The 55754-nt window shown below is 65.9% G+C and carries 55 protein-coding genes (2 of these 55 running past the window's edge); 28 read left to right on the top strand and 27 right to left on the bottom strand.

Going from position 1 to position 55754, the window contains the following annotated elements; all coding sequences use genetic code 11:
• Positions 1 to 1503, bottom strand: the 5' portion of a protein-coding gene (clpA, locus tag GPJ75_RS18000; protein ID WP_163269838.1) for an ATP-dependent Clp protease ATP-binding subunit ClpA. The gene continues 936 nt to the left of window position 1, outside the view; only the first 1503 of its 2439 coding nucleotides appear in the window; the start codon lies at positions 1501 to 1503; the stop codon falls past the left edge of the window.
• Between the two features lie 8 nt (positions 1504 to 1511).
• Entirely contained in the window at positions 1512 to 1856 is a 345-nt protein-coding gene (clpS, locus tag GPJ75_RS17995) for an ATP-dependent Clp protease adapter ClpS (RefSeq protein WP_205602572.1), read from the bottom strand.
• 344 nt (positions 1857 to 2200) lie between these two features.
• Between clpS and GPJ75_RS17990 the strand changes: the two genes are divergently transcribed.
• Positions 2201 to 3532 carry an SPOR domain-containing protein gene (locus tag GPJ75_RS17990; RefSeq protein WP_425483170.1) on the top strand — a complete coding sequence of 444 codons (1332 nt, stop codon included), beginning with the start codon at positions 2201 to 2203 and terminating at the stop codon, positions 3530 to 3532.
• 34 nt (positions 3533 to 3566) lie between these two features.
• On the opposite strand, the gene GPJ75_RS17985 is transcribed toward GPJ75_RS17990, so the two are convergent.
• The 11 genes from GPJ75_RS17985 to GPJ75_RS17940 all read right to left on the bottom strand — a co-directional run bounded on the left by GPJ75_RS17985 (position 3567) and on the right by GPJ75_RS17940 (position 11881).
• Positions 3567 to 4262 carry a DnaJ domain-containing protein gene (locus GPJ75_RS17985; protein ID WP_163269836.1) on the bottom strand — a complete coding sequence of 232 codons (696 nt, stop codon included), beginning with the start codon at positions 4260 to 4262 and terminating at the stop codon, positions 3567 to 3569.
• Positions 4259 to 4990 carry a VWA domain-containing protein gene (locus GPJ75_RS17980; protein ID WP_163269834.1) on the bottom strand — a complete coding sequence of 244 codons (732 nt, stop codon included), beginning with the start codon at positions 4988 to 4990 and terminating at the stop codon, positions 4259 to 4261. The genes GPJ75_RS17985 and GPJ75_RS17980 overlap by 4 nt, the downstream gene beginning before the upstream one ends.
• Before the next feature lie 48 nt (positions 4991 to 5038).
• Positions 5039 to 5473, bottom strand: a complete 435-nt coding sequence (locus tag GPJ75_RS17975; protein WP_163269832.1) for a DUF1489 family protein — start codon at positions 5471 to 5473, stop codon at positions 5039 to 5041.
• Positions 5474 to 5545: 72 nt separating this feature from the next.
• Complete coding sequence (locus GPJ75_RS17970; RefSeq protein ID WP_163269830.1) at positions 5546 to 5923, bottom strand: GFA family protein; 378 nt, start codon at positions 5921 to 5923, stop codon at positions 5546 to 5548.
• Between the two features lie 12 nt (positions 5924 to 5935).
• The gene (locus GPJ75_RS17965) at positions 5936 to 7336 is read right to left on the bottom strand and encodes an L-serine ammonia-lyase (RefSeq protein WP_163269828.1); all 1401 of its coding nucleotides are present in this window, start codon (positions 7334 to 7336) and stop codon (positions 5936 to 5938) included.
• A 261-nt stretch (positions 7337 to 7597) separates the two neighbouring features.
• Positions 7598 to 7726 (bottom strand): hypothetical protein, encoded by a 129-nt coding sequence (locus GPJ75_RS27615; RefSeq protein ID WP_281354822.1) that lies wholly within the window; start codon positions 7724 to 7726, stop codon positions 7598 to 7600.
• A 252-nt stretch (positions 7727 to 7978) separates the two neighbouring features.
• A complete protein-coding gene (locus GPJ75_RS17960; protein WP_163269826.1) occupies positions 7979 to 8776 on the bottom strand; it encodes a YdcF family protein in 798 nt (265 codons plus the stop codon).
• A gap of 44 nt (positions 8777 to 8820) precedes the next feature.
• The gene (gene gatA, locus GPJ75_RS17955; RefSeq protein ID WP_163269824.1) at positions 8821 to 10308 is read right to left on the bottom strand and encodes an Asp-tRNA(Asn)/Glu-tRNA(Gln) amidotransferase subunit GatA; all 1488 of its coding nucleotides are present in this window, start codon (positions 10306 to 10308) and stop codon (positions 8821 to 8823) included.
• Positions 10308 to 10790 carry a GNAT family N-acetyltransferase gene (locus tag GPJ75_RS17950; protein ID WP_163269822.1) on the bottom strand — a complete coding sequence of 161 codons (483 nt, stop codon included), beginning with the start codon at positions 10788 to 10790 and terminating at the stop codon, positions 10308 to 10310. Before GPJ75_RS17950 ends, gatA begins: the two co-directional genes overlap by 1 nt.
• Before the next feature lie 5 nt (positions 10791 to 10795).
• Positions 10796 to 11083 (bottom strand): Asp-tRNA(Asn)/Glu-tRNA(Gln) amidotransferase subunit GatC, encoded by a 288-nt coding sequence (gene gatC / locus GPJ75_RS17945; protein WP_163269820.1) that lies wholly within the window; start codon positions 11081 to 11083, stop codon positions 10796 to 10798.
• 90 nt (positions 11084 to 11173) lie between these two features.
• Positions 11174 to 11881, bottom strand: a complete 708-nt coding sequence (locus GPJ75_RS17940) for a metal-dependent hydrolase (protein ID WP_163269818.1) — start codon at positions 11879 to 11881, stop codon at positions 11174 to 11176.
• Positions 11882 to 11954: 73 nt separating this feature from the next.
• Here GPJ75_RS17940 and ruvX point away from each other — a divergent pair, with 73 nt between their 5' ends.
• Positions 11955 to 12440 (top strand): Holliday junction resolvase RuvX, encoded by a 486-nt coding sequence (ruvX, locus tag GPJ75_RS17935; protein WP_163269816.1) that lies wholly within the window; start codon positions 11955 to 11957, stop codon positions 12438 to 12440.
• On the opposite strand, the gene GPJ75_RS17930 is transcribed toward ruvX, so the two are convergent.
• Together GPJ75_RS17930 and GPJ75_RS17925 are read right to left on the bottom strand one after the other, a co-directional pair.
• Positions 12407 to 12724: a DUF6105 family protein gene (locus tag GPJ75_RS17930; RefSeq protein ID WP_163269814.1), complete on the bottom strand. Its 318-nt coding sequence runs from the start codon at positions 12722 to 12724 to the stop codon at positions 12407 to 12409. The genes ruvX and GPJ75_RS17930 overlap by 34 nt on opposite strands.
• Positions 12725 to 12842: 118 nt before the next feature.
• A complete protein-coding gene (locus GPJ75_RS17925; protein ID WP_163269812.1) occupies positions 12843 to 14471 on the bottom strand; it encodes an acyl-CoA dehydrogenase family protein in 1629 nt (542 codons plus the stop codon).
• A 164-nt stretch (positions 14472 to 14635) separates the two neighbouring features.
• Between GPJ75_RS17925 and GPJ75_RS17920 the strand changes: the two genes are divergently transcribed.
• The 4 genes from GPJ75_RS17920 to dprA are packed head-to-tail and all read left to right on the top strand — an operon-like array spanning position 14636 to position 18636.
• Complete coding sequence (locus tag GPJ75_RS17920; protein ID WP_163269810.1) at positions 14636 to 15598, top strand: aspartate carbamoyltransferase catalytic subunit; 963 nt, start codon at positions 14636 to 14638, stop codon at positions 15596 to 15598.
• Positions 15595 to 16881, top strand: a complete 1287-nt coding sequence (locus GPJ75_RS17915) for a dihydroorotase (protein WP_163269808.1) — start codon at positions 15595 to 15597, stop codon at positions 16879 to 16881. The genes GPJ75_RS17920 and GPJ75_RS17915 overlap by 4 nt, the downstream gene beginning before the upstream one ends.
• A gap of 19 nt (positions 16882 to 16900) precedes the next feature.
• On the top strand, positions 16901 to 17515 hold the full coding sequence (gene plsY / locus GPJ75_RS17910) for a glycerol-3-phosphate 1-O-acyltransferase PlsY (protein WP_163269806.1): 615 nt from the start codon (positions 16901 to 16903) through the stop codon (positions 17513 to 17515).
• Positions 17512 to 18636 (top strand): DNA-processing protein DprA, encoded by a 1125-nt coding sequence (dprA, locus tag GPJ75_RS17905; protein WP_163269804.1) that lies wholly within the window; start codon positions 17512 to 17514, stop codon positions 18634 to 18636. Before plsY ends, dprA begins: the two co-directional genes overlap by 4 nt.
• Here the strand turns inward: dprA and GPJ75_RS17900 are convergent.
• The gene (locus tag GPJ75_RS17900) at positions 18598 to 18828 is read right to left on the bottom strand and encodes a hypothetical protein (RefSeq protein WP_159586431.1); all 231 of its coding nucleotides are present in this window, start codon (positions 18826 to 18828) and stop codon (positions 18598 to 18600) included. The genes dprA and GPJ75_RS17900 overlap by 39 nt on opposite strands.
• Before the next feature lie 302 nt (positions 18829 to 19130).
• On the opposite strand from GPJ75_RS17900, the gene topA reads away from it, so the two are divergent.
• The 5 genes from topA to rpmG all read left to right on the top strand — a co-directional run bounded on the left by topA (position 19131) and on the right by rpmG (position 25482).
• Positions 19131 to 21677, top strand: a complete 2547-nt coding sequence (gene topA, locus GPJ75_RS17895) for a type I DNA topoisomerase (protein WP_163269802.1) — start codon at positions 19131 to 19133, stop codon at positions 21675 to 21677.
• A gap of 4 nt (positions 21678 to 21681) precedes the next feature.
• Positions 21682 to 23988, top strand: a complete 2307-nt coding sequence (gene rnr / locus GPJ75_RS17890; RefSeq protein ID WP_163269800.1) for a ribonuclease R — start codon at positions 21682 to 21684, stop codon at positions 23986 to 23988.
• Positions 23985 to 24419, top strand: a complete 435-nt coding sequence (locus GPJ75_RS17885; RefSeq protein ID WP_425483169.1) for a DUF983 domain-containing protein — start codon at positions 23985 to 23987, stop codon at positions 24417 to 24419. The genes rnr and GPJ75_RS17885 overlap by 4 nt, the downstream gene beginning before the upstream one ends.
• A gap of 22 nt (positions 24420 to 24441) precedes the next feature.
• The gene (locus GPJ75_RS17880) at positions 24442 to 25182 is read left to right on the top strand and encodes an NUDIX hydrolase (protein ID WP_163269796.1); all 741 of its coding nucleotides are present in this window, start codon (positions 24442 to 24444) and stop codon (positions 25180 to 25182) included.
• Between the two features lie 132 nt (positions 25183 to 25314).
• Positions 25315 to 25482, top strand: coding sequence for a 50S ribosomal protein L33 (gene rpmG / locus GPJ75_RS17875; RefSeq protein WP_163269794.1), 168 nt, complete (start codon positions 25315 to 25317; stop codon positions 25480 to 25482).
• Positions 25483 to 25872: 390 nt separating this feature from the next.
• Here the strand turns inward: rpmG and GPJ75_RS17870 are convergent, their stop codons facing one another.
• Both GPJ75_RS17870 and GPJ75_RS17865 read right to left on the bottom strand, forming a co-directional pair.
• Positions 25873 to 27246, bottom strand: a complete 1374-nt coding sequence (locus GPJ75_RS17870) for a PleD family two-component system response regulator (protein ID WP_163269792.1) — start codon at positions 27244 to 27246, stop codon at positions 25873 to 25875.
• Positions 27247 to 27280: 34 nt separating this feature from the next.
• Positions 27281 to 27652, bottom strand: a complete 372-nt coding sequence (locus tag GPJ75_RS17865; RefSeq protein WP_163269790.1) for a response regulator — start codon at positions 27650 to 27652, stop codon at positions 27281 to 27283.
• A 226-nt stretch (positions 27653 to 27878) separates the two neighbouring features.
• On the opposite strand from GPJ75_RS17865, the gene GPJ75_RS17860 reads away from it, so the two are divergent.
• Positions 27879 to 28163 (top strand): DUF3572 domain-containing protein, encoded by a 285-nt coding sequence (locus GPJ75_RS17860; RefSeq protein ID WP_163269788.1) that lies wholly within the window; start codon positions 27879 to 27881, stop codon positions 28161 to 28163.
• Between the two features lie 86 nt (positions 28164 to 28249).
• Here GPJ75_RS17860 and GPJ75_RS17855 read toward each other — a convergent pair whose 3' ends face one another.
• Positions 28250 to 28825, bottom strand: a complete 576-nt coding sequence (locus GPJ75_RS17855; RefSeq protein ID WP_163269786.1) for a GNAT family N-acetyltransferase — start codon at positions 28823 to 28825, stop codon at positions 28250 to 28252.
• 75 nt (positions 28826 to 28900) lie between these two features.
• Between GPJ75_RS17855 and GPJ75_RS17850 the strand changes: the two genes are divergently transcribed.
• Positions 28901 to 30211 carry a DNA polymerase IV gene (locus tag GPJ75_RS17850; RefSeq protein WP_163269784.1) on the top strand — a complete coding sequence of 437 codons (1311 nt, stop codon included), beginning with the start codon at positions 28901 to 28903 and terminating at the stop codon, positions 30209 to 30211.
• 274 nt (positions 30212 to 30485) lie between these two features.
• On the opposite strand, the gene GPJ75_RS17845 is transcribed toward GPJ75_RS17850, so the two are convergent.
• Positions 30486 to 31298, bottom strand: coding sequence for a hypothetical protein (locus GPJ75_RS17845; RefSeq protein WP_163269782.1), 813 nt, complete (start codon positions 31296 to 31298; stop codon positions 30486 to 30488).
• A 187-nt stretch (positions 31299 to 31485) separates the two neighbouring features.
• Between GPJ75_RS17845 and parC the strand changes: the two genes are divergently transcribed.
• Both parC and GPJ75_RS17835 read left to right on the top strand, forming a co-directional pair.
• On the top strand, positions 31486 to 33741 hold the full coding sequence (gene parC / locus GPJ75_RS17840; RefSeq protein WP_163269780.1) for a DNA topoisomerase IV subunit A: 2256 nt from the start codon (positions 31486 to 31488) through the stop codon (positions 33739 to 33741).
• A gap of 289 nt (positions 33742 to 34030) precedes the next feature.
• Positions 34031 to 34513 carry an SRPBCC family protein gene (locus GPJ75_RS17835; protein WP_163269778.1) on the top strand — a complete coding sequence of 161 codons (483 nt, stop codon included), beginning with the start codon at positions 34031 to 34033 and terminating at the stop codon, positions 34511 to 34513.
• A gap of 98 nt (positions 34514 to 34611) precedes the next feature.
• Here GPJ75_RS17835 and GPJ75_RS17830 read toward each other — a convergent pair whose 3' ends face one another.
• Entirely contained in the window at positions 34612 to 38550 is a 3939-nt protein-coding gene (locus GPJ75_RS17830; RefSeq protein WP_281354821.1) for a hypothetical protein, read from the bottom strand.
• Positions 38551 to 38577: 27 nt separating this feature from the next.
• On the opposite strand from GPJ75_RS17830, the gene GPJ75_RS17825 reads away from it, so the two are divergent.
• Positions 38578 to 39192 (top strand): hypothetical protein, encoded by a 615-nt coding sequence (locus GPJ75_RS17825; RefSeq protein ID WP_163269774.1) that lies wholly within the window; start codon positions 38578 to 38580, stop codon positions 39190 to 39192.
• A gap of 265 nt (positions 39193 to 39457) precedes the next feature.
• Here the strand turns inward: GPJ75_RS17825 and GPJ75_RS17820 are convergent, their stop codons facing one another.
• The 6 genes from GPJ75_RS17820 to hemB form a co-directional block, all read right to left on the bottom strand.
• On the bottom strand, positions 39458 to 40204 hold the full coding sequence (locus GPJ75_RS17820; protein ID WP_163269772.1) for an arginyltransferase: 747 nt from the start codon (positions 40202 to 40204) through the stop codon (positions 39458 to 39460).
• A gap of 23 nt (positions 40205 to 40227) precedes the next feature.
• Positions 40228 to 42060, bottom strand: coding sequence for an SLC13 family permease (locus tag GPJ75_RS17815; RefSeq protein WP_163269770.1), 1833 nt, complete (start codon positions 42058 to 42060; stop codon positions 40228 to 40230).
• 153 nt (positions 42061 to 42213) lie between these two features.
• Positions 42214 to 42696 (bottom strand): RDD family protein, encoded by a 483-nt coding sequence (locus GPJ75_RS17810; protein WP_163269768.1) that lies wholly within the window; start codon positions 42694 to 42696, stop codon positions 42214 to 42216.
• 99 nt (positions 42697 to 42795) lie between these two features.
• Entirely contained in the window at positions 42796 to 43155 is a 360-nt protein-coding gene (locus GPJ75_RS17805; protein ID WP_163269766.1) for a HepT-like ribonuclease domain-containing protein, read from the bottom strand.
• Complete coding sequence (locus tag GPJ75_RS17800; protein ID WP_163269764.1) at positions 43155 to 43451, bottom strand: nucleotidyltransferase family protein; 297 nt, start codon at positions 43449 to 43451, stop codon at positions 43155 to 43157. Before GPJ75_RS17800 ends, GPJ75_RS17805 begins: the two co-directional genes overlap by 1 nt.
• Before the next feature lie 32 nt (positions 43452 to 43483).
• Positions 43484 to 44518 carry a porphobilinogen synthase gene (gene hemB / locus GPJ75_RS17795; RefSeq protein ID WP_163269762.1) on the bottom strand — a complete coding sequence of 345 codons (1035 nt, stop codon included), beginning with the start codon at positions 44516 to 44518 and terminating at the stop codon, positions 43484 to 43486.
• A 179-nt stretch (positions 44519 to 44697) separates the two neighbouring features.
• On the opposite strand from hemB, the gene GPJ75_RS17790 reads away from it, so the two are divergent.
• From GPJ75_RS17790 to GPJ75_RS17735, 12 genes are all read left to right on the top strand, one after another.
• Positions 44698 to 45750: an enoyl-CoA hydratase/isomerase family protein gene (locus GPJ75_RS17790; protein WP_246249112.1), complete on the top strand. Its 1053-nt coding sequence runs from the start codon at positions 44698 to 44700 to the stop codon at positions 45748 to 45750.
• On the top strand, positions 45747 to 46169 hold the full coding sequence (locus tag GPJ75_RS17785; protein ID WP_163269758.1) for a DUF6163 family protein: 423 nt from the start codon (positions 45747 to 45749) through the stop codon (positions 46167 to 46169). The genes GPJ75_RS17790 and GPJ75_RS17785 overlap by 4 nt, the downstream gene beginning before the upstream one ends.
• A gap of 154 nt (positions 46170 to 46323) precedes the next feature.
• Positions 46324 to 46839: a transcriptional regulator LdtR gene (gene ldtR / locus GPJ75_RS17780; RefSeq protein ID WP_163269756.1), complete on the top strand. Its 516-nt coding sequence runs from the start codon at positions 46324 to 46326 to the stop codon at positions 46837 to 46839.
• A 300-nt stretch (positions 46840 to 47139) separates the two neighbouring features.
• A complete protein-coding gene (locus tag GPJ75_RS17775; protein ID WP_163269754.1) occupies positions 47140 to 48399 on the top strand; it encodes a L,D-transpeptidase family protein in 1260 nt (419 codons plus the stop codon).
• A 209-nt stretch (positions 48400 to 48608) separates the two neighbouring features.
• A complete protein-coding gene (gene glyA / locus GPJ75_RS17770) occupies positions 48609 to 49922 on the top strand; it encodes a serine hydroxymethyltransferase (protein ID WP_163269752.1) in 1314 nt (437 codons plus the stop codon).
• Positions 49923 to 49961: 39 nt separating this feature from the next.
• Entirely contained in the window at positions 49962 to 50426 is a 465-nt protein-coding gene (gene nrdR / locus GPJ75_RS17765; RefSeq protein WP_159586287.1) for a transcriptional regulator NrdR, read from the top strand.
• Between the two features lie 3 nt (positions 50427 to 50429).
• Positions 50430 to 51554, top strand: a complete 1125-nt coding sequence (gene ribD, locus GPJ75_RS17760) for a bifunctional diaminohydroxyphosphoribosylaminopyrimidine deaminase/5-amino-6-(5-phosphoribosylamino)uracil reductase RibD (RefSeq protein ID WP_163269750.1) — start codon at positions 50430 to 50432, stop codon at positions 51552 to 51554.
• Complete coding sequence (locus GPJ75_RS17755; RefSeq protein ID WP_163269748.1) at positions 51554 to 52165, top strand: riboflavin synthase; 612 nt, start codon at positions 51554 to 51556, stop codon at positions 52163 to 52165. The genes ribD and GPJ75_RS17755 overlap by 1 nt, the downstream gene beginning before the upstream one ends.
• Before the next feature lie 141 nt (positions 52166 to 52306).
• Positions 52307 to 52777, top strand: a complete 471-nt coding sequence (gene ribH / locus GPJ75_RS17750; protein WP_163269747.1) for a 6,7-dimethyl-8-ribityllumazine synthase — start codon at positions 52307 to 52309, stop codon at positions 52775 to 52777.
• 1 nt (position 52778) lies between these two features.
• Complete coding sequence (nusB, locus tag GPJ75_RS17745) at positions 52779 to 53282, top strand: transcription antitermination factor NusB (RefSeq protein ID WP_159586291.1); 504 nt, start codon at positions 52779 to 52781, stop codon at positions 53280 to 53282.
• Positions 53279 to 54496 carry an MFS transporter gene (locus GPJ75_RS17740; RefSeq protein WP_163269745.1) on the top strand — a complete coding sequence of 406 codons (1218 nt, stop codon included), beginning with the start codon at positions 53279 to 53281 and terminating at the stop codon, positions 54494 to 54496. Before nusB ends, GPJ75_RS17740 begins: the two co-directional genes overlap by 4 nt.
• 140 nt (positions 54497 to 54636) lie before the next feature.
• A protein-coding gene (locus tag GPJ75_RS17735) for a sodium-translocating pyrophosphatase (RefSeq protein WP_163269743.1) crosses the window boundary here: on the top strand, positions 54637 to 55754 show its 5' portion. 1012 nt of this gene lie beyond the right edge of the window; 1118 of the gene's 2130 nt are visible here — the first part of the coding sequence; the start codon lies at positions 54637 to 54639; the stop codon falls past the right edge of the window.

Raw genomic sequence — 55754 nt, 5'->3', positions numbered from 1 at the left:
CGGCTTTTCCGGCTCGCGCAGGCCGGCGCGGGCGAGCTTGATCGACGAAGCGAGCGCCCCGATGGCCTCGTCCTGGCCGTAGACCACGCGCTTCAACTCGGTCTCGAGGCCCGAGAGCACCTTCTCGTCATCGGCCGAAACGGTCTTCGGCGGGATACGCGCCATGGTGGCGATGGTGTTCTCGATCTCCTTGACGCTGATCGTCTTGCGCCGCTTGGACTCGGGCAAAAGCTTCTGCGAAGCGCCGGTCTCGTCGATGACGTCGATGGCCTTGTCGGGCAGCTTACGGTCGTTGATATAACGCGCCGAGAGCTCCACCGCCGCCTTGACGGCATCGTTGGTGTATTTGACCCTGTGGAAGTCCTCGAAATAGGGTTTCAGGCCCTTCATGATCTCGATGGCATCGTTCACCGTCGGCTCGTTGACGTCGATCTTCTGGAAGCGACGCACCAGCGCCCGGTCCTTCTCGAAGAACTGGCGGAACTCCTTGTAGGTCGTCGAGCCGATGCAGCGGATAGCGCCCGCCGACAGTGCCGGCTTCAACAGGTTGGACGCGTCCATGGCGCCGCCGGACGTGGCGCCGGCGCCGATCACCGTGTGGATCTCGTCGATGAACAGGATGGCGCCGGGGAAATCCTCCAACTCCTTGACGACCTGCTTCAGCCGCTCCTCGAAATCGCCGCGATAGCGGGTGCCGGCGAGCAGCGTGCCCATGTCGAGCGCGAAGATGGTGGAATCGAGCAGCACCTCCGGCACGTCGCCCTCGACGATGCGCTTGGCGAGCCCCTCGGCGATCGCCGTCTTGCCGACGCCGGGATCACCCACATAGAGCGGGTTGTTCTTGGAGCGGCGGCACAAGATCTGGATCGTGCGGCTGATCTCCGGCTCGCGGCCGATCAGCGGGTCGATGCGTCCCGCCCGCGCCTTGGCGTTGAGGTTGATGCAATAGGCAGACAGCGCGTCCTGCTGCTGCTTCTTCTTCGCACCCTCCTCCGTCTCCGCGCCGGGCGCGCCGGCCTGGTCCTCGTCGGCGCCGCGCGGGGTGCGCGTCTCCGAGGCGCCGGGGCGCTTGGCGATGCCATGGCTGATGTAGTTGACCGCGTCGTAGCGGGTCATCTGCTGTTCCTGCAGGAAATAGGCGGCATGGCTCTCGCGCTCGGCGAAGATGGCAACGAGCACATTGGCACCCGACACTTCCTCCCTGCCGGAGGATTGCACATGGATGACGGCGCGCTGGATGACGCGCTGGAAGCCCGCGGTCGGCTTTGAATCCTCGTCATAGCCGGTGACGAGATTGTCCAACTCGCCATCGATATAGTCGAGCACCGTGCGCCTCAACTCGTCGAGATCGACGCTGCAGGCCCGCATGACGGCGGCTGCATCGCCATCATCGATCAATGCCAACAGAAGATGCTCCAGCGTGGCATATTCGTGATGGCGTTCGTTGGCATAGGTCAGCGCCTGATGCAGCGCGCGTTCCAGGCCTTGCGAGAAAGCCGGCATTCAATACCTCATTTCTTTTCCATCACGCACTGCAGCGGATGCTGATGCTGACGGGCAAAATCCATGACCTGGGCCACCTTGGTCTCGGCCACTTCGAATGTATAGACGCCGCATTCACCGACGCCGTGGTTGTGAACGTGCAGCATGATCGTGGTGGCAGCTTCCCGGTCCTTCTGAAAGAAGCGCTCCAGAACATGAATGACAAACTCCATCGGCGTGTAGTCGTCATTCAAGAGCAGCACGCGATAGAGGCTCGGCTTCTTGGTCTTCGTCCGGGTCCGGGTAATGACCGCCGTGCCGCGCCCGGTGCCGTTGCCGTCCTCACGGGCCATCCGCAAAGGGTCACCTGGCATCTTGCTCTCGCCGATCGTCACTGGTCCCATGCTCTCCGCCGCGCCTCTCCGTGAGGAGCGACATGTAGGTACTCACCTGACGATTTTAAGCCCTTCTGCCGTGCTGACAATACGGATTGCGCGCACCCTGCCGCAATTTTTCGAAACACGGCGCTTGCGGCCGCCTATAAGGGGCGCCAAGCTCGGCCTTTGAGTCTGGCCCCCGTTCAAATCCATTTCAAATATGTTTCGAATTGGAAAATTTTATGCAGGATTTAAGACACCATAAACGAATTGGTAACGGCCCCGCCCTACCGTCGATAAAAATGGGTCGATCGGTTGAGGCCCTCAACGAAGATTATACAATGGGTGCGGTCGTGCGTCAGGCACTTGCAGCTTTCGCGGGGTTTTTTCGGCTTTCCTTCAGTTTCGCCATAGCGGCGATGACCGCCGCGGCGTTGATGCTCGCGGCAGCCCAGCCTGCCGCTGCGAATTCGAAATACGCAGGCATCGTCATCGACACCAAGACGGGCAAGGTGCTCTACGAGGATAGTGCCGACGCCCCGCGCTACCCCGCCTCGCTCACCAAGATGATGACGCTCTACCTCGTCTTCGAGGCGCTGGAGAGCGGCAGGATCTCCAAGAACTCACGCATCACCTTCTCGCGCAACGCTGCCGCGGAGCCGCCGACCAAGCTCGGCGTGCCGGCCGGCCAGAGCATCGTCGTGGAGCAGGCTATCCATGCGCTCGTCACGCGATCGGCCAACGACGTCTCCACGGCCGTTGCCGAATTCCTCGGCGGCTCGGAAGCGAAGTTCGCTGCGATGATGACGAACAAGGCGCGCCATCTGGGCATGTCCTACACCACCTTCAAGAACGCCCACGGCCTGCCCAACAGCGCGCAAAGGACGACGGCGCGCGACATGGCGCGGCTCGGCATCGCGCTGCGCGAGCACTTCCCGCAATATTACGACTATTTCTCCACCCGCTCGTTCACCTATGGCGGCCGCCGCATCAGCACGCACAACAACCTGCTCGGCCGCGTGAAAGGTGTCGACGGCATCAAGACCGGCTATATCCGCGCTTCCGGCTTCAACCTCGTCTCATCCGTCTCGACGGGTGGAAAGAGCATCGTCGCCGTGGTGATGGGCGGCAGGACCGCGCGCTCGCGTGATGCACATATGGTCAACCTCATCCAGCGCACCCTGCCGAAAGCCTCGACCGGCGGCGACCGCATCCTGATCGCCAGGGGCGCAGCCACGCAGACCGTCGCCGCGGCCATGCTGCCGCGCAGCGCGCCCGTGCCGGCGGACCGCCCCGAGGACGCTCCCGTCACGGCTTATGCCGAGGAACAGGGCTCGGCCACCGCCGCTGCCGCAGCCTTCCCGGAGGCCGTCGCCCCGAGGCCTCAGGCCGAGGTCGATCCGGTGTCGACGGCTTCGACCGCCATGCAAGGATGGGTGATCCAGGTCGCCTCGATGCCGAGCGAAGACGAGGCCAAGCGCCGCCTTGCCGAGACGAGCCAGCAAGCAGCGACCGTCCTGGCCGACGCCACGCCCTTTACCGAGGTCTTCCAGATGGATGGCAGGACCTATTACCGCGCCCGCTTCGGCGGCTTTTCGGGCAAGTCGGACGCGTGGCGCGCCTGCGAGACGCTCAAGAAGAGGAACGTCGCCTGTTACGCGGTGGAAAACTGATCGCTCTGCTTGGTAGGTATCTGCGTCCAGGGAGTTACTCGTGATCGGACAGGAGAACATCTCGCGCTTCGTTGATGCGCGCAGCAAGAAAGGACGAGCCGCCCATATCGGGATGCAGACGTTGCATCAGGCGGCGATGAGCCTTGCGGATTTCCGCCGCGGGCGCACCAGCCTCAAGACCAAGGACCTCGTAGGCCTCCTCCTTGGTCATGCGGCCCGCACCGCGCGCGCCTCCATGCCGCCCGCCCTCGTGCGCATCCGCGCCTTCGCGCCAGACGGGAAAGCGGCTGTCAAGATACGTTTCCAATAGCTGCAGGCTCTCGCCGTCGCCGCCTAGCTCGGTCCTGAGCGTCAAAAGCTCCTCAAGGCTCATTTCGGCGAGACGCCGCCCTTCGTAGCGGCCAGCGAGCACCGTTCCCTCAAGGGCGCCGGTGTCGTGGTCGAGCTCCATTTCGAGCGCCGCGGAGCGCACGGTCGAGCGCTGTCCTCCCGCCCGCCTGGCGTTGCCGCGCAGCCGGCTGGAGCCGAGCCACGCCGCCGCCCCGGAAAGAAGCATGCCGCCGAGCCCTGCCCTGCCGGTAAACAGCATCACCAGCCCCGCAATGCCGAGCACGAGCGGCCCGGCAAGACGCAGCGCGCCGGCAATCGCCGTCGGGCTGGCGCGCGTAAAGGCGAGTGCGGCCAGAAGCAGCACCAGCAAGAGCGCAAACGCGACAAAGGGAACGGTCATCGCCTCCTGCCGCTCAGATGCTCGATCATGAGCCGGTCTTCCGCGCTGCCACGTGCTTCGAGCGCGGCAAGGCCGCCGGTGGCGAAAACAGCAACAGAGGAGAGCAGCCTGGCAAGCGTGTCGGCGGCGCTGCGGTCGAAGCGGAACCAAGCCCCCTTGGACAACCGGGCGATCTCGCGGAAAGCGCTGGTAGCGGCCGGATCGGACCCTTCCTGGAACAGGAAGACCGGCACGCCCTTCAACCCCAACTGCCCCGCCCGCTCGGCCAGTTCGTCGACATTCTCCTCCATCGCATCACCGATGAAAACCAGCGCGTTCACCTTGCCGCGTTCATGCTCCCTCAAGGCATGCGACAGCACCTTGCCGATCTGCGTGCGGCCGCCGCGGCAGTCGATGCGCGTCATCAGCCTCTTGAGGGCCGCCGTATCGGTGACGAAACGCGAGGCGGCGCTCTCGCCGAAGCCGCGGTAATAGACGAGCTGCACGGCGAGCGCACCCGCCTTGCCCACGGCATCGAACATCTTCGCCTGTATCTCGCAGGCAAGGTCCCAGGTGGGCTGGCGGCTCATGGTGGCATCGAGCGCGAGGATGAGGCGTCCGGCTCCTTTGCCCGGCATGGCGAGGGCCCTTGCCTGGCGCACGAAGGCCTCCACCGCGCTCTTCTCCGAGCGCGGCTTTGAGACGTCCGCCCTTCGGCCGGTTTCGACCGGCGTCTTCTTGTCGCTCATGAGAACAAGATGTGGTGAGCGAGCGCCGCTGGCAAGCCCTTCGCCGCCTTACAGGAGACCAAGCTCGGTCAGTTCGCGGCGCAGATGGTCCGGCATCTCGTCCGCGCCCTCTCCCGAGCGGATGTCCAGCGGCGCATCCTCGGGCTTGAGATAGCGCCAGCCCTGGAAAGGCCGTTTCGGCTGCCATTCCGTGCGCACGACTTGCCGGTCCAGCACGAGACGGCAGCGCGAAATCCCCTCGCCGTCCGTGAAGGGGCGGATGTCGAGAAGCCGCTGCCGGCACTGCACCATACCCTTGACCACCCAGTAGAGCGATCCGCCGTCGGTAAGCTCCGCCATGCGCTTGGGGATCATGCGCGTGGTGTGGAAATGCTCGACCGGCTCACCGCGCCGCCTCTTCTCCTCAAGGCGCATGGCGATCCATGCCTCCAGGTCTTCCGGGCTGTCGCAGCCGACACAGAGTTTTATGAGGTGAAGCGCCATAGGGCGTTTTTTAGGACGGCAGGTTGGCGGAAGGAAGGCTTATCGGGATGCGTTCCACAGCTCGCGCCCCGATCAGCCGATGGGATCCTCGACCCACGGATGCCGGTGCTCGGCATAGACGGCTTGCACCGGCGCCGGGAAGGCCGGATCGGCGAACGCGCCGACGGCGACGGCAAGCAACTCCGGCTTGCGTTGTGGCTCCCAGAAAACCGTCGAACCGCAAGAAGGACAGAAATGAAACGTCACTGGGAAGCCGCTGTCGGACGGGCGCGCATAGCGTCGGCTCGAGCCTTCCACATGGACATCCTCCTTACGGAAGAAGGCGGCAATGCCGTAGGTGCTACCGGTCCGCCTTTGGCAGGCAAGGCAATGACACAGCGACACCTTTTCGGGCTCGCCGGCACAAGCCACGCGCAGGTTGCCACAAGTGCACGTCGCAATTCTCGCCACGGCCCACCTCCGCTAGCATTCCACCACATTCACCGCCAGACCGCCGAGGCTGGTCTCCTTGTAGCGCTCGTTCATGTCGAGCCCGGTCTGGCGCATGGTCTCCACCGCCGCGTCCAGTGAGACGAAGTGCTTGCCGTCTCCCTTCACGGCGAGCGAAGCGGCGGTGACGGCCTTTACCGCGCCCAGCGCGTTGCGCTCGATGCAGGGCACCTGCACGAGGCCGGCCACCGGGTCGCAGGTCATGCCCAGATGGTGCTCCAGCGCGATCTCGGCGGCGTTTTCCACCTGCTCGGGCGTGCCGCCCAGGACCGCGGCCAGCCCGGCAGCCGCCATGGCCGAGGCCGAGCCCACCTCGCCCTGGCAGCCGACCTCGGCGCCGGAGATGGAGGCATTGTGCTTTACGATGCCGCCTACGGCCGCCGCCGTCAGCAGGAAGTCGCGGATGCCCCTTTGGTCGGCGTCGACATGGAAGCGCAGCCAGTAGCGCAGCACTGCCGGCACGACGCCGGCTGCACCATTGGTCGGCGCGGTGACGACGCGCCCGCCGCCGGCGTTCTCCTCGTTCACCGCCATCGCGTAGACGGACAGCCAGTCGTTGGCGGCAAGCGGGTTGGGCCGGTTCTGCCGCCATTCCTCCTCCAGCTTCTCGTGGAGCTGGCGCGCGCGGCGGCGCACCTTCAGCCCGCCCGGCATGACGCCGTCCTGCGACAGCCCGCGCTCGATGCAGCCGTGCATGGCTTGCCAGATGCGGTCGAGGCCGGCATCGAGCTCCGCGGCGTCCATGCGCGTTTCCTCGTTCGCGCGCTTCATCTCGGCTATCGAGAGCCCGCTCTTCGCCGCCATCTCCAGCATCTCGCGCGCATTGGCGAAGGGATAGGGCACATCTCGGTCGACCGCCGGCTTCTTCGCGGCCTTCAGCGCCTGCAGTTCCTCTTCGGAGACCACAAAGCCGCCGCCCACCGAGTAATAGATGCGCCTGAGCAGCAACCGGTCGTCGGCGTCGAAGGCGTTGAAGGCCATGCCGTTGGCGTGGCCGGGCAACGGCGCTTTCCTGTCGAAGATAACGTCGCTCTCGGGATCGAACCGGTATTCGGGATGGCCGGGCGGGCCGAGGCGCCGCGTCCGTCTGATCTTGCCCAGAACCTCGTCCGCTTTATCCGGGTCCACCGTCAGCGGCGTCAGGCCTTCCAGCCCGAGGATCACCGCCCTGTCCGTTGCATGCCCGACGCCCGTGAAGGCAAGCGAGCCGTGCAGGCTGACCGACAGTCGCGCAACTTGCGCGCCCGCCGGCCGCGGCCACTCACCTTCCGCAATCTCGCGCAGGAAACGCTCCGCCGCCACCATAGGCCCCATGGTGTGGGAACTCGACGGGCCGATGCCGATCTTGAAGAGATCGAACACGGAAAGAAACATGCTCCAACTCCGGCTGCACGGGAACGCTGCACTCTTCCATGCGCGTACCCGCCCGCATATGCGTGTCAGGAAACGACATCGCAAGCGCATCGGCCCGAAAATCGGAATCGATTTTCGGAAGCACGATGCGCAGGTTCAACAACCTACAGCGTCCTTTGTGCGTCCTAAAGGACGCACGGCGCTGTAGTGCAAGCTTAAAAACAAAAGGGCGCAGCCGAACGGCTGCGCCCTTTTGTTCGAAGTGAACCGGTTCTGTTGCTCTCAGCTCGCCGCGATTACGGCAAGAGATTCGCTTCCTGCAAAGAGCCAGGCCAACAGGATGATGCCGGCAAGCCCGATCACTGCCTTGGCGGTGACGCCCCAGCAGGATTTCTGAACGCTTTCGTCCATTGAATTCCCGTTTAGTCGTTGTTCTTGCGCCAGCCCAAACGCCCCCGTGGCCGACCGCTTCAGCCGGGAGATACTCCGCTCCATGCGGCGATGCAACCGGAAAAGCGGCAAGATGTGGGCGCCGGATCATCACCCACCGCTGTGACGCGTGTACCAATACAGTTATTTCAACAACTTATTCGGAAGGCGGCGTTCGCAAATTTTCAACGAATACGGCGAAATGCGGGCGCTATCCACAGACCCCAAACGGTCTCAGCCCGGCGCAGGCAACAGGCGGTCGATTCGTCCCGTCAACCGGTAGGCCAGAAGCCCCACCCATTCGCGCATTGCCGTTGTCGTGTTGCGCAGCGAATCGAGCACATTGTCGGCGGCAAGGCCGAAACGCTCCGTGCCCGATGTCTTGTAGTCGACCGGCCAGGGCACAATGGGGAAATCCGCCTGTCGGAAAGCGCCTACGGCGCGCGGCATGTGAAACGCGGAGGTCACGAGCAGCCAGGTCTCGCCGGGCCGTGGGGCGACGAGCCGTTTCGAGAATTGTGCGTTCTCGTAGGTATCGCGCGAGCGGTTCTCCATCTCGATCCGCTCCCGCGCCACGCCGAGCGCGGTGAGAAGCCGCGGCGCTGTATCGGCATCGCCCTCACCCGCCAGGAAGACCGAGCCGGAGCCGCCGGAGATGACGAGGCGGGCATCCGGATACCGGAGCGCCAGGATCGCAGCCTCGACAAAACGGTCGCCGCTGGCGTTCAACTCGTAGCCGCCGCGCGCCAGGTTGATCGCGCCCTCGAAGCCGCCACCCAGCACAATGATGCCGTCAATGTCCTCAAGCGTTTCCGCCGGCTTCTGAAAGTGGTTCTCCAAGGGATGGAGAAGCAGCGCCCCGAGCGTCGTCCAGCCCGACAGGCCAAGCACCAACAGACCCAATAAGCCGAAGGAGACCGACAGCCGGCGCCATCGCACAAACGCTGCCACCAGCGACGCCGCGACCAGCAATCCCGTCAGATTGACCGGCTGGATCAGCGTCCAGAAGACGGCAGAAGCGAGATGGAACATGGCGTCCGCCTCCCTGCCATCAGACGCGGCGGCGGACCATCATCCTACCACCAGCGCTTCGGCGCGAACCTGCCCGCCGCCTGCTCGATGACGTGGCCGGTGCGGAAGAGGGTTTCTTCGTCGAAGGGCCGGCCGATGAGCTGCAGGCCAAGCGGCAGGCCCTTGCCGTCGAGCCCGGCCGGCACGGCAATGCCCGGCAGGCCGGCCATGTTCACCGTGACGGTGAAGATGTCGTTGAGGTACATCTTCACAGGGTCGGCATCCATGTCCTGCTCGGCGATGCCGAAGGCGGCCGACGGCGTGGCCGGTGTCAGGATGGCATCCACCCCGGCGGCGAACGCTTCCTCGAAATCCCGCTTGATGAGCGTGCGCACCTTTTGCGCCCTGAGATAGTAGGCATCGTAGTAGCCGGCCGACAGCACATAGGTGCCGATCATGACGCGCCGCTTCACCTCACGGCCGAAGCCTTCGGCACGCGTCTTCTCGTACATCTCCGTCACGTCGCCGCCGGGCACGCGCAGGCCGTAGCGCACGCCGTCATAGCGGGCAAGGTTGGACGAGGCCTCGGCGGGCGCGACGATATAATAGGCCGGCAGCGCGTATTTCGTGTGCGGCAGGGAGATGTCGACGATCTCGGCGCCGGCTTCGCGCATCCATTCGATACCCTTCTGCCACAGCGCCTCGATCTCATCGGGCATACCGTCGATGCGGTATTCCTTGGGAATGCCGATCTTGAGCCCCTTGACCGACTGGCCGACCGCCGCCTCGTAGTCCGGCACCGGCCGGTCGACGGAGGTGGTGTCCCTGGGATCGACCGAGGCCATGGATTTCAGAAGGATCGCCGCGTCGCGCACGTCGCGGGCGATCGGCCCGGCCTGGTCGAGCGAGGAGGCAAAGGCCACGATCCCCCAGCGCGAGCAGCGCCCGTAGGTGGGCTTGATGCCGACGGTGGCGGTGAAGGCGGCGGGCTGGCGGATGGAGCCGCCCGTGTCGGTTGCCGTCGCGCCCGCGCACAGCCATGCGGCGACCGCGGCAGCCGAGCCGCCGGACGAGCCGCCCGGCACCAGCGCCTTGTTGTCGCCCTCGGCGCGCCAGGGATTGACCACCGGCCCGTAATAGGACGTCTCGTTTGACGAGCCCATGGCGAACTCGTCCATGTTGAGCTTACCCAGCATCACCGCGCCGTCCGCCCACAGATTGGCGGTGACGGTGGATTCGTAGCGCGGCTCGAAGCCGTCGAGGATATGGCTGGCCGCCTGGGTGTGCACGCCTTCTGTCGCGAACAGGTCCTTGATGCCGAGCGGAATGCCCTCCAACGCGCCGGCCTCGCCCCTGGCGATGCGGGCGTCGGACGCCCTGGCCATCTCGCGCGCCTTGTCCGGCGTCGCCACGATATATGCGTTGAGCGCGTCATTCGCCGCCTCGATGGCCGTCAGATAGGCCTCGGTCAGCTCAAGCGCGGAGATGTCGCGCGTCGCGAGTTTCTCGCGGGCTTGGGCGATGGTCAGTTGGGTCAGGCTGGAATCGGTCATCAGGCCGCTTTTTCTTCAATCAGGAGTTTCTCGTAGAACCGGGAATATTCCGTGTCCGGGTAGTCCAGGAACGCGCCGCAACGGCGGAACCCGCCCGCCTCGTAGAACCGCCAGACGGCGGTAAAGCCATCCGTCCCGCCGGTCTCGAGCGCCAGGCGATGGATCCCCTTTTCCCGCCCAAGGGCTTCCACCGCTTGCAGCAGCAGCCGGCCCACCCCGCTGCCGCGCACCGCCGGCCGCGTCCACATGCGCTTCACTTCGGCCAATCCCCCGTCATGCACCTTGAGGGAACCCATGCCCATGGCCGCGCCGTCCCCGCCACGCGCGACGAGGACGGTGGTATGCGGCTCCGCCATCTCTTCGGCCGTCATCTGGAACTGATATTCGGGCGGCGACAGCGGGTAGAGGTGTGTGTTCAACTCCTCCACCATTGCCCGAACGTCGTCCTGCAACGGGGTTTCGACGGCGATCGCGATTGCCATCGCCGCTACTCCACCACCTTCGGCACGACGAAGAAATTGTCGTCGCCGGCTGGCGCGTTGGCGACGATATCCTCGGCCTTGCTGCCGTCCGTCACTTCGTCCTGGCGCATCTTTATTGCCGTGGGGATGACGGAGGTCATCGGCTCAACGTCTGCGACGTCCACCTCGCCCAACTGCTCCACGAAGCCGAGAATGGCGTTGAGCTCGCCGGTCATGCGGGCCGCCTCCTCGTCGTCGACGGCAATTCTGGCAAGCTTTGCCACGCGTTTCACGGTCTCGATATCGACGGACATGCTGCTCTTCCTTGCCAGGGGAAACAATGGCACAGGCCTATAGTCGCGCCCGGCGCGGGGCGCAACAACCATCGCCCAAAAAGCCGTCTTCTAAAGCTCCATCGGCTTGCCGCGCTCCGGCGTCAGCACCTTGGTGTCGGTCCCCTTCATGCCCTCGATAAATTTCTCCGCTGACTGGTCGATGATGGGGAAGGAGGCGTAGTGGCAGGGGATGACCGTCTCGAACTGGAAGAAGCGCTGGCAGGCGAGCGCGGCCACCGCACCGCCCATGGTGAAGCGGTCGCCGATGGGCACGATGCCGATATCCGGCCGGTGCAGTTCCTGAATCAGCGCCATGTCGCCGAAAATGTCCGTGTCGCCCATGTGGTAGAGCGTCTTTTCCTGAGGGAAGTGCAGGACGAGGCCGGCTGGATTGCCGAGATAGACGTTGGTCCCGTCATCCAACGGGAAGGAAGAGGAATGATGCGCCTGCACGAAAGTGGTGGTGAAGCCGCCGCAATCGACCGTGCCGCCAAGATTGCCGGGGTTGATCCTCTCCTGACTGGCGCCCTGCCCGACGAGATACATGCACACCTCGAAATTGGCGACCAGCATGGCGCCCGTCTTCTCCAGGATGGCAAGCGAATCGCCCAGATGGTCGCTGTGCCCATGGGTAAGCAGCACATGGGTGATGCCCTTTGCCGGGTCCTCCCAGCCGCCGTCCCACGACGGATTGCCGCTCAGGAAGGGGTCGATCAGGATTTTCGCGTCACCCGCCTCGACCCTGAAGGCTGAATGGCCGTACCAGGTGATTTTCATTGCACGCTCCTCGCTTGTTGAGGCTTTGGAGGATAGAACGAGCCGTCGCCGAGTCAAAGAAAAGGCCGTGGTCATGGGCGTACTTTCCATCGAAGACCTCGCCGGGACCCTGCCCGCGGGCCGCCCATTGGCAGGTATCGACCTCGGCACGAAGACCATTGGCCTTGCCATCTCCGACCTCGGTCTGTCGCTCGCCTCGCCGCGGCCGATGATCACGCGGAAAAAATTCACGCAGGACGCGAAGGTACTGCTCGATCAACTCACCCGCGAGAAGGCCGCCGCCGTCATCGTCGGTCTACCGGTCAACATGGACGGCAGCGAGGGGCCGCGCGCCCAGTCCACCCGCGCTTTCGTGCGCAACCTTTCGGCGATGACGGACCTTCCCTTCGCCTTCTGGGACGAGCGGCTGTCGACGGTGGCCGCCGAGCGGGCGCTGATCGAGATGGACGTCTCGCGGGCGAAGCGCGCCGGCCGCATCGATTCGGCGGCAGCCGCCTTCATCCTGCAAGGGGCGCTGGACCGGCTTCAGACGCTGCGGGCGGCGTCCTCGCGCGAATAGCCTGGCCGCCCCCGCCGCTCGGCAATCCATGCGCGGATGGCGCGGCGGCGGCGGAAAGCGAGGATAGCCATCAGGATGAACGTATCGACCACGCAGGCCCGCGCGAGCAGCGGCGGCAGGGCCGATGGCTCGATGCCCAGGATCTGCCCGTAGACCTCGAAGACGAGATCGTGCACCTGCCGGGTGAGCATCACGAAGCCGAAATTGATGTCGTTGAAGGACAGGAAATACCAGCCCCAGATGAGGCTCATCGGCAGCGCCCAGAAAATCAGGATGTAACGCATAAAGCCCCTCCGTCGCCGCATTCCGGCGTGGAATCGACACTGGCTTTCCCGCACGCCGAGCGCAACGCTTACCATTCGTTAGGGTTAATACCGGCAGCACTGAGGCTCTACCGGCGGGCTACCCCGCATCCGGATACAGCATCTCCACGATCGCCGCTGCGTCATGGCGCGCGTCGAGCATGCCGTAGGTGCCGCGCCATTGACCGGCGAGGCGCGTTTCGATGAAAGCGTCGGCCACCCGCCCCGCCCCCAGCCGCCTCAACTCCGCGGCGGCGGCGGCAATTGCCAGCTGCTCGGTCAGGATGCGCGCCGAGCCCTCGTCCGACTGGCATACCCGGATCGCCGCCTTGAGCACCTCCACGGTGCCGCGGCCGGTTTCGCCCAGGTCGCTGTGGATGCCTGCCAGCACCTCGTTGAGGAGGCCGGCATTGCGCGAAAGCACGCGCAGCAGGTCGAGCGCCATGACGTTGCCCGAGCCCTCCCAGATGGCATTGACCGGCGCCTCGCGGTAGTAGCGGGCAAGCGGCGCCTCCTCGACATAGCCGTTGCCGCCGAGGCACTCCATCGCCTCGTAGGTGACGGCGGGCGCGATCTTGCAGACCCAGTATTTCACCACCGGCGTCATCACCCGCGCGAAGGCAGCGTCGGCGCGGTTTGCCGCCGCATCGTCGAAGGAGCGGGCAAGGCGGAAGGAAAGCGCGGTAGCCGCCGCCACGTCGAGCGCGAGATCGGCTAGCACACGCTGCATCAGCGGCTGCCCGATAAGCGTCTTGCCGAAGACCTGGCGGTGGCGCGCGTGGTGCACCGCCTCGGCCAGGGAAGCGCGCATCAGCCCGGCGGAGCCCAGCGCGCAGTCGAGCCGCGTCAGCGTCACCATATCCATGATGGTGCGGATGCCATGCCCCACCTCGCCGACGGGAAAGCCCAGGGCACCCTCGAACTCGACCTCCGAAGAGGCGTTGGAGCGGTTGCCGAGCTTGTCCTTCAGCCGCTGGAAGCGGAAGCCGTTGGCCGACCCGTCTTCGCTGACGCGCGGCAGCAGGAAACAGGAAAGCCCTTCCCTTGCCTGCGCAAGCACCAGAAATGCGTCGCTCATGGGCGCGGACATGAACCATTTGTGCCCGGTGATGCGGAAGAGACCGCCGCCGGCGGGCTCGGCAACGGTGATGTTGGCGCGCACGTCCGTGCCGCCCTGCTTCTCCGTCATGCCCATGCCGAGCGTCACACCCTGCTTCTGGACGGCGGGCCGGTTGGAATGGTCGTATTTGCGGGCAATCACGCGCGGTGCCCAGACGCGGAAGAGGTCCGGGCTGGCCATCAGCGCCGCCAGCGAGGCGCTGGTCATCGTGAGCGGGCAGAGATGGCCGAGCTCGAGCTGCGAGGTAAGATAGAAGCGTGCCGCGCGCGCCTGGTGGCGCTGCCCCTTCTCCGTTTCGTTTTCCTCCCAGATGGAGGAGTGGATGCCGGCGCCCACCGAGCGGCGCATCAGCGCGTGGTAGGCGGGATGGTATTCGACGATATCCGCCCGGCGGCCGTAGCGGTCATGGGTCTTAAGCGTCGGCACCTCCCCATTCGCCAGCCGCGCCAGGTCTTGCGCATCCTGGTTGCGCACGAAGCGTCCCAGCGTCTCCAACTCCTTGCGCACCGGCTCGGAAAAATTCTCGCCGAGCTGAACGAGAAGCGGGTCGGACCGCCACGCATTCGTTCCGCTGATGGGCGGCGGCTGGTTCGTTACCTCGTGATTCACGCAAGATTTCCTTTGCCGTTGCGGCTTTGCGGTTCATTCCGCTTTTTTTGGTGATATGAGCCTAACCCCTTTCCATTTCCATTGAAAATTATCGGGAGAAACGCCCCACAGGCTTTTCTCCAGCTTGCGAGAACCCTAACGCGCGCCTATAGCAACGCCTTGAGATGACAGACGCGCCGGCCTTTCCGCTCTTCCCGCACCGCCACCTGCTTGGCATCAAGGGCCTGTCGCCCGCCGACATCGAGATGCTGCTCGACCGGGCCGACGCCGCGGTCGCCGTTTCGCGCCAGCCGCAGAAGAAGCTCGCCACCCTGCGAGGACGTACGCAGATCAACCTCTTCTACGAGGCCTCGACGCGCACCCAGTCCTCCTTCGAGCTGGCGGGCAAGCGGATGGGCGCCGACGTCATGAACATGTCGGTGGCAAGCTCTTCGACCAAGAAGGGCGAAACCCTGCTCGACACGGCAGCCACGCTCAACGCCATGCGCCCCGACATCCTCGTCATCCGCCATTCGGCGGCGGGGGCGGCCGCGCTCCTGGCACAGAAGGTCGGCTGCTCGGTGGTGAATGCCGGCGACGGGGCGCACGAGCACCCAACCCAGGCGCTTCTCGACGCCCTCACCATCCGCCGCGCCAAAGGCCGGCTCGCCGGCCTTACGGTCGCCATCTGCGGCGACATCGTGCACTCGCGCGTTGCCCGCTCCAACATCGTTCTGCTCAATGCCATGGGCGCGCGGGTGCGCGTCGTCGCTCCCTCCACGCTGCTGCCGGCGGGCGTCGAGCAGATGGGCGTCGAACCCTTCACCACCATGGAGGATGGGCTGAAGGGTGCCGACGTGGTGATGATGCTGAGGCTGCAGCGCGAGCGCATGGCCGGCAGCTTCGTGCCTTCGGTGCGCGAATATTTCCGCTTCTTCGGTCTCGACGCGCAGAAGCTCAAAGCCGCGAAGAAGGATGCGATGGTCATGCATCCGGGACCCATGAACCGCGGCGTCGAGATCGCCTCGGAGGTGGCCGATGGCCCGCAGAGCGTGATCCAGGAGCAGGTGGAGATGGGGGTTGCCGTGCGCATGGCGGTGATGGAAGCCCTGCTCGACCCGCGCCGCAACGCGAGAGGCGGGGCATGAGCGCAACCGTCTTCACCAACGCCCGCATCGTCGACCCCTCGCGCGGGCTGGACGAGACCGGCACGGTGGTCGTCGAAGGCGGTGTCATCCGCGCCGCCGGTGCCGGCGCGTTGAACCAGGGCGCGCCCGAAGGCGCCAAGACGATCGACTGTGCCGGCAAGGCAATCCTTCCCGGCCTCATCGATGCCCGCGTCTTCGTCGGCGAGCCGGGGGCCGAGCACCGCGAAACAATAGCCTCGGCCAGCCAGGCGGCGGCCGCGGGCGGCGTCACCTCATTCATCATGATGCCGGATACGGCTCCGGTCATCGATGACGTGGCACTGGTCGAATTCGTCCTGCGCACGGCGCGCGAGACGGCGCTGGTCAACGTCTTCCCCGCCGCCGCCATCACCAAGGGTCTTACCGGCAGCGACTTGAGCGAGTTCGGCCTTCTGCACGAGGCCGGCGCGGTGGCGCTGACCGAGGGCCGCCGCACCATCGCCAGCGCGCTCGTCATGCGTCGCGCGCTGACCTACGCGCGCGACATGGGCATCGTCGTCTCCCATTCCACGCAGGACCCCTGCCTCGCCTCCTCCGGCGTCATGAACGAGGGCCTTCTGGCAAGCTGGCTGGGGCTGCCCGGCGTTCCGCGCGAGGCCGAGGCCATCCCGCTCACGCGCGACCTGATGCTGGCGGGGCTGACCGGCGGGCGCTACCACGCGGCCGAAATCTCCACCGCCATGTCCGCCGCCGCTATCGGCCGCGCCAAGAACGACGGCCTGCCCGTCACCGCCGGCATCAACATCAACAATCTTTGCCTCAACGAGAACGACGTCGGCGAATACCGCACCTTCTTCCGCCTCTCGCCGCCGCTGCGCGGCGAAGAAGACCGGCTTGCCATGGTCGAGGCGCTGAAGGAGGGAACGGTGGACATCATCGTCTCCTCGCACGACCCGCAGGACGTCGACACGAAGCGCCTGCCTTTCGCCGAGGCGGAGGCCGGCGCCATCGGCCTTGAAACCCTACTTGCCGCGGCTCTTCGGCTCTACCATTCCGGCGACGTGCCCCTTCTGCGCGTCATCGAGGCGCTGTCGACCGCGCCGGCGCGGCTTTTCGGCCTGCCCGGCGGTACCTTGAGGCCCGGCGCGCCGGCCGACCTCGTGCTGGTCGATCTCGACGCCCCGTGGCTGGTGCGCGAGGCGGATATACGCTCGCTGTCGAAAAACACCGCCTTCGAAGGCGCGCGCATGCAGGGCCGGGTCTTGCAGACCATGGTTGCAGGCGGCACAGTGTTTTCAGCATAAGGGGAGCGGGAGAAACAAGATGCCGGATCCGACAGACTGGCAGGCAGCCTTGCCCTACCTGCTCGCCGCGCTTGGCGTCGGCTATCTTCTCGGTTCCATCCCCTTCGGCCTTCTCATCACGCGCATGGCGGGGCTGGGCGACGTGCGCAACATCGGCTCCGGCAACATCGGCGCGACGAACGTGCTGCGCACGGGACGCAAGGGGCTGGCGGCGCTCACCCTGGTTCTCGATGCGCTGAAGGGCACCGCCGCCGTGCTCTTGGCCCGTACCTACGGCCTGGACTATGCGCTCGTCGCCGGCTTCGGCGCCTTCATCGGCCATCTCTTCCCCGTCTGGCTCGGCTTCAAGGGCGGCAAGGGCGTGGCGACGTATCTCGGCGTTCTTGCGGCCCTTGCATGGCAGGGGGCGGCCGTGTTCGCAGTCGCCTGGCTCGCGGTTGCCTTTATCACGCGCTATTCCTCGCTCGCCGCCCTCGTGGCGGCGGTGTGCGTTCCCGTCGGGCTTTACCTCCTCGGGCTTGTCCAGCCGGCCCAGTTGTTCGTCGTCCTCAGCCTGCTGGTCTTCCTGAAGCACCGGGCCAACATCATCCGCCTTGTTCAGGGCCGCGAGTCACGCATCGGGGCAGAGGGTTGAGCGCCAGCGCCGAACGCCGGCTCGACGACCGTCAGCGCCGTGCCTGGCTGCGCCTCATCCGCACGGAAAACGTCGGCCCCACCACCTTCCGCGATCTCATAAACCGCTTCGGCTCGGCCGAGGCTGCCCTTGCCGAACTTCCGGAGCTTGCCCACAAGGGCGGCGCCCAGCGGATCAGGATCCCGTCCGAGGCGGAAATCGACGCGGAGCTGGACGCCGCGCGCCGGATGAATGCCCGTTTCGTCGCCATCGGGGAGGCGCACTATCCACCGCTTTTGGCGCGCGCCGACAATCCGCCGCCACTGATCGCCGCAAAAGGCCGGCTCGACCTTCTGCGCGAGCCGACCATCGCCATCGTCGGCGCCCGCAACGCCTCGCTCGCCGGTGTCAAACTGGCGCAGCGCCTCGCCGTGGAGCTTGGGCGTCAAGGCTACCTTGTCGCCTCCGGTCTGGCGCGCGGCATCGACGCCGCCGCCCACAGGGGCAGCATCGAAACCGGCACGGCGGCGGCGATGGCAGGCGGGCTCGACCGGCCCTATCCGCCGGAGAACGACGCGCTGTTCGCCGAGATCGCCGAGCGCGGCGTGGTGCTTTCGGAAATGCCCTTCGGCTGGACGCCGCGCGCCAGGGATTTTCCGCGCCGCAACCGCATCGTCGCCGGAATGGCCTACGGGCTTGTGGTGGTCGAGGCGGCCGGTCGCTCCGGCTCGCTCATCAGCGCCCGGCTGGCCAACGAGATGGGGCGGCTCGTCTTCGCCATACCCGGCTCGCCGCTCGACCCGCGCGCGGCCGGCACCAACAAGCTGCTCAAGGATGGCGCCATCCTGACGACCGGCGCGGACGACATTCTCGAGGCCATCGCTCCGCTCCTCGGCCAAGTGCCGCCGGAGCGCGAGATGGAGGAGCCGTCGGATTCGCTCTCCGCTCCACCGCCTGGCGACGACGAGCGCGCCCGCGTGTTGGAGGCGCTCGGCCCGACGCCGGTCGGCATCGACGAGATCATCCGTCACACAAGGCTTCACCCGGCACAGGTATCCCTGATTCTGCTGGAGCTCGACCTCGCGGGCCGGCTGGAGCGGCACTCAGGTGGAAGCGTTTCGCTGCTCATGGGTGGCCTGTGAGGCCTCCTCCGACTGGATATGGGGCGGACGCTGGCCGCGGAGGATATCGCTAACCTCCACATAGGCCATCTCGATGAGGTAGGTGAGCATGTCGCAGCCCTCCCCCCTTGCCATCAGCGAAAGCTGACCGAGCATTGCCTGTATGTAATCCAAGGTCTCATTGCGTTGCCGTCCAAACGATATCTCGGCCATCCGGCCATACTCCCCTCGCCTCTTGCCCCTGGTATCGCCCTCCTGTCCGCCCCATCTTCACCGTTGCACAGGTACCGTTCGCTTCCCCGTGGCCCTTTGTCCATGTAAGGAAGCATATATACAAATAAATGAAAAAGCGCCGCACCGCACCCATGGGTTGCACACCCTGCCGACGGCGTGAAATGCGATTGGGGCCTTGACCGCAGAGGAAAGCGCGGCCATGTCACGTGCTGGCCGGGCCTGTGAGGCTTGGAAACGCAATAACGGCACCGTCTTGGTGCCGAACAAGGTAACACCCGTCTATGGATGTCGTCATCGTCGAGTCGCCGGCCAAGGCGAAAACAATCAACAAATACCTGGGTAAGGATTTTAAGGTCCTGGCCTCCTTCGGCCATGTGCGCGACCTGCCCGCCAAGGACGGCTCGGTACGCCCGGACGAGGACTTCGCCATGTCCTGGGCTGTCGACAGCCCGTCCGCGAAGCGCCTCTCCGACATCGCCAAGGCGATGAAGGATGCCGATGGCCTGGTACTTGCCACCGACCCCGACCGCGAGGGCGAAGCGATCTCCTGGCACGTTCTGGAGGTGCTGCGCCAGAAACGGGCGCTCAAGGACAAACCGGTGCGCCGCGTCGTCTTCAACGCCATCACCAAGAAGGCCGTTCTCGACGCCATGGCCGAGCCGCGCGAGGTGGACGCCTCGCTGGTGGACGCCTATCTGGCGCGCCGCGCGCTCGACTACCTCGTCGGCTTCACGCTGTCGCCCGTCTTGTGGCGCAAATTGCCCGGCGCCCGCTCGGCAGGCCGCGTCCAATCCGTCGCGCTCAGGCTCGTCTGCGACCGCGAGGCCGAGATCGAGCGCTTCATCCGCGAAGATTACTGGCAGATCGCCGCCGCTCTCGATACGCCGCGCAAGGACACCTTCGAGGCGCGGCTGACGGTCCTCGACGGTAAGAAGCTGCAGAAACTCGACATCAAGAGCCAGGAGGAGGCCGACGGCATCAAGGCCATGCTGGACGGCGCTTCCTACAAGGTGCTCTCCGTCGAGGCCAAACCGACGCGCCGCAATCCCGGCCCGCCCTTCACCACCTCGACGCTGCAGCAGGCCGCGTCCTCGCAGCTTAGCTTTTCCGCCTCGCGCACCATGCAGGTGGCCCAGCGCCTCTATGAGGGCGTGGATATCGGCGGCGAGACCACCGGCCTCATCACCTATATGCGAACCGACGGCGTGCAGATGGCACCCGAGGCGCTGGACCAGGCGCGTGCCGCCGTCGGCAAGACCTTCGGCGAGCGCTACCTGCCGGAAAAGCCGCGGTTCTACTCCGTGAAGGCCAAGAACGCACAGGAGGCGCACGAGGCCATCCGCCCCACCGACTTCTCGCGCACGCCCGACCAGGTGCGCAAATATGTCGATGCCGACCAGGCGCGCCTCTACGAGATGGTCTGGAAGCGCGCCATCGCCAGCCAGATGCAGGCAGCCGAGATCGAGCGCACGACCGTGGAGATCGAGGCGAAGGGCGATGGCCGCACGGCCGGCCTGCGCGCTGTCGGCTCCGTCGTCCGCTTCGACGGCTTCCTTGCCGCTTATTCCGAAGTCAAGGAAGACGACAAGGAGGACGAGGAGAACCGCCGCCTGCCGCAGATCAATTCCGGCGAGACGCTTGAGCGCAACAAGATCGACGTCACCAAGCACACCACAGAGCCGCCGCCGCGCTATTCGGAAGCTTCCCTCATCAAGAAGATGGAAGAGCTCGGTATCGGTCGACCGTCGACCTACGCCGCCACGCTCAAGACCCTGGAAGACCGCGACTATGTGACGATCGACAAGCGCCGGCTCGTGCCGCAGGCCAAGGGCCGCATCGTCACCGCCTTCCTGGAGAACTTTTTCCGGCGCTACGTCGAATACGACTTCACCGCGGACCTTGAGGAAAAGCTCGACGAGATCTCCGATGGCAGGCTTTCCTGGAAGGAGGTGCTGCGCGATTTCTGGCAGGACTTCTCCCGCGCCGTTGGCGATATCAAGGAATTGCGCGTGACCGACGTGCTCGACGCGCTCAACGAGGAACTGGCCCCGCTGGTCTTCCCGCCGCGCGAGGATGGCGGCGACCCGCGCCTTTGCCCCAAATGCGGCGCCGGCAAATTGTCCCTGAAGCTCGGCCGTTATGGCGCCTTCGTCGGCTGCTCCAACTATCCAGAGTGCGATTTTACGCGCCAGCTCGGCGAGAATGGCGAGAACGGCGGCGCGGAAGCCGGCATGGACGGCAACAAGGTGCTGGGCAACGACCCCTATACGGGCGAAGAGATCACGCTGCGGTCCGGCCGCTTCGGCCCTTACGTGCAGCGTGGCGAAGGCAAGGAGGCCAAGCGCGCGAGCCTGCCCAAGGGCTGGACGCCCGAAAGCCTCGACCACGAGCGCGCCCTGGCGCTGCTTTCGCTGCCGCGCGACGTCGGCCCGCACCCCGAGACCGGCAAGATGATCTCGGCCGGCATCGGCCGCTACGGTCCCTTCCTCCTGCATGAGGGCACCTACGCCAATCTGGAGTCGGTCGAGGAGGTCTTCTCCGTCGGCCTCAACCGTGCCGTCTCGCTCATCGCCGAGAAGAAGGCGAAAGGCAACGGGCGTGCCACGCCGGCAGCCCTCAAGGACCTCGGGGAACATCCCGACGGCGGCGGCATCATCACCGTGCGCGATGGCCGCTACGGGCCCTATGTCAATTTCGGCAAGGTCAACGCCACCCTGCCCAAGGGGAAGGATCCCATGTCCGTCACCAAGGAAGAAGCAGTGGAACTGATTGCCGCCAAGGCAGGCAAGGGCGGCAAGAAACCGGCAGGCCGCAAGGGCCGGAGCTGATCGGTTGGCACGCGGGACCTCACGGCGCGGCAAGACGGCCGCCAAGGTGGAGAGCGATAACGCGCACCTGCCGTCGCGCGAGGAGGTCCTGCGCTTCATCACCGAAAATCCCGACCGCTCGGGAAAACGCGAGATCGCCAAGGCCTTCAACATCAAGGGCGGCGACCGCATCTGGCTGAAGGACATGCTGCGCGGGCTGCACGACGAGGGCCTGGTGAAAAAGCGGCGCAAGAAGATCCTGCGCCCCGGGGCCCTGCCCCACGTGGTCGTGCTCGACATCTTCTCGCGCGACGCCGAAGGCGGCCTGCTCGCCCGCCCAGCCGAGCCCGACGAGGAGCACGAAGGGCCGGCGCCCCTCGTCGCCATCCGCGCCCAGAAGGGCGCCAGGACGGCGGCAGCCGGCATCGGCGACCGGGTGCTAGCCCGCGTCTTTCCCACCGAGGACGAGGCGGGGCCGGCCTATACCGGCCGTGTGATGAAGGTGTTCGAGAAGCGCCGGCGCGCCGTGCTCGGCGTCTTCCGCGAACTCGCCGACGGTTCCCTGCGCATCGAGCCGGTGGAGCGGCGCCAGCCGGAACTTCTGGTGGACGAGGACTTCCGCAAGGGCGCCAAGCACGGCGACCTCGTCGAGGTGGAACCGATCACGCGCGGCCGCTACGGATTGCCGAAGGCCAAGGTGCTGGAGGTGGTGGGTTCGATCGCCACCGAAAAGGCCGTGTCGCTCATCGCCATCCATGCCCACGAAATTCCGCACATCTTCCCCGACAGTGTGCTGGAAGAAGCCGAAGCCGCCGAGCCCGCCACGACCAAGGGCCGCGAGGACTGGCGCAAGCTGCCGCTCGTCACCATCGATCCGGCCGATGCCAAGGACCATGACGACGCCGTTCTGGCCGAACCCGACCCGGACGAGAAGAACCGCGGCGGCGCGGTCGTCACTGTCGCCATCGCCGACGTGGCGCACTATGTGCGGCCGGGCTCCGCCCTCGACCGCGAGGCCTTGAGGCGCGGCAACTCGGTCTATTTCCCCGACCGTGTCGTGCCCATGCTGCCCGAGCGCATCTCCAACGACCTGTGCTCGCTGCGCGAAGGCGAAGCGCGGCCGGCGCTTGCCGTGCGCATGCGCTTTGCGTCCGACGGCCGCAAGATCGGCCACAGCTTCCATCGGGTCATCATGCGCTCCGCCGCCCGTCTCTCCTACCAACAGACGCAGGCGGCGATCGACGGCCAGCCGGACGACAAGACGGGGCCCCTTCTCGATACGGTTCTGCGCCCTCTGTGGGACGCCTACGCCATCCTCAAGCGCGGGCGCTCGGCGCGCGAGCCGCTGGAGCTCGACCTGCCGGAACGCAAGATCCTGCTCAAGCCCGACGGCACCGTCGACCGCGTCATAGTGCCGCCGCGCCTCGATGCGCACAAGCTCATCGAGGAATTCATGATCCAGGCCAACGTGGCGGCCGCGGAGACGCTCGAGGCGGCCCGTCAGTCGCTCGTCTACCGCGTTCACGACGAGCCCTCGCTCGCCAAGCAGGAATCCTTGCGAGAGTTCCTCGCCTCGCTCGGCATGTCGCTGGCGCGCGGCGCGGCATTGCGGCCGGCTCAATTCAACAACATCCTTGCCCGCGTGGAGGGCACCGAGCAGGAGCAACTGGTCAACGAGGTGGTTCTGCGCAGCCAGAGCCAGGCCATCTACACCCCGGAAAACATTGGCCATTTCGGCCTCAATCTGCGCCGCTACGCACATTTCACCTCGCCCATCCGGCGGTATGCCGACCTGATCGTCCACCGGGCGCTTATCGCGGCCAGGGGCTTCGGCGCGGATGGGTTGCGGCCGGAGGACGAGGCGCGCCTGGAGGAGGTTTCAGCCCTCATCTCGGCCACCGAGCGACGCGCCATGGCGGCCGAGCGCGAGACGGTGGACCGGCTGGTGGCCGAGCACCTGGCCCATCGCATCGACGAGGCGTTCTCCGCCCGCATCTCCGGCGTGACCAAGGCCGGCATCTTCGTGCTCCTGCCCGAATATGGCGCCGACGGTTTCATTCCGGTCTCGTCTCTCGGCGATGACTACTATATCTACGACGAGCCACGCCATGCGCTGGTCGGCCAGAAAAGCGGACGGGGATACCAGCTCGGCGACGGCGTCGACGTCCGCCTGGTCGAGGTGGCACCCTTGGCCGGCACCATGCGCTTCGAGATGATCAGCGAGCCCGAGCGCCTTCCCGGCTCCTCGAAGTCGCTGCACAAGGCGAAGCGCGGCACGACAAGGACTGCCAGGCGCGCGGCCCAGCATCCGCCGAAGACCAGGAGACGATGATGGAAGAACGGGTGTTCGGAGCCAAGGAAGCGGCAGCGCCGGCGCGGCCGGTCTACGAGGCGATGCGGCGCGGCTTCTTCGGCAAGTGCCCCCATTGCGGGCGCGGCCGGCTCTTCCGCGCCTTCCTGAAGACGGTTGACGAATGCCCGGCCTGCGGCGAGGAGATCAGCCACCACCGCGCCGACGACCTGCCCGCCTATCTGGTGATCGTCATCGTCGGCCATGTGGTGATCGGCGCCTTCATGGGCGTGCAAGCGATGACGGACTGGCCGACCTGGCTGCATATGGCCATCTGGGCGCCGCTGACGCTGTTGATGTCGCTCGCCCTCATCGGCCCCGTGAAGGGCGCCGTCGTCGGCCTGCAATGGGCGTTGCGCATGCACGGCTTCGGCGGCGAGGACGATATCGTCGAAACCCATCCCGAGCGCTGACATGGCCTCCGGGAGGGCGCGCATGGAGGGGATGACGCGGGCCGAGGTCGACGCCGCCGAATCGCGCGATTTCGCCCTTGGCGGCCGGCCCATGCGGCCGCGCGACGCCGCCACGCTCATCGTCATCGAGCGGCGCGCGGGCGAGCCTTTCGTGCTGATGGGCCGCCGGCACCGCCGTCACGCCTTCATGCCCGGCCGCTTCGTCTTCCCCGGTGGCCGCACGGACCCGACGGACAGCCGCATTCCCGTCGCCCGGCCGCTGCACCCTGACGAAGAGGCCAAGCTGATCGGCCCGGGGGCCCGCGCTACCGCCGCGCGCGCCCGTGCCATCGCGCTCTCGGCCCTTCGCGAGACGTATGAGGAAGCCGGCCTCCTGATCGGGCGCAGGGATGCCTTCTCGACGAAGAGCCGGCACTGGCAGGGTTTTGCCGACCACGGCATAAAGCCCTCGCTCGACGGGTTGCGCTACATCGCCCGCGCCATCACCCCGCCCGGCCGCGTGCGCCGCTTCGACACGCGGTTCCTGGCCGCCTGGCGCGATGAGGTTGCAGTGGAGCTTGCCGACGGCGGGCCGACGGACGAACTGGAGGAGATCGTCTGGCTGCCGATCGGCGAAGCCATGCAGGCCGAGATCCCCGCCATCACCCGCACCGTGCTCGACGACCTTGACAAGCGCCTTGCCGCCGACCCCGGGCTTTCACCGGGCGGCCCGGTGCCCTTCTATTTCATGCGGGCGAACCGGTTCGTGCGCGTGCTGCTGTAGGAACGGCGGCCCTTCCTTCCCTGCGCACTTGACATTCCGGGCATTGTCTTTATGTGTCCGGCGAGTTTTCCGCGCGCCCTGCCGCGACCGTCGACGGGCCGCCATCTTCATCACCAGAAACGGACGAATGCCATGGCCAAGGCCACGACCATCAAGATCAAACTCCAGTCGACGGCAAACACGGGCTACTTCTACGTCGCCAAGAAGAACAGCCGCACGATGACGGAGAAGATGACCAAGCGCAAATACGACCCGGTGGCGCGTAAGCACGTCGAGTTCAAGGAAGCGAAGATCAAGTAGCTTTCGCCACCCTTCATGCATGCAGGCGGCGCCCATTGGGCGCCGTTTTTCATTGTGCAGATTTTGTATGGGAGCATCGGCCCGTGCGAGAGCCGGCCGACAAGCGATTACCCGTATCCGTTGTAGGGGATGGGGGCCGGTCGGCGATCTGGCAGCGGTACGAGGAGGCCACTTACACCAGCGCCGGCCGGCCAACCCCACGGACCCAGGAGATGCGGCGGACCTGAGCATCATGGGGTATCAGAAGGACGTAACAGCCTGTCCCCACGAGCGGCTACGTCCACCATCGGTTGCGACACTCGCGCAACTGCTCAAGAAAATCAACACTTACTTAACCATCGTGATTGATTGATTCTCGTTAGGGTAAACGCGTAACCATACGGGACGGGCTCAGGCTGCCGGCGCGACCACGCGGTTGCGCCCCCGTGTCTTGGCTTCGTAGAGCGCGCGATCGGCCCGCTTCATCAGTGCCTCCACCGTGTCCCCCGGCATCCTCGTTGAGGCGACGCCGAGGCTTGCGGTGACGTCGATCGCGTTATCACCCTCACTGGTCGTGAACGGTCCGCTGGCAATCTCGGCGCGGATACGCTCGGCCACCTTCTCCGCCACGACGAGTTCGGTGTCCGGCATGACGACGACGAACTCCTCGCCGCCGTAGCGGCAAACGAGGTCGATGCCGCGCAGGTTCTTGCGCAACCGCCCGGCAAACGCCTTGAGGATGGCGTCGCCGGCATCGTGCCCAAAGGTGTCGTTGATGGACTTGAAGCGGTCGATGTCGGCCATCATGACGGAAAGCGGACGCTTGCGCGCCGTCGAACGGTCGAACAGGCTCCGCAGATGGCTGTCGAGATAGCGCCGGTTGTGCAGGCCCGTCAGCGGATCGGTGACCGCCATTTCCACCGTCTGCGCAACGCTGGAGCGCAAGCTGTCGTTGTAGCGCTTGCGCCGGATCTGGGTGCGCAGGCGGGCGATCAGTTCCTGGCGCTCGACCGGATGCAGCACGTAATCGTTCACCGCGAGTTCCAGCCCGCGGATGATGCGCTCCTCATCGCCCTCCCCCGCCAGAAGAACGATGGGCACCAGGCGCGTCGTTTCGAGCGCGCGGAGCTGGGAGCAAAGCCGCAACGGGTCGTAGTCGGTAAAGCCGGTGGACACCATGATGCACTCATAGGCACCCTCGACCGCCTGGCGGAGCCCGGCCTGCGGCTCCTCCGCCACGTCGAGGTCGAACGTGCCCTGCAAGAGCCTCTTGATGCGCCGCCCGGTGGCGGCATCGTCATCCAGCAGGAGCACGCTCGGCGTCTCCTCGACATCACCGCTCTTCTTTTCAAGGAGTTGCTCGATGCCGATGTTGCGCGTCGTGGCGGCGCGCAGGCGCAATTCGTCCGTCAGCGCCTTCAGCCGGACCAGGCTTTTCACCCTTGTGAGAAGCTGCAGGTCTTTCGCCGGTTTGGTAAGAAAATCGTCGGCACCGGCCTCAAGCCCGCGGACGCGGTCGGCCGGCTGGCCGAGCGCGGTGACCATGATAACGGGAATGTGCGTGGTCGCCGGATCGGACTTCAGCCGGCGGCAGACCTCGAAGCCGTCCATACCCGGCATCATGACATCGAGCAACACCACGTCGACCTTGCTGCACTCGCAGATCTCGATGGCGTCCTGCCCGGAGCGCGCTGTCACCACCTCGTAGTACTCGGCCAGAAGCCGCGCTTCGAGCAGGCGCAGATTTGCGGCGATGTCGTCGACGACGAGGATGCGGGCTGTCACGGCCGCCTCCGAATATACTCTTCCACCACACTCATCACGCGTCACCGAGGTAGGATTTGATGGTGTCGATAAAGTTGGTCACCGAGATCGGCTTCGAGATATAGGCCTCGCAGCCGCCCTGGCGGATGCGCTCCTCATCCCCCTTCATGGCAAAGGCCGTGACGGCGATGACGGGAATGGAGTGCAGCTCGTCGTCCTCCTTCAGCCATTTGGTGACTTCCAGGCCGGAGACTTCGGGAAGCTGAATGTCCATGAGAATGAGGTCGGGGCGGTGGTCGCGCGCCAGCTCCAGCGCCTGCAGGCCGTTGCGCGTGCGCACGGTCTCGTAGCCGCTTGCTTCAATGAGGTCGCGGAAGAGCTTCATGTTGAGCTCGTTGTCCTCGACGATCATCACCTTTTTCGGCATTGGGCCCCCATACCGTTGCATGCCCCTTCCCGCCAAGGCGGGTACGGGCGCTTTTGCCGGTGTCCCCAACCGCTTTATGGCATGATTTGCTTTACGAAAAGAAAAAGTATCCTTTCCGAATTGATCGGTTCAAGCGGGAACGCCCGCTTTTGCCGCCGCTTGCGCCGGTCCGTCTTTGTCATTATCGCATCGGCGAACCTTTCAAGAAGATCGAGGACGCGCTCCCATGCACCAGGAACAGGCCGAAGCGATCGCCATTCAGGCGCTCTCCTTCATCGCTTCCGATTCGGAGCTTCTGCCACGCTTCCTGGCGCTGACGGGCATCGAGGCCGGGCAGATCCGGCAAGCGGCGAACGAGCCGGGCTTCCTCGCCGGGGTGCTGCAATTCGTGCTCGCGCATGAGCCCACGCTCCTCGCCTTCAGCGAGCAAAGCGGCGTCCCGCCGCAGGACGTGGCGGCCGCGCACAGGCAACTTCCCCTCGGCGACGGAGACTGGGACATCCAGCCCTGACTGCGGTCTAACTCTTTGTCTTGTCGCAATTCCGGACGGAAAACCGGTCCCCACTTTTCCTGGAATTGCTCTGGCAACGGCCGCGCTCATAGCGCAAGCCGCATCAGGGGCCGGCCTATCTTGCGCTCGATCACCTCGCCGAAACCAGCCTTGTCGAAAACGCGGCGCGAGCCGACGAAAAGGCCGATGGAGCGCGAATCCCTGGATTGCGTCATCGGGCAGGCTTCGAGAACGCGCGCGCCTTGCGCGCGGGCGAAACCGATGCCGGCGCGCACCAGCGCATGGGTGTGCCCGCGTCCGCGAGCGCTCGTGCGGATGAAGAAGCAGGAGATGGCCCATACGGCCGGGTCGCCCGCCGGCGCGTCGTCCACAGGCGCGGAGACGCGGCCGCGGTTGTTCCACTCCGGCACGTCGAGGCGCGGGCCGATCTGCATCCAGCCGTCCGCCCTCTCGCCATCGAAAAGCAAAAGCCCCGGCGGCGGCCCCGCCTCCACCCGCTCACGGATATGGTCCTTGTTGCGCTGGCGGTCGTTTTCCCGCCGCACCGCCGGCGGCAGGCGGAAATGGGTGCACCAGCAGCCGTAGCAGGCACCATGCTTGCCGAACAAATCCTCGAAAGCCGGCCAAAGCTCCGGCGTTAACGGGACGATGGAAACCGTCACGCTCCCTCTCCTCTGCTTGTGCTGGCGTGCGCGTTGCTCTATTATTCTGTTCCCTTTATGTTCTCATAAGCTGCCATGGCTGTCAACGCTCCCGTGCACGGCATTTGCCGCGACTGCCTCTCCCGTGCCGGTTCGGGGGAACGCCGCTGTGGGGCGTGCGGCAGCCCGCGCGTGCTCCGTCATGAGGAACTCGGCGCCCTTCCGCTCGCCCATATCGACTGCGACGCCTTCTACGCGGCGGTGGAAAAGCGCGACAACCCGGCCCTGCGCGACAAGCCGGTGATCATCGGCGGGGGCAAGCGCGGCGTCGTCTCCACCTGCTGCTACATCGCCCGCATCAACGGCGTGCGCTCGGCGATGCCCATGTTCAAGGCGCTGGAGGCCTGCCCCGAGGCCATCGTCATCAAGCCGGACATGGAGAAATACGCGCGTGTCGGGCGCCAGGTGCGGGAGATGATGCTGGCGCTGACCCCGCTGGTGGAGCCTCTGTCCATCGACGAGGCGTTCCTTGACCTTTCCGGCACGGAGCGGCTGCACGGGGCGGAGCCGGCCTTCGTGCTTGCCCGCTTCGCAAGGCAGGTCGAAGACGAGATCGGGATCACCGTCTCGGTCGGCCTTTCCTACTGCAAGTTTCTCGCCAAGGTGGCCTCCGATATGAACAAGCCGCGCGGCTTCTCCGTCATCGGCCGCGCCGAGGCGCTTTCCTTTCTGGCTGCGCAGCCGGTGACGATCATCTGGGGCGTCGGCAAGGCCTTCGCGGCGACGCTGGCGAATGACGGCATCCGCACCATCGACCAGTTGCAGCGCATGGAGCGCGCCGACCTCATGCGCCGTTACGGCACGATGGGCGACCGGCTCTACCGGCTGTCGCGCGGCATGGACACGCGCACGGTGGAGCCGCGGGGCGAAGCCAAGAGCGTGTCGTCGGAGACCACATTCGACAAGGACATCGCCGCCTTCGAGGAGCTGGTGCCGGTGCTGAGGGCTTTGTCGGAGCGTGTCTCGGCGCGGCTGAAGAAGGCAGAGATCGCCGGGCGCACAGTCGTCCTGAAGCTGAAGACCGCGGACTTCCGCACCCGCACGCGCAACCGGCAACTGGGCGACCCGACGCGGCTTGCCGACCGCATCTTCCACACCGGCCTCGACATGCTGAAGCGCGAGGCGGACGGCACCCGCTTCCGCCTTATCGGCATCGGCGTCGCCGACCTGACCAATGCTGCCAAGGCCGACCCGCCCGACCTCGTCGACCACCTGTCGCACAAGCGGGCGCTCGCCGAAGGGGCGATCGACAGCCTGCGGGAGAAATACGGGCGCGAGGCGGTGGAGACGGGCTATACGTTCGGCCGGGCGAAAAGGGCGCGGCCGCAGCGGGATGGGGGCGAGTAGCGCGGGGAACGGCGAAGCCTGCAAAAATGCCCATATGCGACTGCCCGGCAGGGCATGGCGATTGCTCCTCTCTGCGCTTCCAGGAAAGTGAGGGCGCGTTTCTGCCCTCCGCTATGGCTCCGGGCGTTCGTCGTTGGAAAAGCGTTCGCAAGCTCACCATTGGCTTTTCCTGGCCTTCGGCCAGCACTCCTCACTACCACGCCCGGTTTTTCACGCCGTCTGGCCTCTAAGCTCGTCGAAATGCTCCGCCGAAAGCCGGTCCGCGGCCCACGCGTCACGACGTGTCGGGGCGCGCAAGCGCGTCCACGGCCAGCGAATGGGCGTGCGCCAGGATCTCGTCCACCTCGCGGATATTGCGGGGGCGGTGGGCAAACGGGTCGAAGCGGGACAGCCGGCCGCCGGGCGGGCGGCCGCCGCGCAGCGGTGCGGTGCGGCGCACAAGCCCCAGATCGCGGCGCGCCTTCCAGCGGGCAAAGCGCATGGCCTGCCCCGGCAGATCGTCAAGGGCAGCGGCGAGTGCCGCCAGCCGCTGGCCAAGACGCGCGGCGCTGACGGGATCGTCGCGGGAGGGCGGCCGCGGGAGGGCAGACGGCTCGATGACGCCCGGAAACAGGATGCGCGGGACGGCGTGCGCCGGCCCATGGCGGCGGTCCTGCGTCGGGGTATGCGGCAGCGGGTCGAAGAGCGGCAGGCTCACGCTTCGCGGACGGGCGGGAGCGGCGGCGCGCCTGGCTCCCGCCCTCGCTCTGCGCGCTGCGGCGGCCAGGTCGGCGGGCGAGGCCATCACGGCGATGCCGAGGCTGCGCAGGAGCGGCGCCGGGCTCACGGGCCTCTGTTTGCGCGGGGGCGGCAGACAGACGGTGAGACCGCGCGCGGCGGCGATGATCAGCCGCCGCGCGGCGGCCTCAGCCGGGCGCAGCAGGCTGAGGATGGCACGCCAGAGATGGCGGGGCAGGGTCTTTCGCGGCTCGCCCTCGGCCCGCGCCTCGGGATCAGCACCCACGACGAGCCCGGCCATGGCCACGAGCGATGCGACGATGCGCTTCAGCGCCACGCGATCTTGCTCGATTGCCGCACTCCCGTCCATGGCCTTCTCCTTTCTTCAGGCGGGATTATCGCACGGGTCGGGAGGGGCGTGAATGGGGATAGGAAAACATTCCTGACAGATGCTGACAGGGGTGCCGTACACGCCGGGCTTGAGTTTTCAAGCGATCCCTTGCGTCACAACCGCCTTCCCACTTGCCGCGAATCGTCTGCTGGTCTAACCGGAAGCCATGGGAAAAGAGCTTCTTCCGCCCGGCGGGGGCGATGATTCGGCGGCTCCCGTCGACCTGAGAAAGGCGCTCGAAGAGCGCTACCTGGCCTATGCGCTGTCGACCATCATGCACCGGGCGCTGCCCGACGTGCGCGATGGGCTGAAACCCGTGCACCGGCGCATCATGCACACGATGCGGCTCTTGCGGCTGAGCCCCGACCAGGGTTTCGCCAAATGCGCCCGCATCGTCGGCGACGTGATGGGCAAGTTCCACCCGCACGGCGACCAGTCGATCTACGATGCGCTGGTGCGGCTGGCGCAGCCCTTCGCCATGCGCTACCCGCTGGTCGACGGGCAGGGCAATTTCGGCAACATCGACGGCGATAACGCCGCCGCCATGCGCTACACCGAAGCGCGCATGACGGAGGTGGCGGCGGAGCTTCTGACGGGCATCACCGAGGATGCCGTCGACTTCCGCCTCACCTACAACGAGGAGGACGAGGAGCCGATCGTCCTTCCCGGCGCCTTCCCGAACCTTCTGTGCAACGGCTCGTCCGGCATCGCCGTCGGCATGGCCACCTCCATTCCGCCGCATAACGCGGCCGAGGTGTGCGACGCGGCCCTTGCCCTGATCGACGATCCGGAAACGCCGGTCGAGCGCCTGCTCGGCTTCGTCAAGGGACCGGATTTCCCGACCGGCGGCATCATCGTCGAGGGGGCGGCCGCCATCCGCGAGGCCTATGAGACCGGCCGCGGCGGCTTTCGCGTGCGCTCGCGCTGGGAGAAGGAAGACCAGGGCCGTGGCACGTGGAACGCCGTCGTCACCGAGATTCCCTACGGGGTGCAGAAGTCGCGGCTAATCGAGAAGATCGCCGAACTCGTCATCGCCCGCAAGCTGCCGCTTCTGGAAGACGTGCGCGACGAGAGCACGGAGGACGTGCGCATCGTGCTGGTGCCGAAGAGCCGCTCCGTCGAACCTGAATTGCTGATGGAATCGCTCTTCCGGCTCACCGACCTCGAGACGCGCTTCCCCTTGAACATGAACGTGCTTTCGCGCGGCAAGGTGCCGGGCGTCCTGTCGCTGAAACAGGTTCTGCGCGAATGGCTCGACCATCGCCGCGAGGTGCTCCTGCGCCGCTCGCGCCATCGGCTGGCGGAAATCGAGCGGCGGCTGGAGATCCTCGGCGGCTATCTGGTCGCCTATCTCAACATCGACGAGGTGATCCGCATCATCCGCGAGGAGGATGAGCCGAAGCCCGTCATGATCGCCCGTTTCGAACTGACGGACACCCAGGCCGAAGCCATCCTCAACATGCGGCTTCGGGCGTTGCGCAAGCTCGAGGAGTTCGAGATTCGCAAGGAGTTCGACAAGCTTTCTGAGGAGAAGACGCAGATCGAAGGGCTGCTCGGCTCCACGGCCAACCAGTGGAAGACGGTGCGCTGGGAGGTGGCGAAGGTGCGCGAGACCTTCGACCCGGAGAAGAACCCGGCGCTGGGCCGCCGCCGCACCACCTTCGGCGAGGCGCCTACGCACGACCTTGAGGATGTGCAGCAGGCGATGATCGAGCGTGAGCCGGTCACCATCGTCCTTTCGGAGAAGGGCTGGCTGCGCGCCATGAAGGGGCACTTGTCCGACCTCTCCTCGCTCGCCTTCAAGGAGGGGGACTCGCTCAAGCTCACCTTCCACGCCCAGACGACGGACAAGATCCTGCTGTTCACCACCGGCGGCAAATTCTACACGCTCGGCGCCGACCGGCTGCCCGGCGGCCGCGGCCATGGCGAGCCCGTGCGCATCATGGTCGACATGGAGAACGACCAGGCGGTCGTCACCGCCTTTGCGCACGATCCCGAGCGGCGGCTGCTCCTGGCCTCCCACGCCGGCAACGGCTTTATCGTGGCGGAGAAGGACGTCGTTGCCAACACCCGCAAGGGCCGGCAGGTGATGAACGTCAAGGCGCCGGACGAGGCGAAGCTGTGCATTCCGGTCACCGGCGACCATGTGGCCATCGTCGGCATGAACAGGAAGCTTCTCGTCTTTCCCCTGTCGGAGGTGCCGGAGATGGCGCGCGGCAAGGGCGTGCGCCTGCAGCGCTACAAGGACGGCGGCGTGTCGGACCTGAAGACCTTCGCTATTGAAGAGGGGCTTTCCTGGCAGGATTCGGCCGACCGCACCTTCAGCCGCAGCCAGGAGGAGCTCGCCGAGTGGCTCGGCAACCGCGCGGCGGCGGGGCGCATGGCGCCGAAGGGCTTTCCGAGGACGGGGAAGTTCGGGTAGGCGCCTTTCGCTCCCTTGCTGGGAGGGCTATCGCATATGGACCGATTCTTTGTTCGGCTTCGCCGGACCCCCACCCTCAATCCCTCCCCTCAAGGGGGAGGGAGGCAGGCCGAGCCCTCCATCGTCCCCCTCCCCCTCCCCCTTGAGGGGAGGGGTGAGGGGTGGGGGTACCATCAGGGACTCAAAATCCATATGCGACAGCCCTACCGCCTGGCGAAAGGGAAGGGGCGTGTCGGATTTGTCCTCGTGTTATCGTCCTCGGCACGGAAAGCAACCCAAGGAGGACATCATGACCACCCAGGAAAACTCCACCCCCGCGCACGACCGGGAACTCGTGCTGACGCGCGTTTTCGACGCGCCGCGCGAGAAGGTCTTTCGCGCCTGGACCGACCCGGAGATCATGAAGCAGTGGTTCGTGCCGAAGCCGTGGACCATTTCGGCGGTCGAACTCGACGTGCGGCCCGGAGGCACCAGCCGCATCGTCATGCGCGATCCCGACGGCAAGGACTATCCGAACCAGGGCGTCTATCTGGAGGTGGTGGAGAACGAGAAGATCGTCTTCACCGACGCCTATACGGAGGCCTGGCAGCCTTCCGAGAAGCCTTTCTTCACCGGCATCATCACCTTCGAGGACGAGGGCGGCAAGACACGCTACACCGCGCGCGCCCGGCACTGGACCGTTGAAGACCGCAAAGCCCACGAGGAGATGGGGTTCCACGAAGGCTGGGGGCAATGCGCGGATCAGCTGGCGGAGCTTTTGGCGAAGATGTGAGGGGAGGGCGGTAGAGCAATTCCAGACGGAAAACCGGTTCCCACTTTTCCTGGAATTGCTCTACCGGCGAGCGCCGTCCACTCCATGACGCCCGCTTCTTACCGGCCGATCTCGATGCGCGATTCGATCTCCAGGCGGTAGCGGGCCGGCACCGCCTTCCACATTTCGGCAACCGTGCGGCGCATCTGTTTGACGCGCTGGGCGGCGAGGCGCCGGTCGCCGGTGGCTTCGACATAGGCGATGCGCAGGATCGACGGCTCTTGCTCGAGCAAGGCGATGAGGCCCGGAAGCTGCGTGTGCCATTCAGGCAGGAGCGCGGTCGTTCCGGGCGCGAATGCCGCGTCATTCACGTCGACGCGCACGAGGCGGCCGAGCGCGGCGGCAAAATTGAGACGCTGGACCTTGCCTGCCGTGAGCCGGACGAGGCGCGGGTTTTCGCTGACGATCCTGTAGCCCGCGGGCAGCGTGCGCGGGTCTAGCTTCATGATGAAGTTCGTACCGATGCGTTGATCGGGCAGGTCCGCGCAGGCGACATGGAAGCGGCCTTGCGCGTCGGTGGTCACCAAGAGGCCGGCGACGGTGGAAAGGCGGACGCCGCCCAGGCCCACCTCGCCCGGATCCTGATAGCCGTTGCGGTTGATATCGTCGAAGACCCTTCCGACGATGTCGCCGCAGTCGAAGACCGGGTCGACCGTGATCTCGACCCTCGCCTCCGCCTGCGTCACGATTTCGCGGCCGCGCACATCGAAGAGGCCGGCGCGGTTCACATATTCGCCGGGCTTGACGGAGGCGAGCGCCTGCAGGCTAAGCTTGACCTCCAGTTCCCCATTGGCCTCGATCGATGCGATGGAGAATTGCAGCGAACGGCCTTCGACGGTTGGAGTGACGGGCTTGCCGGCGATGGTGGCGGAACCTTCCATGAAACGGAAGCCGGGCGGGATCGTGTCGATCAGCGTGAGATCCCGCACCGGCGCGCCGGCATTGTTGACGGCCCGGATCGTGAACGGCACCGTCTCGCCCCTTCGCACTTCGGTCAGGCCGGCGGTCTTGGTGAGCGTCAGGTTCACGGTATCGGCAACGACGCAGGCTCCCGGAGTGATCCCGCAGAAGTTCGCGGGCAGCGCCTTGCCTTCCGCATACGCCAGGTTGCTGACGGTCTTCACGTCGGGGGGCAGGTCGTCGGCGACCTTCATCTTATATCTGACGACCAGCGGATTGCCGGCCGGCACCGTGATGGCGCGCCACACCAGCGGTCTCGTGCTCGCCGGCTCGCCGGCATTTGCCGAGCCCTCTGCCGAACCCGCGATATAGGTGAGGTGGGGATCGGCCCGGTCTTCGAGATTATAAGGGGAGGGGGCGCGGCCTTCGTTGATGAGCGTGATCTCGAATGTCAGGATCTCGCCCGGCTCCACCAGATCGTCCTGCGCGCCGCCCTCTTCCTCCACAATCGCCTTTCTGGTCGTGACCTTGCCGGCTGCGGCGATCTCGACGCAGACGCCCGGGCCGGCGCAATTGCGGATCATCTCGACACCGTTGGGGATCGGGTCGGCGACCTTCACCTTGTATCTGACGGCCACCTGGCCGCGGGCGGGAACCACGACATCCTTCCATTCCAGGGGGTCGGTATTGCTCGGCTCGCCCAGTCCCGCGCCGCCTTCGGCCAGCCCGACATAGCTGATGCTGTCATCCATATCGTCGACGAGGTCATAGAGGCCATCGACATCGCCGTCGTTGGTGAGCGTCAGGGTGTAGATCAGCGTCTCGCCGGGTTCGGCGACGTCGGCGAGCAGGCCGCCCTCTTCCACGGGCCCCGTCTTTTCGAGCCGGATATCGTCGTTGGTGACGGTGCACACCGCCACGTCGTTGGCCGCCAGCGTCAATGTATTGCCTTCGACGGCGGCAGCGTTGTTGACGACGCAACTGTAGAGGCTCGAGCCGTAGCCCGAGGGCCCATCCTCGCTCAGCGTATAGGCTCCGAGCGGCACTTGCGCTTGTGTCACGTCCGCATGCCCCTCGGGCCCTCGCTTTTCGACCGGGCCACTCGCCGTAAGCACGAAGTCTCCTTTTACGGCGGTCCCTCCATCGTCGTTCACCAATGCCTTCAGGAGCGTCAGCGTGGCTGCCTGGTCGAGGTTCGTAACGGTGCAGACGGTCGCGGTGCCCGGCCCGAGCGTGACCGTGTTGGCCGGCGGAAGGGCGGTGCCGTCCTGCTCGCATTCATAGGGACCGACGGCTGAATAGCCGGGTACATTATCGGCTTCCGACAGCGTGTAATCGCCCGCCTTCACCGAAGCGCCGGTGACGTCCGGGCTCCCATGGTTTCCCTCGATCGGCGTGGGACCAGCGGCGGCGAGGATGAAGTCCTCCGCTTTCGCGGTGCCGACCTTCTCGTTGCGCACGACCTTTCTCAGCGTCAGCGTCGCCGCCTGGTCCTGGTAAACGATGGTGCAGACGGCCTCATCGCCGGAATTGAGTGCGAGATCGTCGCTCGATACGGGATTGCCGCCGTTGACCGTGCAGCTGTAGGAGCCGGTGGGAGCGTAGCCGGGGGGCGCCGTCGGCACGGAAAGGGCATAGGCGCCGGCGTCGACTTCGGCCTGCGTTACCGCCGTGCCGGCTTCAGTGCCCTCGATCTGTGTCGGCCCGTCGGCCCGCAGGGTGAAATCGTTATCCGTGGCGGTGCCGCCGTTGTCGTTGCGGACGTCGACCAGCAGCGTCAGTTTTGCCGGCTGATCGGAATTGGTCACGGTGCACACAGCCGTGTCGCCGACGGCGAGCGTGACCTCGTCGTTGGTAAGGGCGGCCTCGGCGCCATTGTTGATCGAACAGCGATAGGGGCCGGCCGTGTAGCCGCTCGGACCGCCTGTTTCCGCCAGCACATAGGTGGCGGCGCTCACCGCTGCGCCCGTGACCTGCGGCTCGCCATGCGCGCCTGAGACGATCGGCGCCGTGGCCCCGGTGGCGGTCGCCGTCAAGGTGAAATCCCCTCTTTGAGCCGACCCGCCATGGGTGAGGTTGAGCACTTTCTGCAAGGTGAGCGTGGCCGCCTCGTCCCGGTAGGTGACGGTGCAGACGGCCACATCGCCGGGAACGAGCGACAGATTGTCGCTTTCGACGGGATTGCCGCCGTTCACCGTGCAGCTGTAAGGGCCGACGGCTGCATAGCCGGAGGGCGCCGTCGGCACGGAGAGGGTGTAGGCGCCGGCGTCGACCTCTGCATCCGTTACGGCATTGGCGCCTTCCGCATCCTCGATCGTCGTCGGGCCGGCAGCCCGCAAAGTGAAATCGGCGTCCGTGGCGGTGCCCCCGTTATCATTCTGCACGGTCACCTGCAGCGTCAGGGTGGCCGGTTGGTCGTCGTTGGTTACGGTGCACACCGCCTGATCGCCGCTCGCGAGCGTTATCTGGTCGGCGACGGCGGCGGCGCCGTTGACCGCGCAGATGTAGGGGCCGGTAGCCGCGTAGCCGGCCGGGCCGTTGGCCTCCGACAAGGTATAGGATCCCGCGCTCACCTCGGCGTTCGTCACCGTCTGGCTGCCGTGGGCGCCTTGGATCGACGTCGGCCCCGTGGCGACGAGCGTGAAATCGGCCGGCGCGGCCGACCCGCCATTGTCGTTGGTGACCAGCTTCTGCAACGTAAGCTGTGCCGGCTGGTCGTCGTTGGTGATGGTGCAGACGGCGATATCGGCGGTGTGGAGCTCAACGTTTTGATCGTCGTCGTCGATGATGGTCTGGGACGTGCCATCTTCGAAAAAGCGTTGGATCTCGCAGCTATAGCTGGGCGTATATCCGGCAACGGGAACCACCTCCGAGAGTTGGTATTCGCCCGTCGCGACCAGTTGGTCGGTTATGGCCGGGTTGGCCGGATCCGTATATTGCCCCGAAATCGTTACGGGCGCTGCCGCGCCTTGCGGCCCCGTTGCGCTAAGCGTAAAGCCGTCGGTTGCACTCGCCGTGCCGCCGTTGTCGTTTATCACGGCTTTTTGCAGCGTCAGTACCGGCTGGCAAAGCCCCCCTGGGTCAAACTGCGAAAGCAACCCCTGGAAGCCCCCGGCCGACTTGATATGAACGACTATTTCGTTGAGATCGCCGGGACCGGTGCCGGTGTTCCACGGGCCGGGCAAAACACCGACTGCGCCGTTTCCTTGGAAAAACCCCGGAAAGTCATATTCTTGGCCTGCTGGGTAAGGAGATCTGACGCCCTGCGCGGTGCCGTTTACCCACGTCTCGAAGATGTTGTCGTCGGCCCAGAAAGCCATATCCAGGGCGAGGCGATCCGTTTGGACTTGCGGATCGAGGTAGAAGCTGAACCGGTAAAATATATCGAGGTGCCCAGTGGGGTTTTGCTGATGCAGCCCGTTGGCTTGGATCGATATCCAGTCCGCATTAGCGTAGGGAGATGCGGCCCAGCCGGGCGCGGGCGTTTCGATGACAACCGCTCTTTGATATGTCAGGTTCGTTGGCGGCTGGCCTCTGACATCCTCGGTGGTTTCAGCCACTTCCCAATAAGCATCGTTCCCACTGTCGAGCGTACCTCCCGTCGCCGCGTTATACGCGGTGTTGAATATGGCGCCATCGGTGAAGCAGGTGACGACAGGCGGCTGAACCTGCGCCTGAGCGGGGGAACCAAGGCCGGCGAGCAGGGCCAGGGCCCCCACCACGCCGCATACCAGCTTTAGCCCACGCTCGCGCGCGGCTTTGAAAGGAAGAGGCGGAAGGCCGCGGACTGTTCTGCGTGGCTTCGCATGCCGGTTTTTATGCACCGGTCTCATTTCCCCGATCTGGTTTTGAACCATCGAGACAGTCTCCCTACGTTTACGGCAAACGCATCGTGACCGCGCCCGCAACTAAACGCGTTTGCAACCGTATCGCTGTGTAGGGAAGCTGGAGGTGATAAAGAAATATCGGCGGCATGCCGCCCGGCCCGCCGTTACGGCCGTGAGGCTATTCGAAGCGCTCCCACCCGTTCGGCCCCAGATGCTCCTGCGGCTTGAAGCGCACCTTATAGGCCATCTTGCGGGCGCCACCGACCCAGTAGCCGAGATAGACGTGGGGCAGACCGGCCGCGGTGGCGCGGCGGATGTGGTCGAGGATCATGAAGGTGCCGAGCGAGCGGTCCTCGACGGCCGGATCGTAGAAGGAATAGACCATGGACAGGCCGTCGGTCATCTGGTCGGTGAGCGCCACCGCCAGGAGCGGGCCCTCGCCGCGGCCGGTGATGAAGGAATCGGGGCCGCGCCGGCGGTATTCGATCACCTTGGTGTCGACGTGGGTGTCTTCCACCATCATGGCGTAGTCGAGCACCGTCATGTCCGACATGCCGCCGCGCCTGTGGCGGGCGTCCAGATAGGCGCGGAAGAGGGAGTATTGCTCGGTCGACGGCTCGGCGTCATGGGCGGTGCCGATCAGGTCGGCGTTGCGCTTCACGATGCGCTTCATGCTCTTCGTCGGCTGGAACTCCTGCGCCAGGATGCGCACCGACACGCAGGCCCGGCAGGTCTCGCAGGCCGGCCGGTAGGCGATGTTCTGCGAGCGGCGGAAGCCGCCCTGGGTCAGAAGGTCGTTGAGCTCAGGCGCCTTGTCGCCGACAAGGTGCGTGAACACCTTGCGCTCGTACTGGCCCTCCAGATAGGGGCAGGGCGAGGGCGCCGTGAGGAAGAATTGCGGCGATTGTGTCTGGTGGTGCGTCATTTTTCGTGGGCGTCGCTCCCTTGTCAAAGCCCATAATACCATGGACCGACGAGGGAAAACGTCAACCATATTATTGCCACCAGCGGCGCGCCCGCCTTGATGAAGTCGCGAAAGGAGTAGTGGCCGGGGCCCATCACCAGGAGGTTGGTCTGATAGCCGATGGGGGTGGCGAAGGAGGCGTTGGCGGCGAAGATGGTGGCGGCGACGAAAGCCATCGGCGGCGCGCCGATGGCCTGCGCGATGCCGACGGCGATGGGGGTGAACAGAACGGCGGTGGCGTTGTTGGACAGGAAGTTCGTCAGTACCGCCACCACGGCGAAGAAGCCCGACAAGACAACCGCCGAGCTTTGGCCGTCCATCAGCCTCACCGCCGCATCGGCGATGAGCTGAGCGCCGCCGGTGCGCTCGAGCGCCGTCGCGGCGGCGATGGAGGCGCCGACGAGCACGAAGATCTGCCGGTCGAAGGCGCGGCCCGCCTGCGGCAGGGTGAGGCAGCCCGTGGCGATCATGGCGACGGCGCCGATGATCGAGGTTGCCACGATCGGAAGCAGGTCGAGCGCCGCCGTGATCACGATGAAGGCGAATATGGCGATGGCGATGCCGGCCTTGCGGCGCTGCGGCACGGGCTCGGCCGACCATTCCAGCACCAGGAGATCGTGCCCCTCGCGCAGCTCCTCGAAGGCCCTGTCGGTGCCGCCGATGAGGATCGTGTCGCCGGGCTCCAGGCGGATTTCCGACATCGGCATGCGGCCCATGCGGTGCTTGCGCTGCACGCCGAGCATGTGGATGCCGTGGGTGGTGTCGATGCCGGCGTTGCGGATGGTGCGCCCGGCATGGCGCGATGCAGGCGCGATGACCGCCTCGGCGAGATGGTAGTCTGGGCCCAGCGGCTGCGAGGGATCGCCGGTGCCTGCAAAATGCTCGTCGGCGCTGTCGGAGACGATGCTGGCGCCGCCCCTCGAAAGGGCGTTCAGGAAAGCGCGCCGCGTCGCCGTCACCACCAGCCGGTCGCCCTCCGAGAGGGTGACGTTCTCGAAAGGCGGATAGAAATTCATGCCGCGCCGCACGATGAGGCGCGGGGTCAATTCGCCGAGGCCGGGAAACAGGCCGGCGCGCGATTCGATGCCGATGAAGGGATGACCCGCCGTCAGCCGGATCTCGCCGATGAACTGGGTGCCGGAGACCGTCTGCTGATAGCTGGTCTCGTTGCTGGTCTTGCGCAGGATGCGCGGCATGACGCCGAGCACATAGACCGCGCCGACGGCGGCGAGCATCGCGCCCGGGACGGTGATGTCGAAAAAATCGATGCCGATGCCCGACTTGGCAGCGACGCCTGCTACCAGAAGGTTGGTGGAGGAGCCGATCAGCGTCGTCATGCCGCCCAGGATGGTGAGGAAGGAAAGCGGCATCAGCGCCTTGGAGGCGGCAAAGCCGCGATGCGCCGCCATCACCGTGAGCACGGGAATGAAGATGACCACCACCGGCGTGTTGTTCAAAACGGCGCTCAAGACGGCGGCGGCCAACACGGTAATAATGATGGCGCGGGTGCTGGAGCGGCCGCCCAGGCGCGAGATCATGCGCGCCGGCCTGTCCATGGCGTCGGTGGCGAAGAGGCCCTGGCCGACGATGAGAAGCGCAAGCACCGTGGCAAGCGCCGGATTGGCGAAGCCGGTCAAGAGCTCTTCCGGGTTCAGGCTGCCATAGGTCTCGTTCGCGTAAGGGAAGACGGCGAACAGGAAGAGGAAGGCCGCAAGGCTCCCCAGCGCCACCTGCTCCAGCGCGAAGCGCTCGCTCGTATAGGCGACGACGGTTACGAGGATGATCGCATAGGTCATCCAGAGGTGGAAATCGGCCATCGCGTCCCGCATTCAACTGCACGCGGGCCGCTGCCCGCAGGTGCGCCAGAGCATAAGCACGGCGCTTGCCGCCGCAAGCATGGATTTGCCCGCGCTACCATCTCATGCGCAACTTTGCACCACGCCTTCGCCTCGGCGTGGTACGCCGTTCCGTCAGTCGGCGCGCACCACCACCGTGCCCAGAAGCAGGTCGTGCACGGCGCGCTTGTAGCGAAGGATGAGGGTGGCGAGCAGGATAAGAGGCGTGAGGATGGCGTTGCCGGCCCAGAAAAGAACCGTGTGGACGACCGCCAGAAGAGGGTCGACGCGGCCGCCGTCGAGCCTTTCGAGGCGAATGCCCATCATCCGCATGCCGAGGGTGGATTGATGCCGCCCCCCGAGTGTGGCGGCGACATAGAGAAGGGCTATCACCGGCCCGAGAATGCCGAAGAGCAGCCAGCCGAGGCCGAGGGTGAGGAGGCCGAACAGGAACACCAGGAGCCCGACGGGGATGAGAATCAGGCCGATCAGGAGATAGTCGACGAAAAAGGCGATGACGCGCCGCGTGCGCACGCCCTGAAGGGTGCGCCAGTCATCGAGGCGCGCGGCGATGACCTCGCCGTCGAGCGTCCTTGAATGTGCGTCTGTGTGTGCCATTGGGCTCCTGCCTTATGGGAAGCTGGTCACTTGCAGATGGGGATGGAGGGCGGGGTTTCAAGATTTCGAGGATGGCATGTCGCCCGGCACCCCCATCGTTCATTCGATACCAGACGCATCGAGCGATATCTGAATGCGCTCAATTGCACGACGCAGCGGTGGAAGGTCCTCGGTAACTACGGCCCAGACTATGGAATCTGAAATTCGGTGATATTCGTGGCGCAGCATATTGCCGATCCCGCGTATCTGTTTCCACGGGATTTGCGGTTCAAGCGCAAGCAAATCGGAAGGGAGGTGACGGGCGGCTTCCGAAATGATCTCAATTCCGCGTTGAATTCCGTGGCGCAAAAGCCAGTCCGATTGGAATTGTCCGAACTCCTTTCCGGCTGTCGCCGCCTCGATACCGTCGAGCGCCTCAACGATCTCGGCGAGGATCGGCCGGATTTTTCGGGCCGCCATTAGAATACCCGAACAGCCGATCCCTCGATGTCGTCCTTGAGCATCGGGTGAAGGCTGTCGCGTGTGGTGATGTCGATGTCGGTCGCCAAGCGTTCTTCGAGAAACTGCTTGATGCCGACGAGATTGATAAGCGAAAAGCGGCGGTTCTTGTCGTAGTCGATGAATATATCGACATCGCTGTCTTCGACGGCTTGATCGCGGGCTGTCGAGCCGAAGAGGTAGAGGGCGGTTACGCCCATCGACTGCAACGCTTCCGCGTTTCGCAGCACCTCTTGGATGGCCTTGTCCTGTCTCATCGCAATGCTCCGAACGATGGCGCTGCCGCCCGCTACCGCCTGGCCAGAAGTGCCGCCGCCTCGGGCGCGAAATAGGTGAGGATGCCGTCGCAGCCGGCGCGCTTGAAGGCGAGCAGGCTTTCCATCATGGCCCTTTCGCCGTCGAGCCAGCCGTTGGCGGCGGCGGCCTTGATCATCGCGTATTCGCCCGACACCTGATAGGCGAAGGTGGGCACGGCGAAGCTGTCCTTCAGCCGCCGCACGATGTCGAGATAGGGAAGGCCCGGCTTGACCATCACCATGTCGGCGCCCTCGGCAAGGTCTTGGCTTGTCTCGCGCAGCGCCTCGTCCGTGTTGGCGGGGTCGATGTAATAGGTCTTCTTGTCGCCCTTCAGAAGGCCGCCTGTGCCGATCGCCTCGCGGTAAGGGCCGTAGAAGGCGGAGGCGAACTTGGTGGCGTAGGACATGATGGCGACATCCTGGAAGCCGCTGCCGTCGAGCGCGTCGCGGATGGCGCCGATGCGCCCGTCCATCATGTCGGACGGGGCGATGACATCGGAGCCGGCGGCCGCCTGCAGCACCGCCGCTTCCGCGATCTGCGCCACCGTCTCGTCGTTGGCGATGACGCCGTCGCGCAGGATGCCGTCATGGCCGTGGTTGGTGAAGGGGTCGAGCGCAACGTCGGTGATGACGCCGATCTCCGGCACCGCCTCCTTGATGGCGCGGGTCGCCTGGTTGATGAGGTTGTCGGGGTCGAGAATGGCCGAGCCGCGCACGTCGCGCCGGCTCATGTCGATGTTGGGGAAGGTGGCAAGGGCGGGGATGCCGAGCTTGGCCGCGCGTTCGGCCTGGAGCACCGCAAGGTCCACCGAATAGCGGAAGACGCCGGGCATGGCGGCGATCTCTTCCTGCCGCTTTTCACCCTCGATGAGGAAGATCGGCCAGATCAGGTCGTCGACGCGCAGGTGGCTCTCTTGCACCAGCCGGCGCGACCAGTCGGCCTTGCGCATGCGCCTCAATCGCCGCCCGGCGGTGATCTCGTCGACGCTGCGGATGGCTTCGGGCTTGGCGCGGGTCAGCTTGTTCACGGGCTTTTCTCCAGTATGCCGCGATATTTATCACGCGCCGACACGCCTGAACAACATGGAGTGCGGGCGTATCGCCCCCGATGCGGCCCGTGGCGGCGGGAAAGGCGGGCATGCCGCCATTGACGCGGCGCCATGCCGCACATAATCACCAATTGAGCGTTTCGCGAGGGGAGGCTCGATTGGAAGGCGATTTCGACGGTGGCGGCGACATCCGTTTCGGGCGGCAAGGCCATGCGGGCATCATTGTGCTTGACCGACCGGCCGCGCTCAACGCGCTCACCCATTCCATGGTCAAGGCCATCGGCCGCGCATTGGCCGCCTGGGAGGCGGACGAGAAAGTGCGCGTCGTCCTCATCAAGGGGGAGGGCAGGGCCTTCTGCGCCGGCGGCGACATTCTAGACATCTATGAAGCCGGCCGCGCCGGCAGGCCGCCGATCGGCTTCTTCGCCGACGAATACCGCCTCAATGCGGCCATCGCGCGCCTCTCGAAGCCCTATGTGGCGCTGATCGACGGGGTGGTGATGGGCGGCGGGGTGGGCGTTTCCGCCCACGGTTCGCACCGGGTGATGACGGAGAAGGCGGTTTTCGCCATGCCCGAGGTCGGCATCGGCTTCTTCCCCGATGTCGGCGGCAGCCACTTCCTGTCACGCCTTAAAGGCCACTACGGCATGTATCTGGCACTGACCGGCGAGCGCATCGGGCAGGGCGAGGCGCTCGGGGCGGGGCTTGCCACCCATGCCGTCGATTCGGCGGCGCTTGCGGGGCTTGTAGACGAGATCGCCCGGACGGGCGAGGTGGACGGAGCCCTTGCCGCTCGCGCCCGCGACGTGCCCCGAGAAAAGGACGCGGCGAGCCTTGACGCCATCGCCCGGCATTTTTCCCTTTTGACGCTGGAAGAGTGCGTCGCCAGCCTTTCGCAAGCCGCGGAAGAGGGGGATGGATTCGCGGCCGCGACACTTAAGACAATCGCCAAGCGCTCGCCGACCAGCCTTCACGTCGCCTTCCGGCAACTGCGCCTCGGCGCCGCGCTCACCATGGACGAGTGCATGCGCATGGAGTTCCGGATCGTCAACCGCATGCTGGCCAACGGCGACTTCTACGAGGGCATCCGCGCGGCGGTGATCGACAGGACGAGGGCGCCGGAGTGGCGGCCGGCATCGCTCGACGAGGTGAACCCGGCGGCGATCGACGCTTTTTTCGCGCCGCTTCCCGACGGGGAGCTTAAGCTGTGACGAACGACGCGGTCACGCAGATGCCGGTGCGCCAATCCCCCCTCGAATATGCGCTGGAGATGCTGCAGCGCGCCGTGGCGCTTTTCTGCCTCGTCCAGGGCATCGGCTACTGGGTCAGGCTCCTGGGCTTCTTCGAGGGGCCGGAATGGCGCTTCGACCTGATGCCGTTCTACTGGCAGGCGACGGCCGCCCCGCTCGCCGTCCTCTTTCCCTTTGCCGCGGTCGGGCTTTGGATGCTGGCTTCCTGGGGACCGGTGGTCTGGTTCCTGTGCGCGGCCGCCGAAGCCGTCATGTACGGCTTCTTCCCCCAGCTCTTCGGCGCGTGGCCCTGGCTCATCGTTCTGCACGGCGCGGTGGCCGCCCTTTATGCCGTGCTGCGGACCTTGCTTCATCTCGCCCGGCGCCGCGACCCGCATTAACCGAAGTTAACGCCTTTTTAGCCCTAAATGCAGGGTTTCCTGCGCAAGGTGTTGTTAAGCCTGACGTTTAAGTCGAATTTTAGGTGCATTCGATAGGGTTGCCTCCAAGGTGAAAACAAAAAACTCACCGGCGTCAAAACGAAAGGCACCAGTTATGATCAACACGCGATCCGCGACACAGAAGACGTCTACCCACGAAGAGGGCGAGGCGCCGCTGCGCTCCCTCTATCTTGAATCCCTGCAGCTCGTCGAGCGGCTGCACCGCCGCCTGCTCGACGTCATCAAGGACGAGTTCGAGCGCCAGGGCCGCAGCGACATCAACGCCATCCAGGCGCTGCTCCTGTTCAATATCGGCGATGCCGAGCTGACGGCGGGCGAGCTGCGCACGCGCGGCTATTATCTCGGCTCCAACGTCTCGTACAACCTGAAGAAGCTCGTCGACCAGGGCTTCGTCCACCACCAGCGCTCGCGCGTCGACCGCCGCTCGGTTCGCATCAGCCTGACGCCGAAGGGCACGGAGATCGCCAAGGTCGTCTCCAAGCTCTACGACCGTCACATCGGCTCCATCGAGCAGGTGGGCGGCATCAAGGCCGACGAGTTCCGCCAGATGAACCGTGCCCTGCAGCGGCTCGACCGCTTCTGGAACGACACCATCGCCTATCGCATGTGAGCAGTGCCGTTTTGACTGCTGGGGGCGGCCGGCGGAGGCCGACCGGAATGGCTGGTATCCCTGACGGGGTGCCGGCCATTACGGTATTGTGATGGGCGTCCTGTTGTAATCATAAGCGCCACGTTAATAACATAATTGCGGTGGAATGGATGATGCGACATCGCCGCTGCCAAGGCCGCATTCCGGCCGGAGAGGGCAAGTCGGTCACGCTTCGAGCGGCGCTTTGGCGAAAAATTAACGCTGTTTCGTGCACGTTCGAAAGCCAGACAATCCGGGTTTTACGTTGAGGGTTCGGTAAACATGAAATCCAACCGCCGCCTTTTCCTTACCGGAGCCGGTGCTGCCGCGGCCGCTGCGGCCCTTGCAGGCTCCGCCAGGGCGCAGAATGCAATCGATGCCATCATCAATTCCCCGCGGCGGGGCAGTTGGGGCGACCGCTTCGACGCCCAGGCCGCGCAAGGCGGCAACGTCTCCTCTACCCAACCCATTCTCAGCCAGCAGACGGCGAGCAATGTCGAGCGTGCCATCGCCCGGTATTCGGACATCGTCGGGCGCGGCGGCTGGCCCATGGTGCCGGCCACCAAGAAGCTGCAGCTTGGCGTCATCGACCCGGATGTGGAAATCCTGCGCCGCCGGCTGATGATTTCGGAGGACCTGTCCACGCAGGCCGGCATGTCGCCTGCCTTCGATTCCTACGTCGATGCGGCGCTGAAGCGGTTCCAGGCCCGCCACGGCCTGCCCGCGGACGGCGTTACCGGCCAGTACACCTATTCCGCGCTCAACGTCTCGGCGCCGATCCGTCTCGGCCAGCTGCAGACGAATCTCGGGCGCCTGCGCGAGCTGACGGCGAATCCTCTCGACGGCCGCCTGGTGACGGTCAACATCCCCGCGGCCTCGATCGAGGCGGTGGAGAACGGCCGCGTCTTCCTGCGCCACACGGCGATCGTCGGCAAGGTCGACCGGCAGACGCCGGTGCTGAACTCCAAGATCAACGAGATCATCCTCAACCCGTACTGGAATGCGCCGGTGTCCATCGTCCGCAAGGACATCATCCCGAAAATGCGGGAGGACCCCAGCTACCTGACGGACAACAGCATCCGCCTGATCGCGCCGGACGGCACCGAGGTCGATCCGCTCTCCGTCGACTGGTCGACGGACGACGCGGCGAAATACCGCTTCCGCCAGGACCCCGGCCGCATCAACGCCATGGCCACCGTCAAGATCAATTTTCCCAACGAGCATGCGGTCTACATGCACGATACGCCGCAGCAGCAGCTTTTCGGCGATCAGGCGCGCTTCCACTCCTCCGGCTGCGTGCGCGTGCAGAACGTGCGCGACCTGGTGACGTGGATCCTGCGCGACACGCCCGGCTGGGACCGGCGCACCATCGAGACGACGATCCAGACCGAGGAAGACAAGCGCATTCCCGTCGCCAATCCGGTGCCGGTCTATTTCACCTACATCTCGGCATGGTCGACGGGCGACGGCGCGATCCACTTCCGCGACGACATCTACGGCCGCGACGGCCAGCAGGAGCTGCAGATTTCCACCGCGCTGTAGCGATCCTCACCTGAGAGCTCCATTCAAAGGCCGCTCCTTCGGGGCGGCCTTTTCGCATTTCCGGCCTATCCACGCCGCGGTATGTCGTGCTCTATGTCGCACCCTCTCAAAAAATCGGCACAAGACGTGGTGGCGGTCCCGGAAAAGTGCTAAGGGCGCGCGGGTTCCGCCACGCATCATGAGCTTCTAGCGCAAGGGGTGACATCGCCATGGCACATGCGTCCGCCGCCGCCGTCGAGACCGAGACCTTTTTCTCACGGCCGCTTGAGGATACCGACCGCGACATCTTCGACGCGATCCGCAACGAGCTCGGTCGCCAGCGCGACGAGATCCAGCTGATCGCCTCGGAAAACATCGTCTCCCGCGCGGTGATGGAAGCGCAGGGTACCGTGCTCACCAACAAATATGCCGAGGGTTATCCCGGCAAGCGCTACTATGGCGGCTGCGAGTTCGTCGATGTGGTGGAGGAGCTGGCGATTGCCCGCGCCAAGGAGCTCTTCGGCTGCAATTTCGCCAATGTGCAGCCCAACTCCGGCAGCCAGATGAACCAGGCGGTATTCCTGGCGCTGCTGCAGCCCGGCGACACCTTCATGGGGCTGGACCTGAATTCCGGCGGCCATCTCACCCACGGCTCGCCCGTCAACATGTCCGGCAAATGGTTCAACGTCGTCTCCTACGGCGTGCGCCAGGACGACCACCTCCTCGACATGGACGAGGTGGAGCGGCTGGCACACGAGAAGAAGCCGAAGCTGATCCTGGCCGGCGGAACGGCCTATTCGCGCGTCTGGGACTGGAAGCGCTTCCGCGAGATCGCCGACAGCGTCGGCGCTTACCTGATGGTCGACATGGCGCACATCGCCGGCCTGGTGGCGGGCGACGCGCATCCCTCGCCCCTGCCGCACGCCCATGTGGTGACGACCACCACGCACAAGTCTCTCCGCGGACCGCGCGGCGGCATGATCCTCGCCAACGACGAGGCCATTGCGAAAAAGCTCAACTCAGCCGTCTTCCCCGGCCTGCAGGGCGGGCCGCTGATGCACGTCATCGCCGCCAAGGCGGTGGCGCTGGGCGAGGCGTTGCAGCCCGAGTTCAAGGCCTACGCGCACCAGGTGGTGGCAAACGCCCGGGCGCTTGCCGCGAGCCTCAAGGAGACCGGCCTCGATATCGTCTCCGGCGGCACGGACAACCATCTGATGCTGGTGGACCTGCGCCCCAAGAACGCGACGGGCAAGCGCGCCGAGGCGGCGCTGGGGCGGGCCAACATCACCTGCAACAAGAACGGCATCCCCTTCGACCCGGAAAAGCCCTTCGTCACCTCCGGTATCCGCCTCGGCACTCCCGCCGGCACGACGCGCGGCTTCGGCGTCGCCGAGTTCGCTCAGGTGGGGCAGTTGATCGCCGAGGTGCTGGACGGGCTGAAGGCGGCCAATTCCGACGAGGGCAACCTGGCTGTCGAGGAAGCGGTCAAGAAGAAGGTCGAAGGCCTTCTCAACCGCTTTCCGCTCTACCCCTATCTGGGGTAAGGCTGACGCGACAAGCGATTCTGCCAAGAAAAGGCTGCCATGCGCTGCCCATACTGCCAGTCCGAGGACACCCAGGTGAAGGATTCGCGGCCCGCCGAGGACGGCGCCGCCATCCGCCGCCGCCGCGCCTGCCCCGATTGCGGCGGCCGCTTCACCACCTTCGAGCGCGTGCAGCTGCGCGATCTCGTGGTGGTCAAGCGCTCGGGCCGCAAGGTGCCGTTCGACCGCGACAAGCTGATGCGCTCCTTCGACATCGCGCTGAGAAAGCGCAATGTCGACCCCGAGCGCGTGGAGCGCGCGGTGACTGGGATCGTGCGCCAGCTCGAGAACTCGGGCGAGAGCGAGATCCCTTCCGACCAGATCGGCCTCCTGGTCATGGAGGCGCTGAAGTCGCTCGACGACGTCGCCTATGTCCGCTTCGCTTCGGTCTACCGGAATTTCCGCGAGGCGAAGGACTTTCAGGACGTGCTGGGCGAGCTCAAGGGCGAGCCGGACCTGGAGTGAGCGATGCCGGACAAGGGCGCTCCCACCCCGCTTGCCGGTCTTGAGGAGACCGACCGGCGCTTCATGGCCGCCGCCATCCGCCTGTCGCGCAGCCATCTCGGTCTGACGGCCGCCAATCCCTCCGTTGCCACGCTTATCGTGCGTGACGGCCGCATCGTCGGGCGCGCGGTGACGGCCGTGGGCGGCAGGCCGCATGCCGAGGCGCAGGCGCTCGAGGAGGCGGGGGCGTTGGCGCGCGGCGCGACGGCCTATGTGACGCTGGAGCCCTGCGCCCATCATGGGCGCACGCCGCCTTGCGCGGAGGCGCTCGTGACCGCCGGCGTGAAGCGCGTGGTGGGTGCTGCGAGCGACCCGGACCCGCGCGTCAGCGGCAAGGGCTACGCCGTCCTGCGCGCCGCCGGCATCGAGGTGGTGGAGGGCGTTCTGGCCGACACGGCCGCCGACCTGATGAAGGGCTACCTTATACGGTCCTTGAGAAAGCGGCCGGAAGTGATTCTCAAGCTTGCTCTTTCCGCCGACGGCAGGATCGGCGTTAAGGGGGAGGGGCAGGTGCCCATCACCGCAGAGATCGCCCGTCGCCAGGTGCACCTGATGCGCGCGGAGGCCGATGCCATCCTCGTCGGCATCGGCACGGCATTGGCCGACGACCCGGCACTGACCTGCCGTCTGCCGGGGCTGGAAGCGCGCTCGCCGGCGCGCATCGTGCTCGACCGCCATCTGCGCCTGGCCCTCGGCTCCAAGCTGGCTCGCACCGCGCGCGACGTGCCGGTGCTTCTTACCGCCGCGCAGGATGCGGATGCGGCGCGCCGGGTGGCGCTGGCTGAGGCAGGTGTCAACTTCCTTGCCGTCGAGGCGGTAAACGGCCAGATCGCCCTGCCGGAGCTTCTGGAAGACCTTGCAGCGCGCGGCATCTCGAGCCTTCTCGTGGAGGGCGGCGCCTATACGGCAGAGGCGTTTCTGGCCGAGGACCTTGTCGACCGGCTGTGCCTGTTCGTCGGCCCCGGCGAAATAGGCCCGCACGGCATTGCATCGCCCGTTAATCCCGACCATATCCCTGACGGCTTCACGAAGCTCCGCGAAGCCCGCTTCGGCGACGACGGCTATCTCGAATTTGCGAGGGCGCACTGATGTTCACGGGGATCGTCACGGATGTGGGAACGGTGCAGGCAGTCCGGCCCCTTGCGAAGGGCGCGCGGCTGCGCATCGAGACGCGCTACGATCCGGCGACCATCGACATCGGCGCCTCCATCGCCTGCGCCGGCGTGTGCCTGACGGTGGTCGCACTTCCCGAGACCGGCTCCAACCGGCACTGGTTCGAGGTGGAGGCGTGGGAGGAGGCCCTGCGGCTGACGACGGCCGCCGCATGGGGCGAGGGCACGCGGGTCAACCTGGAGCGGCCGCTGAAGATCGGCGACGAACTGGGCGGCCACATCGTCTCCGGCCACGTGGACGGCACGGCGGAGATCATCGAGCGGCTGGAAGAGGGCGAGGCGGTGCGCTTCGTGCTCGAGGCGCCGGCGGAACTGGCCAGGTACATCGCGCCCAAGGGCTCGGTGGCGCTCGACGGCACGTCGCTGACGGTCAACCGCGTCGACGGGCGACGCTTCGACGTGCTCCTCATCCATCACTCGCTTGCCGTGACCACCTGGGGCGAGCGGCAGGTGGGGGATAGGGTCAATATCGAGGTGGACACGATGGCCCGCTATGCCGCGCGGCTTGCGGAGGCGGCGGACGCCTAGGTTCCGCCCGCGTGCCGGCTCCTTCAATGCTATTCCATCATGTTCGGCGCAAACTTGCGTGCCGCGCATGCCCCTATCCCAACGAACCGCTTGCTAAGCAGAAGGCTTCGGCCTAAGTCACCGACGATCCCGGAGACACTGATGCCCGATACGACTTCCCTAAAAATTCTCATCGTCGAAGCGCGCTTCTACGACCACCTGGCCGATGGCCTACTCGCCGGCGCCAGGAAGGCGCTTCAGGAGGCGGGGGCGGACTTCGACGTGGTGACGGTGCCCGGTGCGCTGGAGGTTCCGCCGGCGGTTGCCTATGCGGTTTCGGCGGCGGGGAAGGGCGGCACGGTCTATGACGGTTTCGTGGCGCTGGGTTGTGTGATTCGCGGCGAGACCTATCATTTCGACATTGTCGCCAACGAATCCAGCCGTGCCCTGATGGACCTAGCCGTGAAGCATTCGCTGGCGGTCGGCAACGGCATCCTGACGGTCGAGAACGAGGCGCAGGCGCTGGCGCGAATCGAGAAGAGCGAAGGCTCGAACGCCGCCGGCGGAAAGGGATATGCGGCAGCGCAAGCGGCGCTGCGCATGATCGAATTGAAAGAGCGATTGGGGGCCTGAGGTGGCGCATCCTTCAGGAGCCGGCGAGCCGGTCAACTTCCGCCCGGCCAACAAGCGGGGCGCCGCGCGGCTGGCCGCCGTGCAGGCGCTGTACCAGATGGATGTGGGCGGCACGGGCCTTCTGGAGACGACGGCGGAATACGAATCATTCCGTCTCGGCAAGGAGGTCGACGGCGATCTCTACCGCGAGGCGGACCCGCAATGGTTTCGCGCCATCCTTGCAGGCGTGGTCGAGAACCAGAAGACGATCGACCCGGTCATCCGCCGCTCGCTGCTGGAGGACTGGCCGCTCTCCCGCCTCGATTCGACGCTGCGCGCCATCTTACGCGCCGGCGTCTACGAGCTGACCGAGCGGGCGGACGTGCCTGTCGCCGTCATCATCTCCGAATATGTCGACATCGCCAAGGCGTTCTACGAGGAGGACGAGCCGAAGGTGGTCAACGCCGTGCTCGACCGCGTGGCGCGCGCCAGCCGTAAAGAGGGCAGGGGGAAGGATGTCTCGTGAGCGATGAGGCACTCTACCGCGAGGCCAAACGCACGGCACTGATTCTCGCCGCCGCGCAGGCGATCGTCGGTGCCTCGGCGCCCATCGCCATCTCCATGGGGGGCCTTGCAGGAAGCTACCTGCTCGGCGCGGACAAATCGCTCGCCACCGCGCCGGTCACCGGCTTCAATGTCGGCGTGGCGCTCGCCGCGCTTCCGGCGGCGATGCTGATGCGCGCGATCGGCCGGCGCTACGGCCTGGTCGCCGGGGCCGGGGCAAACGCGCTGGGCGGCGCCGTCGCCGCATTCGCGCTGTTTCAGGCCGATTTCTGGCTGTTCGCGTTCGGCATGCTCCTGGTCGGCGCCGGGACGGCCTTCACACAGCAGTATCGCTTCGCGGCCGTCGACAACGCGCCGGCCGATTTCAAGCCTCGTGCCATCGCCTGGGTGCTGAGCGGCGGCATCTTCTCCGCCGTCATCGGGCCGCAGACGGCCATCCACACGCGCGAGATGTTCGCGCCCGTCATGTTCGCCGGCGCCTTCGTGGGGATCATCGGCCTTGCCGCCATCGGCGCCCTGATCCTGTCGCTGCTTCGCTTGCCCAAGGACGCGCCTTCGGCGGCGCTCGACGACCATCAGCCGGCGCGGCCGTTGTTGGAAATCATGTCGCAGCCGCGCTTCATCGTCGCGCTCCTGTGCGGCGTCAGCACTTTCGCGCTGATGAGTTTCGTGATGACGGGGGCGCCGCTTGCCATGGTGGGCTGCGGGTTCTCGCCCGACGAGGCGACGCTCGGCATTTCCTGGCACGTGCTGGCGATGTTCGCTCCCAGCTTCTTCACCGGCCGCCTCATCGCGCGATTCGGCAAGGAGCGGATCGTGGCGACCGGGCTCGCGCTCCTCATCGGCTGCGGAGTGGTGGCGCTGTCGGGCATCGAGCTCTGGCAGTTCTGGCTGGCGCTCATCCTTCTCGGCGTGGGGTGGAACTTCGGCTTCATCGGCGCCACGGCCATGGTCGCCGACTGCTATCATCTCTCGGAGAAGAACAAGGTGCAGGGCGTGCACGATTTCCTGCTTTTCTCCACCGTCGCCTTCGCCTCGCTGATGTCCGGCCGCGTCTACAACGCCTTCGGCTGGGAGATGCTGAACTGGGTGATCTTCCCCGTGGCCGGCGCCGGGCTTCTGGTGCTGGGCCTGCTGGCGCTGGGGCGGCGGCGGGCGCGCGCGGCGCTGCGGTGAACCCCCAGGCAAAACCTTGACGTTCGGCGGTGTGTTTCGCATAAGCCATAGCTTAAGGCTGCGGGAATAATCCTTCCCGCGGCCTTTCTCTAGGCCCGGGAGGGGTTCCAGCGGGCCGAAATCAGAGGGATTGATTGGCAATGACCATGCTTTACGTCGTCATCGCCTGCGGCCTGCTTTCTGTCCTTTACGCCATCTGGGCGACACAATCGGTCCTTGCGGCCGATCAGGGCAATGCGCGCATGCAGGAAATCGCCGGTGCCATTCGGGAGGGTGCACAGGCCTATCTTACGCGTCAGTACACGACCATCGCCATCGTCGGCGTCGTCGTCTTTGCGATCGCCTGGTGGCTTCTGACCGCCGCCGCGGCCTTCGGCTTTCTCATCGGCGCGGTGCTTTCGGGCGCGGCGGGCTTCATCGGCATGCACGTTTCCGTGCGCGCCAACGTGCGCACCGCGCAGGCGGCTTCATCGAGCCTTGCCGCCGGCCTCGACATCGCCTTCAAGTCCGGCGCCATCACCGGCCTTCTGGTTGCCGGCCTGGCGCTGCTCGGCGTGTCGGTCTATTTCTGGGCGCTGACGGGCCCGATGGGCTACGGGCCGACCGACCGCACGGTCATCGACGCGCTGGTGGCGCTCGGCTTCGGCGCCTCGCTGATCTCCATCTTCGCGCGCCTCGGCGGCGGCATCTTCACCAAGGGCGCGGATGTCGGCGGCGACCTCGTCGGCAAGGTGGAAGCCGGCATTCCCGAGGACGACCCGCGCAATCCCGCGACGATCGCCGACAATGTGGGCGACAATGTCGGCGACTGCGCCGGCATGGCGGCCGACCTCTTCGAGACCTACGTGGTGACGGTCGTCGCCACCATGGTGCTGGCCTCGATCTTCTTTACCGGCGCGACGGCGGTGACGCTGATGCTGTTCCCGCTGGTCATCGGCGCGGCCTGCGTGGTGACCTCTATCGCCGGGACGTTCTTCGTCAAGCTCGGCTCCAACAACTCCATCATGGGCGCGCTCTATAAGGGCTTCCTGGCCACGGCCCTGCTTTCCGTGGTGGCGCTGGCGCTGATCGTCTGGCTGTGGCTCGGCGGCTCGACCGAGTTCGAGGCCGGCGGCGCTTCCTTCACGGGGGCGAGCCTGTTCTTCTGCGGCGTGGCCGGTCTCGTGGTGACGGGGCTCATCATCTGGATCACCGAATATTATACCGGCGTCGGCTTCCGCCCCGTGCGCTCCATCGCCCAGGCCTCGGTCACCGGCCA

It is taken from the genome of Chelativorans alearensis, assembly GCF_010993735.1.
Classification (GTDB): domain Bacteria; phylum Pseudomonadota; class Alphaproteobacteria; order Rhizobiales; family Rhizobiaceae; genus Chelativorans; species Chelativorans alearense.
The sequence above is the reverse complement of the archived record's forward strand: the minus strand, read 5'-3'. Positions and strand labels throughout refer to the sequence as shown.

Excerpts from the sequence above, each read along its gene's own strand:
- clpS (WP_205602572.1), bottom strand. The coding sequence starts at position 1,856 with ATGCCAGGTGACCCTTTGCGGATGGCCCGTGAGGACGGCAACGGCACC.
- GPJ75_RS17990 (WP_425483170.1), top strand. The coding sequence starts at position 2,201 with ATGGGTGCGGTCGTGCGTCAGGCACTTGCAGCTTTCGCGGGGTTTTTT.
- GPJ75_RS17985 (WP_163269836.1), bottom strand. The coding sequence starts at position 4,262 with ATGACCGTTCCCTTTGTCGCGTTTGCGCTCTTGCTGGTGCTGCTTCTG.
- GPJ75_RS17980 (WP_163269834.1), bottom strand. The coding sequence starts at position 4,990 with ATGAGCGACAAGAAGACGCCGGTCGAAACCGGCCGAAGGGCGGACGTC.
- GPJ75_RS17975 (WP_163269832.1), bottom strand. The coding sequence starts at position 5,473 with ATGGCGCTTCACCTCATAAAACTCTGTGTCGGCTGCGACAGCCCGGAA.
- GPJ75_RS17965 (WP_163269828.1), bottom strand. The coding sequence starts at position 7,336 with ATGTTTCTTTCCGTGTTCGATCTCTTCAAGATCGGCATCGGCCCGTCG.
- GPJ75_RS27615 (WP_281354822.1), bottom strand. The coding sequence starts at position 7,726 with ATGGACGAAAGCGTTCAGAAATCCTGCTGGGGCGTCACCGCCAAGGCA.
- GPJ75_RS17960 (WP_163269826.1), bottom strand. The coding sequence starts at position 8,776 with ATGTTCCATCTCGCTTCTGCCGTCTTCTGGACGCTGATCCAGCCGGTC.
- gatA (WP_163269824.1), bottom strand. The coding sequence starts at position 10,308 with ATGACCGATTCCAGCCTGACCCAACTGACCATCGCCCAAGCCCGCGAG.
- GPJ75_RS17950 (WP_163269822.1), bottom strand. The coding sequence starts at position 10,790 with ATGGCAATCGCGATCGCCGTCGAAACCCCGTTGCAGGACGACGTTCGG.
- gatC (WP_163269820.1), bottom strand. The coding sequence starts at position 11,083 with ATGTCCGTCGATATCGAGACCGTGAAACGCGTGGCAAAGCTTGCCAGA.
- GPJ75_RS17940 (WP_163269818.1), bottom strand. The coding sequence starts at position 11,881 with ATGAAAATCACCTGGTACGGCCATTCAGCCTTCAGGGTCGAGGCGGGT.
- ruvX (WP_163269816.1), top strand. The coding sequence starts at position 11,955 with ATGGGCGTACTTTCCATCGAAGACCTCGCCGGGACCCTGCCCGCGGGC.
- GPJ75_RS17930 (WP_163269814.1), bottom strand. The coding sequence starts at position 12,724 with ATGCGTTACATCCTGATTTTCTGGGCGCTGCCGATGAGCCTCATCTGG.
- GPJ75_RS17920 (WP_163269810.1), top strand. The coding sequence starts at position 14,636 with ATGACAGACGCGCCGGCCTTTCCGCTCTTCCCGCACCGCCACCTGCTT.
- GPJ75_RS17915 (WP_163269808.1), top strand. The coding sequence starts at position 15,595 with ATGAGCGCAACCGTCTTCACCAACGCCCGCATCGTCGACCCCTCGCGC.
- plsY (WP_163269806.1), top strand. The coding sequence starts at position 16,901 with ATGCCGGATCCGACAGACTGGCAGGCAGCCTTGCCCTACCTGCTCGCC.
- GPJ75_RS17900 (WP_159586431.1), bottom strand. The coding sequence starts at position 18,828 with ATGGCCGAGATATCGTTTGGACGGCAACGCAATGAGACCTTGGATTAC.
- topA (WP_163269802.1), top strand. The coding sequence starts at position 19,131 with ATGGATGTCGTCATCGTCGAGTCGCCGGCCAAGGCGAAAACAATCAAC.
- GPJ75_RS17885 (WP_425483169.1), top strand. The coding sequence starts at position 23,985 with ATGATGGAAGAACGGGTGTTCGGAGCCAAGGAAGCGGCAGCGCCGGCG.
- GPJ75_RS17880 (WP_163269796.1), top strand. The coding sequence starts at position 24,442 with ATGGAGGGGATGACGCGGGCCGAGGTCGACGCCGCCGAATCGCGCGAT.
- rpmG (WP_163269794.1), top strand. The coding sequence starts at position 25,315 with ATGGCCAAGGCCACGACCATCAAGATCAAACTCCAGTCGACGGCAAAC.
- GPJ75_RS17865 (WP_163269790.1), bottom strand. The coding sequence starts at position 27,652 with ATGCCGAAAAAGGTGATGATCGTCGAGGACAACGAGCTCAACATGAAG.
- GPJ75_RS17860 (WP_163269788.1), top strand. The coding sequence starts at position 27,879 with ATGCACCAGGAACAGGCCGAAGCGATCGCCATTCAGGCGCTCTCCTTC.
- GPJ75_RS17850 (WP_163269784.1), top strand. The coding sequence starts at position 28,901 with ATGGCTGTCAACGCTCCCGTGCACGGCATTTGCCGCGACTGCCTCTCC.
- GPJ75_RS17845 (WP_163269782.1), bottom strand. The coding sequence starts at position 31,298 with ATGGACGGGAGTGCGGCAATCGAGCAAGATCGCGTGGCGCTGAAGCGC.
- parC (WP_163269780.1), top strand. The coding sequence starts at position 31,486 with ATGGGAAAAGAGCTTCTTCCGCCCGGCGGGGGCGATGATTCGGCGGCT.
- GPJ75_RS17835 (WP_163269778.1), top strand. The coding sequence starts at position 34,031 with ATGACCACCCAGGAAAACTCCACCCCCGCGCACGACCGGGAACTCGTG.
- GPJ75_RS17825 (WP_163269774.1), top strand. The coding sequence starts at position 38,578 with ATGAACGACTATTTCGTTGAGATCGCCGGGACCGGTGCCGGTGTTCCA.
- GPJ75_RS17820 (WP_163269772.1), bottom strand. The coding sequence starts at position 40,204 with ATGACGCACCACCAGACACAATCGCCGCAATTCTTCCTCACGGCGCCC.
- GPJ75_RS17815 (WP_163269770.1), bottom strand. The coding sequence starts at position 42,060 with ATGGCCGATTTCCACCTCTGGATGACCTATGCGATCATCCTCGTAACC.
- GPJ75_RS17810 (WP_163269768.1), bottom strand. The coding sequence starts at position 42,696 with ATGGCACACACAGACGCACATTCAAGGACGCTCGACGGCGAGGTCATC.
- GPJ75_RS17805 (WP_163269766.1), bottom strand. The coding sequence starts at position 43,155 with ATGGCGGCCCGAAAAATCCGGCCGATCCTCGCCGAGATCGTTGAGGCG.
- GPJ75_RS17800 (WP_163269764.1), bottom strand. The coding sequence starts at position 43,451 with ATGAGACAGGACAAGGCCATCCAAGAGGTGCTGCGAAACGCGGAAGCG.
- ldtR (WP_163269756.1), top strand. The coding sequence starts at position 46,324 with ATGATCAACACGCGATCCGCGACACAGAAGACGTCTACCCACGAAGAG.
- GPJ75_RS17775 (WP_163269754.1), top strand. The coding sequence starts at position 47,140 with ATGAAATCCAACCGCCGCCTTTTCCTTACCGGAGCCGGTGCTGCCGCG.
- glyA (WP_163269752.1), top strand. The coding sequence starts at position 48,609 with ATGGCACATGCGTCCGCCGCCGCCGTCGAGACCGAGACCTTTTTCTCA.
- nrdR (WP_159586287.1), top strand. The coding sequence starts at position 49,962 with ATGCGCTGCCCATACTGCCAGTCCGAGGACACCCAGGTGAAGGATTCG.
- ribD (WP_163269750.1), top strand. The coding sequence starts at position 50,430 with ATGCCGGACAAGGGCGCTCCCACCCCGCTTGCCGGTCTTGAGGAGACC.
- GPJ75_RS17755 (WP_163269748.1), top strand. The coding sequence starts at position 51,554 with ATGTTCACGGGGATCGTCACGGATGTGGGAACGGTGCAGGCAGTCCGG.
- ribH (WP_163269747.1), top strand. The coding sequence starts at position 52,307 with ATGCCCGATACGACTTCCCTAAAAATTCTCATCGTCGAAGCGCGCTTC.